The organism is Bradyrhizobium lablabi (genome assembly GCF_018129385.1).
GTDB classification, from domain to species: domain Bacteria; phylum Pseudomonadota; class Alphaproteobacteria; order Rhizobiales; family Xanthobacteraceae; genus Bradyrhizobium; species Bradyrhizobium lablabi_C.
Window position 1 is genome coordinate 1 of record NZ_JAFCLN010000015.1, and the last position, 56,929, is coordinate 56,929.

General features: G+C 63.3%; 53 protein-coding genes and 1 pseudogene (1 of these 54 cut by a window edge). 32 read left to right on the forward strand and 22 right to left on the reverse strand.

What is annotated here, in order from left to right:
* Positions 1-251: 251 nt before the first annotated feature.
* Positions 252-1,049 carry an SDR family NAD(P)-dependent oxidoreductase gene (locus JQ628_RS24145; protein ID WP_212225981.1) on the reverse strand — a complete coding sequence of 266 codons (798 nt, stop codon included), beginning with the start codon at positions 1,047-1,049 and terminating at the stop codon, positions 252-254.
* Between the two features lie 37 nt (positions 1,050-1,086).
* The gene (locus JQ628_RS24150) at positions 1,087-2,703 is read right to left on the reverse strand and encodes a glycosyltransferase family 39 protein (RefSeq protein ID WP_212225983.1); all 1,617 of its coding nucleotides are present in this window, start codon (positions 2,701-2,703) and stop codon (positions 1,087-1,089) included.
* A 114-nt stretch (positions 2,704-2,817) separates the two neighbouring features.
* Here JQ628_RS24150 and lepA point away from each other — a divergent pair, with 114 nt between their 5' ends.
* Positions 2,818-4,629, forward strand: a complete 1,812-nt coding sequence (gene lepA / locus JQ628_RS24155) for a translation elongation factor 4 (RefSeq protein WP_212225998.1) — start codon at positions 2,818-2,820, stop codon at positions 4,627-4,629.
* Positions 4,630-4,632: 3 nt separating this feature from the next.
* On the opposite strand, the gene JQ628_RS24160 is transcribed toward lepA, so the two are convergent.
* A complete protein-coding gene (locus JQ628_RS24160) occupies positions 4,633-6,180 on the reverse strand; it encodes a hypothetical protein (RefSeq protein WP_212226001.1) in 1,548 nt (515 codons plus the stop codon).
* A gap of 221 nt (positions 6,181-6,401) precedes the next feature.
* Here JQ628_RS24160 and JQ628_RS24165 point away from each other — a divergent pair, with 221 nt between their 5' ends.
* The 4 genes from JQ628_RS24165 (at position 6,402) to JQ628_RS24180 (ending at position 11,510) form a co-directional block, all read left to right on the forward strand.
* Positions 6,402-7,637, forward strand: a complete 1,236-nt coding sequence (locus JQ628_RS24165) for an MFS transporter (protein ID WP_212226003.1) — start codon at positions 6,402-6,404, stop codon at positions 7,635-7,637.
* A 116-nt stretch (positions 7,638-7,753) separates the two neighbouring features.
* Positions 7,754-9,721 carry a methyl-accepting chemotaxis protein gene (locus tag JQ628_RS24170; protein WP_212226006.1) on the forward strand — a complete coding sequence of 656 codons (1,968 nt, stop codon included), beginning with the start codon at positions 7,754-7,756 and terminating at the stop codon, positions 9,719-9,721.
* A 164-nt stretch (positions 9,722-9,885) separates the two neighbouring features.
* The gene (locus JQ628_RS24175; protein WP_212226009.1) at positions 9,886-11,058 is read left to right on the forward strand and encodes an acyl-CoA dehydrogenase family protein; all 1,173 of its coding nucleotides are present in this window, start codon (positions 9,886-9,888) and stop codon (positions 11,056-11,058) included.
* Complete coding sequence (locus JQ628_RS24180) at positions 11,055-11,510, forward strand: DUF1801 domain-containing protein (RefSeq protein WP_212226011.1); 456 nt, start codon at positions 11,055-11,057, stop codon at positions 11,508-11,510. The genes JQ628_RS24175 and JQ628_RS24180 overlap by 4 nt, the downstream gene beginning before the upstream one ends.
* Before the next feature lie 99 nt (positions 11,511-11,609).
* Here JQ628_RS24180 and JQ628_RS24185 read toward each other — a convergent pair whose 3' ends face one another.
* A complete protein-coding gene (locus JQ628_RS24185; RefSeq protein WP_212226014.1) occupies positions 11,610-13,820 on the reverse strand; it encodes a putative bifunctional diguanylate cyclase/phosphodiesterase in 2,211 nt (736 codons plus the stop codon).
* A 405-nt stretch (positions 13,821-14,225) separates the two neighbouring features.
* A complete protein-coding gene (locus JQ628_RS24190) occupies positions 14,226-14,654 on the reverse strand; it encodes a L,D-transpeptidase (protein ID WP_212226017.1) in 429 nt (142 codons plus the stop codon).
* A gap of 205 nt (positions 14,655-14,859) precedes the next feature.
* Between JQ628_RS24190 and mepA the strand changes: the two genes are divergently transcribed.
* The 6 genes from mepA (at position 14,860) to JQ628_RS24220 (ending at position 18,984) form a co-directional block, all read left to right on the forward strand.
* Positions 14,860-15,807 (forward strand): penicillin-insensitive murein endopeptidase, encoded by a 948-nt coding sequence (mepA, locus tag JQ628_RS24195; protein ID WP_212226020.1) that lies wholly within the window; start codon positions 14,860-14,862, stop codon positions 15,805-15,807.
* 33 nt (positions 15,808-15,840) lie between these two features.
* Complete coding sequence (locus tag JQ628_RS24200) at positions 15,841-16,356, forward strand: Spy/CpxP family protein refolding chaperone (protein WP_212226021.1); 516 nt, start codon at positions 15,841-15,843, stop codon at positions 16,354-16,356.
* 185 nt (positions 16,357-16,541) lie between these two features.
* On the forward strand, positions 16,542-17,327 hold the full coding sequence (gene modA, locus JQ628_RS24205) for a molybdate ABC transporter substrate-binding protein (protein WP_212226023.1): 786 nt from the start codon (positions 16,542-16,544) through the stop codon (positions 17,325-17,327).
* Positions 17,327-18,022, forward strand: a complete 696-nt coding sequence (gene modB, locus JQ628_RS24210; RefSeq protein ID WP_212226025.1) for a molybdate ABC transporter permease subunit — start codon at positions 17,327-17,329, stop codon at positions 18,020-18,022. The genes modA and modB overlap by 1 nt, the downstream gene beginning before the upstream one ends.
* Before the next feature lie 2 nt (positions 18,023-18,024).
* The gene (gene modC, locus JQ628_RS24215) at positions 18,025-18,699 is read left to right on the forward strand and encodes a molybdenum ABC transporter ATP-binding protein (RefSeq protein ID WP_212226028.1); all 675 of its coding nucleotides are present in this window, start codon (positions 18,025-18,027) and stop codon (positions 18,697-18,699) included.
* 57 nt (positions 18,700-18,756) lie between these two features.
* A complete protein-coding gene (locus JQ628_RS24220; RefSeq protein ID WP_212226030.1) occupies positions 18,757-18,984 on the forward strand; it encodes a dodecin in 228 nt (75 codons plus the stop codon).
* Here JQ628_RS24220 and JQ628_RS24225 read toward each other — a convergent pair.
* A complete protein-coding gene (locus JQ628_RS24225) occupies positions 18,968-19,486 on the reverse strand; it encodes a DUF4844 domain-containing protein (RefSeq protein WP_212226033.1) in 519 nt (172 codons plus the stop codon). The two genes, JQ628_RS24220 and JQ628_RS24225, sit on opposite strands and share 17 nt — an antisense overlap.
* Positions 19,487-19,491: 5 nt before the next feature.
* Positions 19,492-21,285: a potassium/proton antiporter gene (locus JQ628_RS24230; RefSeq protein WP_212226035.1), complete on the reverse strand. Its 1,794-nt coding sequence runs from the start codon at positions 21,283-21,285 to the stop codon at positions 19,492-19,494.
* 226 nt (positions 21,286-21,511) lie between these two features.
* Here JQ628_RS24230 and JQ628_RS24235 point away from each other — a divergent pair, with 226 nt between their 5' ends.
* The 4 genes from JQ628_RS24235 to radC all read left to right on the forward strand — a co-directional run bounded on the left by JQ628_RS24235 (position 21,512) and on the right by radC (position 25,760).
* A complete protein-coding gene (locus tag JQ628_RS24235) occupies positions 21,512-22,831 on the forward strand; it encodes a mechanosensitive ion channel family protein (protein WP_212226037.1) in 1,320 nt (439 codons plus the stop codon).
* A gap of 106 nt (positions 22,832-22,937) precedes the next feature.
* Entirely contained in the window at positions 22,938-23,762 is an 825-nt protein-coding gene (map, locus tag JQ628_RS24240; protein ID WP_212226040.1) for a type I methionyl aminopeptidase, read from the forward strand.
* A 217-nt stretch (positions 23,763-23,979) separates the two neighbouring features.
* On the forward strand, positions 23,980-24,939 hold the full coding sequence (locus JQ628_RS24245) for an MBL fold metallo-hydrolase (protein WP_212226042.1): 960 nt from the start codon (positions 23,980-23,982) through the stop codon (positions 24,937-24,939).
* 107 nt (positions 24,940-25,046) lie between these two features.
* Positions 25,047-25,760, forward strand: coding sequence for a RadC family protein (gene radC / locus JQ628_RS24250; protein WP_212226401.1), 714 nt, complete (start codon positions 25,047-25,049; stop codon positions 25,758-25,760).
* A 77-nt stretch (positions 25,761-25,837) separates the two neighbouring features.
* Here radC and JQ628_RS24255 read toward each other — a convergent pair whose 3' ends face one another.
* Positions 25,838-27,469 carry a GMC family oxidoreductase gene (locus JQ628_RS24255; protein ID WP_212226045.1) on the reverse strand — a complete coding sequence of 544 codons (1,632 nt, stop codon included), beginning with the start codon at positions 27,467-27,469 and terminating at the stop codon, positions 25,838-25,840.
* 437 nt (positions 27,470-27,906) lie between these two features.
* On the opposite strand from JQ628_RS24255, the pseudogene JQ628_RS24260 reads away from it, so the two are divergent.
* The 5 genes and pseudogenes from JQ628_RS24260 to JQ628_RS24280 all read left to right on the forward strand — a co-directional run.
* Positions 27,907-28,068 (forward strand): annotated as a pseudogene (locus tag JQ628_RS24260) (JAB domain-containing protein); the annotation flags it as partial.
* Positions 28,069-28,184: 116 nt separating this feature from the next.
* A complete protein-coding gene (locus tag JQ628_RS24265) occupies positions 28,185-28,352 on the forward strand; it encodes a hypothetical protein (protein ID WP_212226052.1) in 168 nt (55 codons plus the stop codon).
* A gap of 371 nt (positions 28,353-28,723) precedes the next feature.
* On the forward strand, positions 28,724-29,635 hold the full coding sequence (locus tag JQ628_RS24270) for a LysR family transcriptional regulator (RefSeq protein WP_212226055.1): 912 nt from the start codon (positions 28,724-28,726) through the stop codon (positions 29,633-29,635).
* Positions 29,636-30,273: 638 nt separating this feature from the next.
* Positions 30,274-31,269 carry a methyltransferase gene (locus JQ628_RS24275; RefSeq protein WP_249128341.1) on the forward strand — a complete coding sequence of 332 codons (996 nt, stop codon included), beginning with the start codon at positions 30,274-30,276 and terminating at the stop codon, positions 31,267-31,269.
* Between the two features lie 21 nt (positions 31,270-31,290).
* Positions 31,291-31,434: a hypothetical protein gene (locus JQ628_RS24280; RefSeq protein ID WP_212226060.1), complete on the forward strand. Its 144-nt coding sequence runs from the start codon at positions 31,291-31,293 to the stop codon at positions 31,432-31,434.
* A 98-nt stretch (positions 31,435-31,532) separates the two neighbouring features.
* On the opposite strand, the gene JQ628_RS24285 is transcribed toward JQ628_RS24280, so the two are convergent.
* Positions 31,533-31,958, reverse strand: a complete 426-nt coding sequence (locus JQ628_RS24285; protein WP_212226069.1) for a YybH family protein — start codon at positions 31,956-31,958, stop codon at positions 31,533-31,535.
* Between the two features lie 135 nt (positions 31,959-32,093).
* Positions 32,094-33,011, reverse strand: coding sequence for a LysR family transcriptional regulator (locus JQ628_RS24290; protein WP_212226071.1), 918 nt, complete (start codon positions 33,009-33,011; stop codon positions 32,094-32,096).
* A gap of 180 nt (positions 33,012-33,191) precedes the next feature.
* Between JQ628_RS24290 and JQ628_RS24295 the strand changes: the two genes are divergently transcribed.
* The 6 genes from JQ628_RS24295 (at position 33,192) to JQ628_RS24320 (ending at position 38,603) form a co-directional block, all read left to right on the forward strand.
* Positions 33,192-33,896, forward strand: a complete 705-nt coding sequence (locus JQ628_RS24295) for a TetR/AcrR family transcriptional regulator C-terminal domain-containing protein (RefSeq protein ID WP_249128336.1) — start codon at positions 33,192-33,194, stop codon at positions 33,894-33,896.
* Positions 33,893-34,918: a fatty acid desaturase family protein gene (locus JQ628_RS24300; RefSeq protein ID WP_212226074.1), complete on the forward strand. Its 1,026-nt coding sequence runs from the start codon at positions 33,893-33,895 to the stop codon at positions 34,916-34,918. Before JQ628_RS24295 ends, JQ628_RS24300 begins: the two co-directional genes overlap by 4 nt.
* A 157-nt stretch (positions 34,919-35,075) precedes the next feature.
* Positions 35,076-35,429 carry a tautomerase family protein gene (locus JQ628_RS24305; protein ID WP_212226077.1) on the forward strand — a complete coding sequence of 118 codons (354 nt, stop codon included), beginning with the start codon at positions 35,076-35,078 and terminating at the stop codon, positions 35,427-35,429.
* A gap of 91 nt (positions 35,430-35,520) precedes the next feature.
* Positions 35,521-36,489, forward strand: a complete 969-nt coding sequence (locus tag JQ628_RS24310; protein ID WP_212226081.1) for a LysR family transcriptional regulator — start codon at positions 35,521-35,523, stop codon at positions 36,487-36,489.
* A gap of 80 nt (positions 36,490-36,569) precedes the next feature.
* A complete protein-coding gene (locus JQ628_RS24315) occupies positions 36,570-37,280 on the forward strand; it encodes an SDR family NAD(P)-dependent oxidoreductase (RefSeq protein WP_212226083.1) in 711 nt (236 codons plus the stop codon).
* 87 nt (positions 37,281-37,367) lie between these two features.
* A complete protein-coding gene (locus JQ628_RS24320; RefSeq protein ID WP_249128337.1) occupies positions 37,368-38,603 on the forward strand; it encodes a YbfB/YjiJ family MFS transporter in 1,236 nt (411 codons plus the stop codon).
* Positions 38,604-38,615: 12 nt separating this feature from the next.
* On the opposite strand, the gene JQ628_RS24325 is transcribed toward JQ628_RS24320, so the two are convergent.
* The 7 genes from JQ628_RS24325 to JQ628_RS24355 form a co-directional block, all read right to left on the reverse strand.
* The gene (locus tag JQ628_RS24325; protein WP_212226086.1) at positions 38,616-39,893 is read right to left on the reverse strand and encodes an RNA polymerase sigma factor; all 1,278 of its coding nucleotides are present in this window, start codon (positions 39,891-39,893) and stop codon (positions 38,616-38,618) included.
* 31 nt (positions 39,894-39,924) lie between these two features.
* Positions 39,925-40,329, reverse strand: coding sequence for a YciI family protein (locus JQ628_RS24330; RefSeq protein ID WP_212226089.1), 405 nt, complete (start codon positions 40,327-40,329; stop codon positions 39,925-39,927).
* Positions 40,330-40,475: 146 nt separating this feature from the next.
* Positions 40,476-41,168 (reverse strand): AprI/Inh family metalloprotease inhibitor, encoded by a 693-nt coding sequence (locus JQ628_RS24335; protein WP_212226091.1) that lies wholly within the window; start codon positions 41,166-41,168, stop codon positions 40,476-40,478.
* Positions 41,168-42,157 (reverse strand): 2-hydroxyacid dehydrogenase, encoded by a 990-nt coding sequence (locus JQ628_RS24340; protein ID WP_212226417.1) that lies wholly within the window; start codon positions 42,155-42,157, stop codon positions 41,168-41,170. Before JQ628_RS24340 ends, JQ628_RS24335 begins: the two co-directional genes overlap by 1 nt.
* On the reverse strand, positions 42,154-42,975 hold the full coding sequence (locus JQ628_RS24345) for an ABC transporter permease (protein WP_212226094.1): 822 nt from the start codon (positions 42,973-42,975) through the stop codon (positions 42,154-42,156). Before JQ628_RS24345 ends, JQ628_RS24340 begins: the two co-directional genes overlap by 4 nt.
* Positions 42,972-43,775, reverse strand: coding sequence for an ABC transporter ATP-binding protein (locus tag JQ628_RS24350; protein ID WP_212226098.1), 804 nt, complete (start codon positions 43,773-43,775; stop codon positions 42,972-42,974). The genes JQ628_RS24345 and JQ628_RS24350 overlap by 4 nt, the downstream gene beginning before the upstream one ends.
* 4 nt (positions 43,776-43,779) lie before the next feature.
* Positions 43,780-44,796, reverse strand: coding sequence for an ABC transporter substrate-binding protein (locus JQ628_RS24355; RefSeq protein ID WP_212226100.1), 1,017 nt, complete (start codon positions 44,794-44,796; stop codon positions 43,780-43,782).
* Positions 44,797-44,913: 117 nt separating this feature from the next.
* Between JQ628_RS24355 and JQ628_RS24360 the strand changes: the two genes are divergently transcribed.
* The 6 genes from JQ628_RS24360 to JQ628_RS24385 all read left to right on the forward strand — a co-directional run bounded on the left by JQ628_RS24360 (position 44,914) and on the right by JQ628_RS24385 (position 51,468).
* The gene (locus JQ628_RS24360; RefSeq protein WP_212226418.1) at positions 44,914-45,738 is read left to right on the forward strand and encodes a creatininase family protein; all 825 of its coding nucleotides are present in this window, start codon (positions 44,914-44,916) and stop codon (positions 45,736-45,738) included.
* 127 nt (positions 45,739-45,865) lie between these two features.
* Complete coding sequence (locus tag JQ628_RS24365) at positions 45,866-46,126, forward strand: hypothetical protein (protein ID WP_212226102.1); 261 nt, start codon at positions 45,866-45,868, stop codon at positions 46,124-46,126.
* A gap of 424 nt (positions 46,127-46,550) precedes the next feature.
* Positions 46,551-48,551 (forward strand): carbohydrate porin, encoded by a 2,001-nt coding sequence (locus tag JQ628_RS24370; protein WP_212226114.1) that lies wholly within the window; start codon positions 46,551-46,553, stop codon positions 48,549-48,551.
* Positions 48,552-49,264: 713 nt separating this feature from the next.
* The gene (locus JQ628_RS24375) at positions 49,265-50,026 is read left to right on the forward strand and encodes a sulfite exporter TauE/SafE family protein (protein WP_212226117.1); all 762 of its coding nucleotides are present in this window, start codon (positions 49,265-49,267) and stop codon (positions 50,024-50,026) included.
* Positions 50,027-50,038: 12 nt separating this feature from the next.
* On the forward strand, positions 50,039-50,245 hold the full coding sequence (locus JQ628_RS24380; RefSeq protein ID WP_212226120.1) for a hypothetical protein: 207 nt from the start codon (positions 50,039-50,041) through the stop codon (positions 50,243-50,245).
* Positions 50,245-51,468, forward strand: a complete 1,224-nt coding sequence (locus tag JQ628_RS24385) for an MFS transporter (protein WP_349628116.1) — start codon at positions 50,245-50,247, stop codon at positions 51,466-51,468. Before JQ628_RS24380 ends, JQ628_RS24385 begins: the two co-directional genes overlap by 1 nt.
* 10 nt (positions 51,469-51,478) lie before the next feature.
* Here the strand turns inward: JQ628_RS24385 and JQ628_RS24390 are convergent, their stop codons facing one another.
* From JQ628_RS24390 to JQ628_RS24410, 5 genes are all read right to left on the reverse strand, one after another.
* Positions 51,479-53,146, reverse strand: coding sequence for an FMN-binding glutamate synthase family protein (locus JQ628_RS24390; RefSeq protein ID WP_212226124.1), 1,668 nt, complete (start codon positions 53,144-53,146; stop codon positions 51,479-51,481).
* A gap of 317 nt (positions 53,147-53,463) precedes the next feature.
* Positions 53,464-54,336: a patatin-like phospholipase family protein gene (locus JQ628_RS24395; protein ID WP_212226127.1), complete on the reverse strand. Its 873-nt coding sequence runs from the start codon at positions 54,334-54,336 to the stop codon at positions 53,464-53,466.
* A gap of 202 nt (positions 54,337-54,538) precedes the next feature.
* Positions 54,539-55,312, reverse strand: a complete 774-nt coding sequence (locus JQ628_RS24400) for a ferredoxin--NADP reductase (protein ID WP_212226129.1) — start codon at positions 55,310-55,312, stop codon at positions 54,539-54,541.
* 349 nt (positions 55,313-55,661) lie between these two features.
* The gene (locus JQ628_RS24405) at positions 55,662-56,573 is read right to left on the reverse strand and encodes an amino acid ABC transporter substrate-binding protein (protein WP_433996161.1); all 912 of its coding nucleotides are present in this window, start codon (positions 56,571-56,573) and stop codon (positions 55,662-55,664) included.
* 21 nt (positions 56,574-56,594) lie between these two features.
* On the reverse strand, positions 56,595-56,929 hold the final stretch of the coding sequence (locus JQ628_RS24410) for a dicarboxylate/amino acid:cation symporter (protein ID WP_212226133.1). 952 nt of this gene lie beyond the right edge of the window; the window shows 335 of its 1,287 coding nt (coding positions 953-1,287); the start codon falls outside the window, past its right edge; the stop codon is at positions 56,595-56,597.

Here is a 56,929-nt window from a genome sequence, read left to right on the forward strand (position 1 = left end):
CCCGCGAGCGGCAGGGCTATCGCATATGGCCCATTGAGCGTGTGAGCGAGCCCGGCCTTCATGGTTCGAGACGCGCCGCAGGCGGCGCTCCTCACCATGAGGGTTCTAGGATTTTGCCACGAAACAAGACCTCATCCTGAGGAGCCCGCCAAAGGCGGGCGTCTCGAAGGATGGCCACAACGAAGTCGCCTCATCGAGTCCTCGCTCATATGCGATAGCCCTGCCGCAAGCGGGGAGAGGTGAGCGTCCTCCTAAAACGGATTCGTCACGATGCCACCGTCCACCCGCAGCGCCGCGCCGTTGGTGGCGCTGGCGGCTTTTGAGCAGAGGTAGCAGATCAGGTTTGCCACTTCCTCCGGCTGGGCGTAGCGCTGTAGCAGCGAGGCCGGACGACGCTCGGTAAAGGTGCGCGTGACGAGGTCGTCGACCGTCGTGCCTGCGGCTTTCGCGCGCGCGGCAAGCCGCGTCGGCGCCATCTCGACCCAGGTCGGGCCGGGCAGCACCGAGTTGACGGTGATGTTGGTGCCCCTGGTCTGCTCGGCCGCGCCGCGCGCGATGTAGAGCTGGGCGGCTTTGGAAAAACCGTAATGCACCATCTCCTTTGGCACGTAGATGCCGGATTCGCTGGAGATGAAGACGACGCGGCCCCAGTCCTTGTTGTCCAGCATCCGCTTCAGGTAATGCCGCGTCAGGCGAACGCCGCTCATCACATTGACCTCGAACATCCTGGCCCAATCCGCATCCTCGATCTCGAAGAACGTCTTGGGCTCGTAGATGCCGAGATTGTTGACGAGGATATCGACGTCGGGGAATTGCGCGGTCAGGCGCGCACAGCCCTCGGCGCCGCCGAGATCGAGCACCGCTCCGTGCAGCGTGGCCGAAGGCGATGACTGTTTGATCTTTGCAATGGCTTCATCGACGGCCGCCTGCTGGCGGCCGTTGACGATGACCTCCGCGCCCATCTGCGCAAGCCCCATCGCGGTCGCCAGGCCAATGCCGCGCGTCGAGCCGGTGACAAGCGCGCGCTTGCCGGTGAGATCGAGATCCATGTTTCCCCCAATTGTTCTTTGTTTGATGGTACGGCAATCACTTCGCCGGCGGCACGATAAAGACCTTCCAGGTAATGGCGGGGCCGGGATGGCCCTGGAAAAAGCGCTGCGTGGTGATCGTCAGTTGCTCGAGATCCTTGCCGCCGTTCTCCTTCATCCAGGCTTCGCAAGTCGGCAGCCGCCCGTCGGTGGTATCGCACACGCCGATGAAGCCGAGACGCTTTGCTTCTTCCAGCGACGTGAGGCCCGACGACCAGAGTTCGCCCGGCGTATACGGCGCCGGATGATCGGGGCTGTAGAAGGCGAGCGGCTCGCCCATTTCGGTGGTGCCGGCGACCACCGCCCAGCGCGTGCCGAAGCGCGAGCGCCAGGCCTGCGTCAGCTCGCGCGCCAGCTCGGAGCGCGCGCTAAGGGTTGGCGATCCATTTGGGCTGCGCGCGATCTCGCGCTCGGCGATCCAGCGCGAGGCCGGCAGCATCAGCAGCGTGATAACGAGCCAGATCGCAGTGATGTTGAACAGCGCGCGGGCCGGGACGCGCAGCGCGGGGATCGCCACCAGCGCCAGCGGCGTCAGGAAGAACAGCGATATCCCCCAATCGGTCTTCATGTAGACCATGAAAGCGAGGGCGCCGAGCGGCGGGCCGACCGCGACGATGATCTGGATCAGCCAGATATTGAGCGCCTGGGAATAATTGACAGCGGCGTTGGGGCCGCGCGACCAGTTGCGCGCGACCGCGGCGACCGGCCACATCCATCGCCGCGAATTCCACGCCAACGCGAGAATCGCCAGCAGCACCGGGATCGCAAGCAATCCGACATTATGCAGAATGTAGCCGATCACGAGATGGATGTTTTGCGCACGGGTCAGTTGGCCATAGACGTCGCCGGCATAGGTCAACGGGACAAAATCGACCTGCTTCAGCCAGATCAGATGCGGGACCATCAGGATGAAGAGCACCACAATGGCCGCCCACGGCGCCGGCGATTTCAGGAACCGCCATCGGTCGGGATGGATCAGCGCGGCGAGCCCGATGGCGCCGATCATGGTCAGCACCCAGTATTTGGTCATCAGCGCCGCGGCGCCCGCGATGCCGAGCCAACGGCCGGATCGCGCATCACATTTTTCGAACGCGTTCAGATAGGCCAGCACCACCAGCGGCAGCGTCACGAGCTGGAGCAGGTCCGGATTGTACTTGAAACCCTTGAAATTGAAGATCGGGTAGAGCGCGAGCATCACCACGACGAGGAAAGCACGACGACGGTCCACCACGCGCAGCGCCGTGAACCATGAGATCACCATGCCGGTGCTGACGACCGTCATCGCGAGCAGATAGGTCGCCCAGTTCGCCGCCGGGAACAATTTGAACCAGAGGCCGGCGACCCATCCGGACAGCGGCGGATGCTTGCCATAGCCGAGCTGGAATTTCTGGCCCCAGGCGAAGGCTTCGGCGACGTCCATGTGAACGTCCTGCGCGGCCTTGAGGTTGACCAGGATCACCGTCCACAGCAGGGCATGCGCGACGGCAAAGCCGATCACGAGCCAGAGGCTGCCCTTGGGATCGCTGGCCGTCGCCGCCAGCCACGCGGCGAGCTGCCGCACGGAAAACCGTCTCATTTGGCGCGAACGGGCGGGCAAGGATGATGCAGTCGACATGCGTGTTTCCGTAGCGCGTTTTCCGCATGCTTGGAATCAGCTTGGCGTGAAGAAATGCCTTCAAAACGGCCATAATGGTTGCCCGGTGGGAACACGAATGCTATCCCGCGCCCCATGACGACCGCCCCCATTTCCAACATCCGAAACTTCTCCATCGTCGCCCATATCGACCATGGCAAATCGACGCTGGCCGACCGCCTGATCCAGATGACCGGCGGCCTTTCCGATCGCGAAATGGCGGGCAAGGAACAGGTGCTCGATTCCATGGATATCGAGCGCGAGCGCGGCATCACCATCAAGGCGCAGACGGTGCGGCTGCATTACCGCGCCAAGGACGGCAAGGACTACATCTTCAACCTGATGGACACGCCGGGCCATGTCGACTTCGCCTACGAAGTCTCGCGCTCGCTGGCGGCATGCGAAGGTTCCCTGCTGGTGGTCGACGCCAGCCAGGGCGTGGAAGCGCAGACGCTGGCCAACGTCTACCAGGCGCTCGACAACAACCACGAGATCGTCCCGGTCCTCAACAAGGTCGATCTGCCCGCCGCCGAGCCGGAGAAGGTGAAGCAGCAGATCGAGGACGTGATCGGCATCGACGCTTCTGATGCGGTGATGATCTCCGCCAAGACGGGACTCGGCGTGCCCGATGTGCTGGAGGCGATCGTCACTCGCCTGCCGCCGCCAAAGGGCGACCGCGACGCCACGCTGAAGGCGCTGCTGGTCGACAGCTGGTATGACGTCTATCTCGGCGTGGTCGTGCTGGTGCGCATCGTCGACGGCGTGATGAAGAAGGGCCAGCGCGTGCGCATGATGGGCACCAATGCGGCCTATGACGTCGAACGTGTCGGCTTCTTCACGCCGAAGATGGAGCAAGTGGAAGAGCTCGGCCCCGGCGAGATCGGGTTCATCACCGCCGCGATCAAGGAAGTGGCCGACACCCGCGTCGGCGATACCATCACCGACGACAAGAAGCCGATCCATGAGATGTTACCCGGCTTCAAGCCGGCGATCCCCGTGGTGTTCTGCGGCCTGTTCCCGGTCGACGCCAATGATTTCGAGACGCTGCGTGCGGCGATGGGCAAGCTGCGGCTGAACGACGCCAGCTTCTCCTACGAGATGGAAACTTCCGCCGCGCTCGGCTTCGGCTTCCGCTGCGGCTTCCTCGGCCTGTTGCATCTGGAGATCATCCAGGAGCGGCTGTCGCGCGAGTTCGATCTCAACCTGATCGCGACCGCGCCGAGCGTGATCTACAAGATGCACCTCACCGACGGGCAGGAGATCGAGATCCACAACCCCGTCGACATGCCCGACGTGGTCAAGATCGCCGAGATCGAGGAGCCGTGGATCGAGGCCACCATCCTCACTCCCGACGAATATCTCGGCAGCGTGCTCAAGCTTTGCCAGGACCGCCGCGGCTCGCAAAAGGAGCTGACCTACGTCGGCAGCCGCGCGATGGTGAAATACGATCTGCCGCTCAACGAAGTGGTGTTCGATTTCTACGACCGCCTGAAGTCGGTGTCGAAGGGCTACGCCTCGTTCGACTATCACCTCACCGACTACAAGCCGGCAGACCTCGTGAAGATGCAGATACTCGTCAATGGCGAGCCGGTCGATGCGCTGTCGATGCTGGTGCATCGCACCCGCGCCGAAGGCCGTGGCCGCGCCATGGTCGAGAAGATGAAGGAACTGATCCCGCCGCACATGTTCCAGATTCCGATCCAGGCCGCGATCGGCGGCAAGGTGATCGCCCGCGAAACCGTGCGCGCGCTGCGCAAGGACGTCACCGCCAAATGCTACGGCGGCGACATCACGCGCAAACGCAAACTTCTGGAGAAGCAGAAGGAAGGCAAGAAGAAGATGCGGCAGTTCGGCAAGGTCGACATCCCGCAGGAAGCCTTTATTGCCGCGTTGAAGGTGGATAGCTGAAACTCACCGGATTTCGATGCTGTCGAGTTCATGACTGAATCTTAGTTTGTCGATATTTTTACCCGTCAAGGCACTGATCTGGCGGTCGAGAACTATCGCCGCCGGCCCGCCACTGTACGCCCCGAGATAGTCCTGTAGTGGAGCGCAGACGGAAGCAGCCGGCAGCCGATTGTTGCGACCTCGGTAGTAGAGATTTATCACCGGCGTGTCTGGCGGAATTCCTTCGACCTTGCCTGGGTAATAGCTTGTCATAATGATACCCGCGATTCGCGCGCCTTCACCTGTGGAAATGCGCCAGATGGCGGGTTCGTAGGTATTGAGAACGAGAAGCACGGCGCCGCGCTTGCCGACATGGATTTCCACCGGCGACGACGAGGCCCGAGGCTTATAGATCGAGACGGCCTCGACGGTCGCATCATCGGGGGCGTCGAAGAGCCGGCAAGCCTTTGCCGCCTCGTCATCCGGCAATTTCCTCAGACGCTGAATGGCTTCCCGGTCATCCCCCAGGCAACTGAGTTCGTCCGCCCGGAAACCGTCCATGAATGCGAGACATCCGTGCCCGGCGTTGCCGCGCGGAGCGGGCACGCCGGGGAGCACGAGGAAGCTCTTGGCATGACCACCACCAAGACCCCCCACCGGAAACATCAGGTCGCGCAACACCACATAGCTGAAGCCCACGCGAAGCCGATATGTCGGGTCGAGCTTCGAGCGAAACTGCTTACTGTAACCCTCTACGAACCGGTCGACTTCCTCGCGGAGCGCCGGCCGGATGGCGCCCGCGCGTTCGAGTTGGATCAGACCGGCTTGGTTGGGAAAGGTCTCCGGCGTAAACACCTGTGCCGGCGAAAGAAGTGAGTTCGGTTCGACGATACGGAAGCCGCCCGGATAGTATAAGGCCAGGTCTTTCTCGGCTTGGGTCTGTCCGGTTCGCGGCGCACTTTTTGGTGCCTCCGCCGCCTTCAGTTCCGGCAGACGGATCGAATTCGGTTCGCTCGCAAACGCCATACGATCCGGCAGACGACCGAACAACCCCCGCAGAATCTCGTCGCGTTCATTCTTGGGATCGTTCTTGAGCGGTATGGATTGTGCCGGACAACGGGCCAGTTTCAGAAAATCCACCCGTTCCGCCGGCAAACCTCGCATCGCGACACGGTTGCGGTAACCCGGCACGACGATCGCGCGGGCGATCCGCTCGACCGCGCCTTCGAAATCCCAAATCACGGGGTCGCCGGACTGCAACAATATGGTGATCGGCCTGGCGCCCGCATCAACCACAACGCGGACCATTGTCGTTTTGATCGCCGGGTTGTCGAGTTGAATATTGGTCAACGCATCGCCATGATCGACCGCGACGGCGACAAAGAGGTGCTCGGAATTTGGTTGAGCAATCTCGCAGTCCGGGCCGACCGCAGCAAAGCGCGACGGTTGCGGCGATGCAGAACGGCCAGCTTGCGAAATCGTGTTTTCGGTTGCGAAGAGTGCGGAAGCGTTGCCGAAAATCAGCATGACTCCGCTGAGCGCCGCCGCGATCAAATGAGTATTGAGGTTCATCCAGTAGTGCTCCAGAACGAAGCTAAACCTCCAGATACAGTACAACATCGGATAAACCTCCGCGCACATCCCCGATTCTGTCGTTAATTTGCTCCTAATCGGATGTTTACCTGCTCGCAGTGGAATGAGAGGCATTCCCGTCCTAGCCTTGCCCCACGTTGCTGGATGGGTCACCATTTACCCGGCGCAAAGTGCAAGAACCAAAAGCGCCGGGGAAACGCATGACCAAGACCTCACGGTTCGACTATGGCTGGGTCATCGTCGCGGCGGGCGCGCTGATGACGTGCGTCGGCTTCGGTACGATGCTGTCGCTCGCGGTGTTCCTTCAGCCCATTTCGAAAGCCATGGGCTGGTCGACCGCCGGCGTGTCGGCGGCGGCGACGCTGGACTTCCTGTTCATGGGCGTTGCCGCCTTCGCCTGGGGCACACTGTCCGACAAGTACGGCACGCGCATCGTGGTGCTGGCCGGCAGCGTGCTGCTCGGCCTTGGCCTCGTCACCGCGAGCCAGGCGCAGGAGCTGTGGCAGTTTCAGGCTAGCTTCGGCGTTCTCATCGGTATTGCCGCCGGCAGCTTCTATGCGCCGATGATGGCGCTGGCGAGCGCGTGGATCGACAAGCATCGCAGCCTTGCGGTCGCGCTGGTCTCTGCCGGCATGGGCGTGGCGCCGGTAACGGTGGCGCCGACCGCCAGCATGCTGATCACCGCCTATGACTGGCGCACGGCGATGTTGGTAATCGGCATCGCCGCATGGGCGCTGCTCATTCCCGCCTGCTTCCTGATTCGACGCCCGCCGCAGAGCGCAGGCACCGCAGCAGCGAGTGCAGGCGGCACGCCGGAAATCGAATGGACTGCGTCGCAGGCGCTGAAGACGCCGCAATTCATCACGCTGGCGCTGGCGCATTTCGCCTGCTGCGCGGCGCATTCCGGCCCGATCTTCCACATGGTGAGCTATGCCATGGTCTGCGGCATCGCGCCGCTAACGGCCGTCACCGTCTACAGCGTGGCCGGCTTTTCCGGGCTCGGCGGCCGCCTGATGCTCGGCGCGCTGGCCGATCGCCTCGGCGCAAAGCCCGTGCTGGTCAGCGGCCTGTTCGTGCAGGCGCTGTGCATCGCGACGTATCTCGCCGTGTTCCGGCTCGGCGAATTCTATGCGCTGTCGGTTGTATTCGGCCTCGCCTATGGCGGGGTGATGCCGCTCTATGCCGTGCTGGTGCGCGAATTCTTCGGTGCAAAGATCATGGGCACGGTGTTCGGCGCGGTCTCCGCCTTTGCCAGCCTCGGCATGGCGCTGGGACCATGGGCGGGCGGCCTCGTATTCGATACGTTCCATCAATACACATGGCTGCATGCCGGCTCGTTTGCCATTGGGCTTGCGGCGGTGGCGGTGGCACTGAGCTTTCCGTCGAAACGCAAGCCCGCGCAGCCTTCGCTCGATCTGGGACGGGCAGCGGCATAGGATACCGTTCGATCGCGGCTTACGTAGAATTACGGGTTCGCAGTCGAGACGTTTCCTAAACGAATTATTGCGAGTTTCCGAAAGCCTTCGTCCCCTGGAGTCTTTCGGAAATTTCCATGTTCAAGCTTCGCTCGATCGCTGCCCGGCTGATCCTCGCCATTTCGCTCACCGTCGCCGTTGCCTGCGGAATCCTCGGGACGTTCTCGATCCTCCAGCAGCGGGCGCTGACAAGGCTTGCGCTCGAACAGCAGCTCAAGCTGCAATATGACAGCGTGATGGCTGCCGTCGAATATGAAGGACGCGCCGCGCTCGCCATCAGTTCGGTCGTCGCCGCCCTGCCGCCGGTCGGCGATGCCATCGCCAGGGGCGACCGCGACGGTCTCGCCGGCCTGCTCGGCGGCGCCATGAAAACGCTGACGGCGCAAGGCATCAACCTGATCACCTTTCAGACCGCGCCGGCGCAGGTGTTTTACCGGGTGCACGCACCGAAGGTGTTTGGCGACGATATCTCCGGCCGCCGCTCGACGGTGGTGGAAGCCATCAAGACCGGCAAACCGATCGTCGGGGTTGAACCCGGCCGGGAAGCGCTCAGCATCTTCGGCATGACGCCGATCATGCGTGACGGCAAGACGCTGGCGAACACCGACGTCGGCGTCGCCTTCGGCAAGGAATTCGTCGATCGCGCCAAGCAACGCTTTGGCATCGACATTGCCGTGCATTCCTACGACGGCAAGGAGTTCAAAAAGCTGTCCTCGACCTTCGGCGACGCCGTGGCCGCCACGCCGGAAGAACTGAAGCGTGTGTTCGAGGGTGGGCCGTTGAATCGCGACGCCACCATCGGCGGCCATGGCGCTGCGCTTTACGTCGGGCAGGTGAAAAACTACGCCGGCCAGCCGGTCGCTGTCATCGAGATCCTCAAGGACACCACCGAGTACGAAGCTGCCGCGTCGCGGGCGCAGCTTCATCTCCTGCTTGCCACCATCGGCATTCTGGCCGGTGCGGCGCTGCTTGCCTTCCTGCTGGGACGCGGCATGTCGCGCCCGCTGACGGCGATCACCGCGGTCATGAACCGCCTGTCCAGCGGCGATATCGACGTTGCGATTCCCGGCGGCGACCGCAAGGACGAACTCGGCACCATGGCCGGCGCCGTCGACGTGTTCCGCCGCAACATGATCGAGGCCAATTCGCTGCGCGCCGCGCAGGATGCCGCCAAGCAGCAGACCGAGGCCGAAAAGAAGGCGCTACAGCGACAGATGGCCGACCGCTTCGAGGCCGACGTGAAAAGCGTCGTCGGCGCGGTGGCAAAGGCAACGAGGGACATGCAGCGCGTGGCCGGCGAGATCACCACAAGCGTCAGCGGCACGTCCGAACGCGCCACCGCCGCGGCCGCCGCGTCCGAGGAAGCCTCCACCAGCGTCAGCACCGTTGCCGCCGCCACGGAAGAGCTCGCCTCCTCTGTTGCCGAGATCGGTCGGCAGGTCACGCATTCCAGCAACGTCGCCGACGGCGCCGTCACCAAGGCCGGCCAGACCACCGAGATGGTGACCAGCCTTGCCGCTGCCGCCGAAAAGATCGGCGACGTGCTGCGCCTGATCGACGCCATCGCGAGTCAGACCAACCTGCTGGCGCTCAATGCGACGATCGAAGCTGCACGCGCGGGCGAAGCCGGCCGCGGCTTCGCCGTGGTCGCCGCCGAGGTCAAGGAACTCGCCAGCCAGACTGCCAGGGCGACGGAGGAGATAGCGGGCCAGGTCAGCGCCATTCAGGCCGCCACCGGCGATTGCGTGACCGCGATCGGCGGCATCAGCGACACGATCCGCGAGATCAGCGGCATCGCCACCACGATCGCTGCGGCCGTCGAGGAGCAAGGTTCGGCGACCCGGGAGATCGCGCGCAGCGTGCAGCAGGCCGCGGCGGGCACAACCGAAGTGACGGTCAACGTAACCGGCGCCAGCGACGCTGCCGGCCGCTCCCGTGCACTGGCCGGCGACGTGCTGGCCGCCTCCGGCGAACTCAGCCAGCATGCCGACGCGCTGTTCGAGCGGGTCGACAGCTTCCTCGCGGGGTTGCGCGACGCCGCATAGGGCATCGGCAGCATTGCATCAAATCTCCTCAGCGTCTTGATCGGGCGCGACGGATGGGCCACCATCCGCGCGCCCGAACATTAATTGAGCATGATCTTCTCGGAAAACCGCTTCACACTTTTTCCGGATCATGCTCCGCAATCAAGAAGGGCACGGGGAGAAGCATGAACAAGGCTACCGCAATCGACCTCGTCGAACGCGCGCGGGCGCTCGCGCCGCTGATCAGACAGGAAGCCGATGAAATCGAGCGCACGCGCCGGTTGACGGAACCCGTCGTCTCCGCGCTGATCGAAAACGGCTTGTATCGCTCGCTTTTGCCCAAAAGCCTCGGCGGCGCCGAGGCGCCGCTCGCGACCTTCATGCAGATGCAGGAGGAAATCGCCAAGGCCGATGCGTCGACCGCCTGGTGCCTTGGCCAGTGCAGCGTCTGCGCCGTCATCTCGGCCTATCTCGACCACGATGCGGCGGATGAAATCTTCAACACCGCCCAGGGCATTTTGGCCTGGGGCGCCGTCAACCACGACGTTCGCACCGAGCCCGGCGGCTACCGCGCCAATGCGCGCTGGGAATTTGCCTCGGGCGTGCGCCAGGCGAGCTGGCTGGGGGCGCATGTGCGCATCACCGAGGCCGACGGCACGCCGCGCAAGAAACCGGATGGATCGCCGGAAATCCGCACCATCCTGTTTCCGCTGTCGAGCGCCACCCTGTACGACGTCTGGGATGTGATCGGGCTGCGCGGCACCGGCACCGACTCCTATTCGGTCGACAACCTCTTCATTCCCGAAAAATTTGCAGCGTTGCGGGACGAACCGTCCGCCTTGCGCGAGAAAGGACCACTCTACAAAATTCCCACCAACACGATCTACAGCATGGGCTTTGCCGCGACTTCGCTTGGCGTCGCCCGCGCGCAGTTCGATGCCGCGATCGACCTGTCGCGCAAGAAGACACCGCAAGGCCTCTCCGCCATGAAAGAGAACAGCGCGGTGCAGGCCCTGATCGGCCGCACCGAGGCCAGCCTGCGGCGCGCACGCGCCTATCTGTTTGCGACCGCCGCCGAGGTCTGGGACGACCTGACGCGCGGCGCGGCCCTGACCGAAGCCCACCGCGTCGCGATGCGGCTGGCGGCGACCTCGACCATCCATCAATCGACCGAGATCGTGAACACCGCCTATCACATGGCCGGCGCCACCGCGGTGTTCCGCGCCAACGGCTTTGAGCGCCGCCTGCGCGACATGCACGCGATCAACCAGCAGCTCCAGGCCCGCGATAATCATTACGAGGAGATCGGCAAGGCGATCCTGTCGGGCAATCTCGCCGGGCCGCCGACGACGCGATGAAGCGGCCAGCAAAGAACAAGGCCACGGCCAAGCCGCCGCCGGGTGCGGCGGTCGATGCCATGTTCGAGACCTATCCAAAATCGGTGAAGGCAAAGCTACAGGCGCTGCGGAAACTGATCTTCGCTACCGCCAAATCCACCAGCGGCGTCGGCGCGCTGGAAGAGGCGCTGAAATGGGGCCAGCCGAGCTATCTGACGCCGGAAACCAAAGCCGGCAGCACGATACGGATCGACCAGGTGAAAACCTCGCCCGGCCAGTACGCGATCTATTTCCATTGCCAGACCGACCTGGTCGAGACCTTTCGCGAGCTTTATCCAAAGCTCAGCTATAGCGGCAACCGCGCGATCCTGCTGGATGCCGCGGAGAAATTGCCCGAGGCAGAGCTGCGCCACTGCGTGGCGCTGGCGCTGACGTATCATTTGCGGAAGCGGAAGGACGCTGGCGTGAAGTAGCCACCCTCGTCATTGCGAGGAGCGACAGCGACGAAGCAATCCACACTTCCTTCGTGGCACGATGGATTGCTTCGCTTCGCTCGCAATGACGGTGGTGGCTTAAGCCGCCTCTATCGCTGCGGCCACGCCGCGCTGTGCGCTCAGCAGCGCGACGATTTCCGCGTTGGGCCGGGCGCGGCTGAACAGAAATCCCTGGCCCTCGTGGCAGCCTTCGGTGCGCAGGCAGCTCAGCTCGGCCTCGCTCTCGACGCCCTCGGCAGTGATGGTCACGCCGAGGCCCTTGCCGAGGCTGATGATCGAGCGGACGATCGCTTGCGCATCGCGGTTGGAACCGAGGTCGCGGACAAACGACTGATCGATCTTGATCTTGTCGAACGGAAAACTGCGCAGATAGCTGAGGCTGGAATAGCCGGTGCCGAAATCGTCCATCGAGATGCGCACGCCGAGCGCGCGCAGCGCATGCAGCGTCGCCAGCACCTGGCTGCTCTTTTCCAGCAGCAGCGTTTCGGTGATCTCGAGCTCGAGCCGCCGCGCCGGCAATCCGGACTGTTTTAGCGCATCCATCACCTGCGCCAGCAGATTACCGACCCGGAATTGCAGCGGCGACAGATTGACGGCGACACGGACGTCGTCCGGCCATTGCGCGGCATCCGCGCAGGCCCGCCGCAGCATCAGGGCGCCGAGCGGATTGATCAGGCCGGTCTCTTCCGCGACCGGAATGAATTCACCGGGCGAGACCATGCCGCGCTCCGCATGCGGCCAGCGCACCAGCGCCTCGAAGCCGGTGATGCGGCCGGTCGAGAGATCGACCAGCGGCTGGTAATAGGGCTGTAGCCGGTTGTTCTGGATCGCATCGCGCAGGTCGATCTCGATCTTGCGGCGGCTCTGCGCCCGCGCATCCATCTCCGCCTCGAAGAAGGAGAACGTGCCGCGGAAATCGGTCTTGGCGCGCGACAGCGCCATGTCGGCGCTCTTCAACAGCTTTTCCGACTCGTCGCCGTCGCCGGGCGACATCGCAATGCCGATGCTGGCGCCGATCACGACCGAATGACCATCGAGCAGATAAGGGTCGGCAATCGCCTCCAGCAGGCGCTTTGCCAGCAGCACGGCATCTTCCGGCCGAACGACGCCGCTCTGGAGAATCGCGAACTCGTCGGAGTTGAGCCGCGCCACCGCGTCTTCCTCGCGCAGCGTCGAGCGCAGGCGCTTTGCCACGCCACGCAGCAGCTTGTCGCCGACGCCATGGCCGAGCGTGTCGTTGACAATCTTGAAATTATCGAGCCCGAGCACCAGCACCGCGAGCTTTTCCGAACTGCGCCGCGTGTGCAGCAGCATGTCGTCCATCTGCTGCCGCAACAGGCTGCGGTTTGGCAGACCGGTGAGCCCGTCATGCTGGGCCATGAAGGCGAGCCGTGCCTCGGCGCGCTTGCGTTCGGTGATGTCCATCAGCGCCAGCAGCACTGCGGGCTGATCGCCGTAAACGAGCTGGCGGAAATAGATCGCAAGATCGATCAGCGAGCCGTCGGCGCGGACATGCTTCCAGGTGTGCGCGGCCTGCTCGTCGCTGGAGCGGTCGCCGGTCCACGGCAGTTCGGTGTCGAACGCCTGAAGGCCGCGGATGGTCAGTTTCTCGAACTCGGCGCGGCTATAGCCGTAGTGCTCGACGGCGGCATCGTTGACGCCGAGGATGCGTTCGCCATCCAGCGCGCAGACGATCATCGGAACGGGGTTGCTGTCGAACAGCAGGCGGAACGAGGCTTCACGCTCTTTCAGCTCGGTGATGTCGACCCGCAGGCCAATGACGCCGCCATCCTCGGTGAGCCGCTCCTCGATCAGGATGACACGGCCGTCGGCCAGCGTCTGCTCGTGGCGTTCGCCGGGCTGATAGAGTCTTGTGAGCCGCTCGGCGATCCATTCTTCCTCGCGGCCGATCGCTTCCGGATAGTCGCCGCGCTCGACACCGATGCGGATGGTGTCGGCCAGCCGCGCGCCGGGCTCGAACAGGTCGGAGCTGCGGCTGTAGATCTCGGCGTATTTTTTGTTCCAGAGGATGTAGCGGCCGTCGGCGTCGAGAAACACGATGCCTTGCGGCAGGATCTCGATCGCCTCGCGCAGCCGCTCATGGGATTTGCGCGCTTCCGCGATCGCGGCTTCCGCCTCGGCGCGCTTGCGCACGATCTCGCCGATCTCGGCCGCCACCTGCCGGCTGTTGCGCACGAGTTTTGGACTGGGTCTTGCCGGCCTGCCCTGAATCCGCGGGATCGCAGCGTGCTTTCCCTGTTTTGTTTTCCTTGGCCGAAACTTCGGCATCGCTTACGCCCCACACACACCCGCATTCTGCGTGGGGTCAGTTCTGCGATAAGTGTCTGAAAAAATGGTATCTCTTGCCGTTCAGGCCTCGATCCCGCCTGCCTTTTCGACAGGCGCTGCACACGCAGCAATTGGCAGGCATTCAACTTTCGATTGAGACGAAGCCGTCACCGGCAGAGAAAGCCGCCGTCAACATATGACAGGCATGCGAAAAGCCGCGCGGTTGCACAACGAATGCACGCGCGCGCAAAAATATGCGCCACTGCGCAACAGGGTTATCGAATGGTTAAGTTCTCAGGCTACTTTTTGTTTGAGCATGATCTCCGCGCAAACGCTTCGCGTTTGTCGCAGGGAAAACCGGTGTCCACTTTGCGCTAACGCGGCCCTTCGGGTCCGGATCATGCTCTAGAAAATCTCGATCCGCGTATTGCCGCGCCCGTTGCGCTCGACCAGCGCATACAGCGTCGCCGCATGCGAGGGATGCAGCCGGACACAGCCATGCGATGCCGGACCGCCGAGGCGGCCGAGGTCGGTGGTGCCGTGAATGGCATAGCCGTAATAGAAGAAGATCGAGTGCGGCATCGGCGAATTGTAATATTTCTTCGAGTACCAGCGCCGCGCCATCATCTGCGGATGAAACGTGCCGCTCGGCGTGCCGTAGCCGCGGCGGCCGGTCGATACCGGCCAGGAGTAGCGCGGCGCTCCGTCGACGCTCACCGACATGCGCTGGGACGATTTGCTGATCTGGACCACAACGCCGGCATGCGCCGGTGCCGCTAACAACGAAATAAAAGCGGCTGCCAATGCCAGCCGCACGCCCGACAATAACTTCATGATATGCCTTGCCCTGCAATATTTTTGCCGGGATGATTCCGTCCGCTGACATCGCTTGTAAAGGGCGCATTCGGGCGCAGCGCGGGTTAATCTTAATCCAGTGCTTTGCCGAACACTACGATTGGGGGAAATCAGGTGATGGTGACCGCTGCACATGTCCCCTTCCGGCCATTCCGTGTTACGTTCTGACGACAGAGCGAGCCGAATGACATCCCGCCGATTTCTGATCCCCCTCCTGATATGTTTTGCCGCCAGCGCCGCTCCGGCACTGGCGCAGGACAAGGGCACGGTGAATGCAAAGCCGCTGCCGCCGCTTGCCAATCCCAACGATCCCAAACTCGGCGCCAAGGAATTGTTCGCCCGCAAATATCTGCCGGCGGCAGCCAGCAAGCCGCGCGTGATCGGCTTCTACGCCCATGGCTGCATCGCGGGCGCGGAGGGATTGCCGATCAACGGCGAGGCCTGGCAGGTGATGCGGCTGTCGCGCAATCGCTTCTGGGCCCATCCCGACATGGTCGCGCTGGTGAAGCGCGTTGCCGTGAAGGCGAAAAAGGACGCGGGTTGGCCCGGCATCCTGGTCGGCGACATGTCCCAGCCGCGCGGCGGGCCGATGTTGACCGGGCATGCCAGCCACCAGGTGGGGCTGGATGCCGACATCTGGCTAACGCCTGCGCCCAGTCGCCAGCTTTCGCGCAACGAGCGCGAGGAGATGTCGGCGACCATGATGGTGCGCGAGGATCGTCTCGATATCGATCCGCGCGTGTTCACGCCGGATCATCTGGTTGTCATTCGCGCGGCGGCGCAGGAGCCGAAGGTGCAGCGCATCTTCGTCAACGCCGCGATCAAGAAGGCGCTATGCCGCGAGGCCAAGGGTGACCGAAGCTGGCTGCACAAGGTGCGACCGATGTACGGCCACGACTACCACTTCCACATCCGCATCGGATGCCCGCCGGGCGCCAGCGAATGCGAGAGCCAGCCCGATCCCGGTGAAGGCGAAGGATGCAGCGCCGGCGATCTCGCCTTCTGGTTCAAGGATTCGGTGCTCCATCCAAAGCCGCCAAAAATACCTCCGAAGCCGAAGCCACCGATGACGATGGCGCAATTGCCGCCGGCCTGCCGGGCCGTGCTGAGCATGCCGGATGCGAAGCAATGACGAAATCACATAGGCACCAACCGGAGAACAGCGATGAAGATTTGGCCTCTGCTTGTTTCCTTGACCCTGGTCACCAGCGCGAACGCACAAACGCCCTATGCCGGGATGCAGGGGCGATCGATCAAGGCGCTGTCGGAGCAGCAGGTCGCCGACCTCACGGCCGGGCGAGGCATGGGATTGGCGCTGGCGGCCGAACTGAATGGCTATCCGGGCCCGATGCACGTCCTTGAGCTCGCCGACAAGCTCGATCTGTCGGCGGAGCAGCGCGCCAGTGTGCAGCGCCTGTTCGACTCGATGAAGGCCGAGGCCATGCCGCTGGGATCGCGGCTGATCGAGCAGGAGGCCGAACTCGACAGGGCATTCGCCAGCAAAACGGTTACGCCGGAAAGCCTGAAAGCATCCACCGCGGCGGTGGCCGCGACGCAGGGCGAGTTGCGGGAAACGCATCTGAAGTACCACCTGTCGACCAGCGCAATTCTCAGTCCGTCGCAGATGGTCAAATATGCCGAATTGCGCGGCTATAGCGGCGGGCATCGCCGTCATCACTGATTACCGGTGAGCGGACAGGCTTTACCTCACCCGCCAGACTGATATTCTGCTTCCAGCGATGTCCCGGCCGGCTGCGCGCCTGCCGGGATTGCCGGAACGGCGCTTCCGCCTGTCGCACCCTTTTCCAAACCACGCCAGATTTGCGCGCGTGAAAGCGCGATTGCGAATACGCACGGAGCGCCACGATGCACCGACTTGCCGGACTTTTTACTGCTTTCATTATCCTGCTTGCCGGCGCTCACGCGCCGGCCGCTGCGCAGGACAAGACCATCACCGTGTTCGCTGCGGCCTCGATGAAGAACGCGCTCGACGACATCAATGCCGCCTATACCGCCAAGACCGGCCTCAAGGTGACGGCGAGCTATGCCGCCAGCTCTGCGCTCGCCAAGCAGATCGAACAGGGCGCGCCGGCCGATGTCTTCATCTCCGCCGACACCGACTGGATGGATTATGCGATCGGCAAGAAGAACATCAACGAGCCCACGCGGATGAACCTGCTCGGCAACTCGATCGTGCTGATCGCACCGAAGGACTCCAAGATCGACAATGTCGCGATTGCGCAGGGCTTCGATCTCGCAAAACTTGCCGGCGACGGCAAGATCGCGACCGGCGACGTGAAAGCCGTGCCAGTCGGCAAATACGCCAGGGCTGCCCTGGAAAAGCTCGGATCGTGGCAAGCGGCCGAGCCGAAATTTGCGATGGCGGACAGCGTGCGCGCCGCACTGACGCTGGTGGCCCGCGGCGAAGCCGTGCTCGGCATCGTCTATTCGACCGATGCCAAGGTCGAGCCCGGCGTCAAGATCGTCGGCACGTTCCCGGCCGATTCGCATCCGGCGATCATCTATCCCGTCGCGGCGACCACGACGGCGAAGCCGGAGACGACCGATTACCTCGCCTTCCTGCGCTCCACCGCCGCGAAGAACATTTTGGAAAAATACGGCTTCAAGTTCCTGCTCAGCCCGACCACCTGATGTCGGAGATCACGCCTGCTGAATGGACTGCGATCCTGCTTTCGCTCAGGGTCGCCGTGGTTGCGACGCTGGTCGCAACGCCGTTCGGCATTGCGCTGGCATGGCTGCTGGCGCGCACCAATTTCTGGGGCAAGGCAGTACTGGACGCGCTGGTGCACCTGCCGCTGGTGTTGCCGCCCGTCGTCACCGGCTATCTGCTGCTGTTGACGCTCGGACGGCGCGGGCTGGTCGGCGCCTGGCTTGCGGACAATCTCGGCATCGTGTTCGCCTTCCGCTGGACCGGCGCCGCGCTCGCCTGCGGCGTGATGTCGTTTCCGCTGCTGGTGCGTCCCATCCGCCTGTCGATCGAGGCAATCGACCGGCGGCTGGAGCAGGCCGCGAGCACGCTCGGCGCCGCGCCCTGGAAGGTGTTTGCTACCGTGACCTTGCCGCTGGCGCTGCCCGGCATTCTGGCCGGCATGGTGCTCGGTTTTGCGAAAGCAATCGGCGAGTTCGGCGCGACCATCACTTTCGTCTCCAACATTCCCGGCGAGACGCAGACGATTTCTTCCGCCATCTATTCGCTGATCCAGACACCGGACGGCGATACCGCTGCGGCGCGGCTCGTGATCATCTCCATCGTGCTCGCGACCGGCGCGCTGGTGGCGTCGGAATGGTTCGCGCGGCGGGCGACCGCGCGCCTGCATGGAAACTGACCATGCTGCGCGTCGAGGTCACCAAACAGCTTGGCGAATTTTCACTGGAGGCGTCCTTCAGCAGCGAGGGCCGCGTCACCGGCCTGTTCGGCGCATCCGGCGCCGGCAAATCATCGCTGATCAACATGATCGCGGGACTGCTCAAGCCCGACCGCGGCAATATTTCGCTCGACGGTGAGGTGCTCGACGACACCGCCAAGGGCGTGCATGTGCCGCCGCACCGCCGCCGCATCGGTTATGTGTTCCAGGACGCGCGGCTTTTTCCGCATCTCGATGTGGGCCAGAACCTCGACTATGGCCGGCGGATGAACCGGCTTGCCGACGATCCTGCGCAAAAGAAGCGCGTCACCGACCTGCTCGACATCGGCCATCTGCTCGACCGGCGTCCCGGAAAATTATCAGGCGGCGAGCGCCAGCGCGTCGCGCTCGGCCGTGCGCTGTTGTCAAAACCGCGCTTGCTGCTGCTCGATGAGCCCCTGGGCTCGCTCGACGCGGGCCGCAAGATCGAAATCCTGCCCTATCTCGTGCGCCTGCGGGATGAGGCCAATGTACCGATGGTCTATGTCAGCCACGACCCCGCCGAACTGCGCCAGCTTGCGACCCAGATCGTGATGCTGAAGGACGGACGGGTTACCGCGCTGGGCGGCGTCAAGGTGCTGACGGGAACAACGGCATAGCCCAAACGGTTCTTCTCCGATGCACCGGATTTGAGGTGCAAGGAACGGAGATTGGCCATGGCCGCTACGACTGGAACGAGCGATCACATCTACAAAATACTCGAGCTCGTGGGCTCTTCCGAGAAGAGCATCGAGGACGCCATCCAGAACGCGATCTCGCGCGCCTCTAAGACGATACGCGAGATGAAATGGTTTGAGGTCGTGCAGACCCGCGGCCACGTCGAGAATGGTGCGGTCGGCCACTACCAGGTGACCTTGCGGGTGGGATTCACCCTGGAGGAGTGATCCTCGCGTCCTCTCTCCGCACATTCCGGTCTAGCAAGAGAAACACATCGCCGAGTGGACCGTACATCCACCGCGCGAGCAGCCCACCTGAATCCGCTATGCCAAGAAGGTCCATGATTTCCTTGAGATAGCGCAGCAGCTGTTCACGATCTTCTGTATCGATGGCGTCAAACTGATCCAATGTCTCGGCAAACTGCTTCATCGCGAATTTCTTGGAAGGGTTAGACGGCAGTTGATCCAGCAGCCGATCCAACAACCGATTGAGCTGCTCTTCCGCCTGCAACCGAGCGGCTTCTGGTCGCATTCCGTTGTAGATGGTACCGAAAACCTCCACGTATTTCGTTCTGCCGCGCAATTCGGTGAGCCCGGAAATAGTTGCCGGAGATACGTCTAGTTTCTGATCCGGACGCGGAATCCGTCGGCCAACTGCGAAAATCGCCGCAAGAAAAATTGCGGCGCCAAAGCGCATGATGTTCAGCAGTTTATTGCGGCGGCGAGGCATGTGACTCACACCCCCGCGACCGACGACCAGATCTCCGCGAGCTTTTTCCTGAACGCCTGCGCGCGGGTCAATTGCGGGACCTTTTCATCGTCCTCCGGCAGGCGCAGGCCGATGACATTGACCCGCCCGCCGCCGATGTTGCGCGCCACCAGCACGATGGTGTCGAGTGTCAGCTCCGCGCCCTCCTTTGGCGCGTGATGAAGATGAATGTCGAAATAATCCGCCAGCGTCAGCTTGGCCTGATCCCCGTCGACCGTCACGCCGTAGATCTCGGCGAGCTCACCCAGCGTATGCTCGCCCGACACCATGAAATCGCCGAGCAGATGCGGATCGGGCGCCGTGCTCGGTGGCATGTCGACAAAGAACCGGTCCAGCGCCTCCGCCCGTTCCGGCGGCGCCAGCAGATAGAGGTAGTCGCCAGGTGCGATCGGGTCGGCTTCAATCGGCGAAAGAATGCGCTCGTCGCGGATCACCAGGGTCGGCTTCGACCAGGACGGGATCAGCCCGCGCCGGAAGAACAGGCTGTTCGAGCGCACGGGATAGCCGACGAGCTGCTGCTCGAGCTGGCCCGGCAGATCCAGCTCGACACGGCGCGGGCCGCGGTCGACGCGGGGAAGCGCGACATGCAGCCGCCGCGCGGCCGGCCCCAGCGTCCAGCCCTGGAGCAGCAGCGAGATAATGACGACGACAAAGGCGACGTCGAAATAGAGATAGGCTTTTGACAGGCCCACCAGCATCGGGATCGACGCCAGGAAGATCGCCACCGCGCCGCGCAGGCCCGTCCAGGCGATAAAGACCTTTTCGCGCCAGTTGAAGCGGAACGGCGCCAGGCACAGGAACACCGCGATCGGCCGCGCCAGCAGCATCAGGCTCAGGGCTACGACCACCGCCGGGCCGATGCTGCCGAGCAGGCGGTTGGGCGACACCAATAGCCCGAGCAGCACGAACATCACGATCTGCGCCAGCCAGGTCGCGGCATCGAGGAAGGTCACCACAGAATTGTGCGCCCGCGTCGGCCGGTTGCCGATGATGATGCCGGCGAGATAGACGGCGAGAAAGCCCGATGCGTGCACGATCTGGGCCGCGCCGAAAATCACCAGCGCGGCGGTGGTGACGAACGGCGCGTGCAGGCCTTGCGGCAGCGCGACCTGGTTGAGCGCGATCACCACCAGCCGTCCACCGATCACGCCCATGATGGTACCGAGCACGGCTTCCTGGAAAAATTCCATGGCAACATGCCCGGCCGTGGTCTGGCCGATCGAAATGAACTCGACCAGCATCAAGGTGAGGAAGATCGCAAACGGATCGTTGGTGCCGGATTCGGCTTCCAGCGTGGCGCCGACGCGGGGACGGAGCCGCAGCCCCTGGGTATGCACCAGCAAAAATACCGCCGCCGCATCGGTCGACGCCACCACGGCGCCGACCAGCAGCGACTCGGCCCAGTTCAGATCGAGCGCGTATTTGGCGACCGGCGCGGTGACGAGCGCGGTCAGGAGGACGCCGATGGTCGCCAGCACCATCGAGGGCGCCAGCACGGCGCGGATGCTCTGAAACCTGGTCTTCAGTCCGCCATCGAACAGGATCAGGGCCAGCGCCACCGATCCCACCAGATAGGTGGTGCGGACGTCATCGAACTGGATTCCGCCCGGGCCGGAATCGCCGGCCAGCATGCCGACGATCAGAAACACCAGCAGCAAGGGGGCGCCGAAGCGCAGCGCCAACAGGCTCGAGAGGATGCCGGCCATCACCAGCACCGCCCCCAGAAGAATTGCCAGACTGACCCCGTCGAGTAGCGCCATCCCGCCTACAAAATCATTGCAAATACTTGCAATTGCATCCTTATCGTCGCCACACTCGGACGCCAACCCATTTTCTGTCCATCGCGGCAAAGTGCGCGGTTTTCCGCACCTAACCCGCATCCGCGATGTGGAGTATCGATGGCCCGGGCGCTGCCGGTGTGGGATTCTGCGCGGGTTTCGAATCACGGTTTGCTGAGCCGCCTGCTCAGCCGAAAAGAGATTGCCGATGGAGAACGATCTGAAGGACGTCACCGAGTGGGTGGTGTCAGCAACGCGCTCGGTCGGCGCCGAGATCACTTCGCCGTGGTTCTATCTACAGTTCGGGCTGATCCTGGCCGCCGCCGGCATCGCCTACGCCACCGATACGGCCATCCGAGCCAAGGTCGACGCGGGCTCGCTTGCCATGCGCTGGCCGCTGCCGCTGCGACACTTCGTTCGCGTGATGGTAGCGAGCGCGTCCACGGCGGTGTTCGCGATCCTGATGATCGTGGATCGCGTCATCATGTGGCACGTGACCTGGCCGAGCCGCAGCTACCTGATCATGGTGTCTGCCAAGCTGGCGCTGGCCTGGCTGGCGATCCGCCTGATCACCTCGGTGATCCGCAACGCCTTCATCGTGAAGGTGGTGTCGCTGTCGGCCTGGACGATTGCGGCGCTCAGCATCATCGGCCAGCTCGATCCGGCGATCGAGGCGCTGGACGGGATTGCGATCGAGATCGGCGGACTGCGGCTGACGCCACTCTTACTGCTCAAGCTCGGCGCGCTGCTGATTTTGGCGCTGTGGCTGACCAACATCGCGGCCAATTTCGCCGAAAACCGCATCAACCGCTCGGCGGACCTGACGCCCTCGATCCAGGTGCTGCTGGTCAAGATGATCCGCATGGGCCTGATGGTGGTGGCGATCGCCATCGCGCTCGGTGCGGTCGGCATCAACCTGTCGGCGCTGGCGGTCTTCACCGGTGCGGCTGGCGTCGGCATCGGCCTCGGCCTGCAAAAAATCGTCGCCAACTTCATCAGCGGCCTGATCCTGCTGGTCGACAAATCGGTCAAGCCCGGCGATCTCATCACCATCGGCGACAGTTCCGGACGCATCAGCACCATGAAGACGCGCTACATTTCGGTTGCCGCCGGCGACGGTCGCGAATTCCTGATCCCGAACGAGGATCTCGTGACGCAAAAGGTCGTCAACTGGACCTATACCGACAAGAACACGCTGGTGAAGGTCGCCTTCGGCACCAATTACGACGCCGATCCGCGCCTGGTGTGCAAGCTCGCCGCCGAGATTGCGGCAGCCCATCCGCGCGCCACCAAGGGCAAGACACCGAACTGCATCCTGACCGAATTCGCCGAGGCCGGCATGAAGTTTTCCCTGACCTTCTGGATTGCCGACCCTGACGGCATGGACGGCGTCAAGAGCGACGTCATGCTGTCGCTGTGGGACGCCTTCAAGCGCGAGGGCATCCGTGTGCCCTATCCGGTACGCGAGCTTCGCATCCGCGGCGGGGCGCTGCCGGTCGAGACCGTGGTCGAGGTTCCGGGCCGATGACGGCGAATTTGCGGGCCATGGAAGCTCAACCGCGGCTTGCACCGGCCGCGCCGATCATTAAATTAGGACGTTAAATCATCCCTCCCCTACAGGCCCCGATCCGCCCATGAATTACGTCGAAGCTACCGATACCTCGCTGCGCAAGACCGGTCAGATCAAGCTGCATGGCGCGAGCGGGTTTGCCGGCATGCGCAAGGCAGGCAGCCTGGTGTCGAAGTGCCTGGACGAGCTGACCGACATCGTGAAGGCGGGCGTGCCGACCTCGCGGATCGACGAATTCGTGCGCGACTTCGCCTTCAGCCATGACGCTTATCCCGCCACGCTGATGTATCGCGGCTACCGCTATTCGACCTGCACCTCGATCAACCACGTGGTCTGCCACGGCATGCCGGGCGACCGCGCGCTGAAGGAAGGCGACATCGTCAATATCGACGTCACCTTCATCGTCGACGGCTGGTATGGCGATTCCAGCCGTATGTATGCGATCGCGCCGATCGCGCGGAAGGCCGAGCGACTGATCGAAGTCACCTATGAGGCGATGATGCGCGGCATTGCCGCCGTAAAACCCGGCGCCACCACCGGCGACATCGGCCATGCCATCCAGAGCTTTGTCGAGCCGCAAGGCATGAGCGTGGTGCGCGATTTCTGCGGCCATGGCCTCGGCCGCCTGTTCCACGACGAGCCGAACATCATCCATATCGGCCGCCCCGGCGAGGGCGTGCCGCTGAGGCCCGGCATGTTCTTCACCATCGAGCCGATGATCAATCTCGGCAAGCCGCATGTGAAGATCCTGTCCGACGGCTGGACCGCCGTCACACGCGATCGCTCGCTGTCGGCGCAGTTCGAGCACTCGGTCGGCGTCACCGCCGACGGCGTCGAGATTTTTACGCTGTCCGAGCGCCACGGCGAGAAGCCGTTCGTGATTGTCTGATTTTCATCGAACGCAAGCGCTCCAGACTGCATCGATGACGTAGCGGCACAGCGCTATTGCAACTCGTTCTTAACAAGTTACCTGCCTGCGGCAACTTGTCTTTCCTCCGATCGGAATCCCGCGGAATAGCCCGAACGCAGGGGTGTAGGACTCGGCGCGGGGTGCTCTCCGTCAGTGAGAGCCTCCCGGCAAGGGATCAACCCAGGGAGGAAGGCCAATGTTCGAGATTTCTCGTCGCGATCTGGTTCTCGGCAGCACCGGGGCCGCGCTCGTTTTCGGCCTCAAGGCACCGGTTTCGTTCATCGGCGCGGCGCATGCCCAGCGCGCCGCCGACAGCCTCAAATACAAGGTCGGCGACATCGAGGTGTTCAGCCTGCATGATGGCACCATCGAGCGCGCGGTCGCCGAAGGAATGGTCAAGAATGCCTCGCTCGATGACGTCAAGAAGGCCCTGACTGCGGCCGGCATCGGTCCCGACAAGATCGAGAATCCCTTCACGGTCACGGCGATCAGGACCGGCGGCAAGGTCATCCTGTTCGACACCGGCTTCGGCGGCAACGGACCGGCAACCGTCGGCAAGATGGCCGACAACATGAAGGCGGCCGGCCTCGATCCCGCTTCCGTCTCGACGGTCGTGATCTCGCATTTCCATCCCGACCACATCTCGGGCCTGTGGGTGAAGGAGACCAACGCCCAGGTATTCCCAAACGCAGAAATCATGATGCCGGAGGTCGAGTACAAATTCTTTACCGATCCGGCACTGGTGGAGAAGTTGCCGGAAGCCGCCCGCCCCAACGTGAAGCGCATCCAGGCGACATTCCCGACCTGGAAGAATATCAAGCAATTCAATGATGGCGCCGACATCGCGCCCGGCGTCAAGGCGATCGCCACGCCCGGCCACACCATCGGACACATGTCCTTCCTCGTGGCCTCCGGCGGACAGCAGCTCTACATCCAGGGCGACGTTACCGGCATTCACCAGCTCTTCGTCAGAAATCCCGGCTGGTTCTCGGGCTTCGATGCCGACGGGCCGAAGGCGGAAGCCACGCGCCGCGCCTTCTTCGACCGCGTGATCGCGGAAAAGGGCATGATCGCCGGCTATCATTTCGGTTTCCCCAATGTCGGCACGCTGACGAAGGACGGCAACGGCTATGCCTTCGCGGCCGTGAAGGCCTGAGCGCATACGGCCGGTTCGAGCGAACCCAAGGCGTCGCGCCGCGCGCGGCGCCTTTTTCTCGAGGCAAGCGGTTGCAAAAGCTGCCGGGCACGGCATCCTTGCCGCCGATGCCCGGCAAGACCCCCGATCCCCCGAAAGACTCCGCCGAGACGCCGCACTACCACGGCCATCGCGAGCGGCTGCGCGAACGCTTCTTCAGCGCCGGGCCCGATGCGCTGACCGACTACGAACTGCTCGAGATGGCGCTGTTTGCCGCGATCCCGCGGCGCGACACCAAGCCGCTGGCAAAGGAGCTCCTCAGAAAATTCGGCTCCTTCACCGAGGTCATCCACGCGCCAGTGGCGCGGCTTCGCGAGGTCAAGGGCATCAAGGATGCCTCGATCAGCCAGCTCAAGTTGCTCGCCGCAGCGTCCGGCCGTGCCGCGAAGCGCGAGATCGAACGCAAGGTCGCGTTGTCGTCCTGGAACGACGTGATCGACTATTGCCGCAGCAGCATGGCCTTTGCCGACAAGGAGCAGTTCCGGCTGCTGTTCCTCGACAAGAAGAACCAGTTGATCGCCGACGAGATCCAGCAGACCGGCACCGTCGACCACACCCCGGTCTATCCGCGCGAGGTGATCAAGCGCGCGCTGGAATTATCCGCCACCGCCCTCATCCTCGTGCACAACCACCCCTCCGGCGACCCGACGCCGTCGCAGGCCGATATCCAGATGACCAAGGCGATCATCGGCATCGCCTCCCCGCTCGGCATTTCCGTGCATGATCACATCATCGTCGGCAAGAACGGCCATGCGAGCCTGAAGGGGATGCGGCTGATCTGAATGCCGTCGACTCTTGGAGCTAACTAAAGCAAGCCTTACCGTGAACCTCGCAGAACGACGCGATTGGGTAGAGTCCCTCAACAACAGGGCGTTGGAGCGAGGACTGGCCTACCTCGCAAGACATCAGAAGCCTTTTCCGCGATCATTATAACTGCTGCGTTGATGTTACCGCCAATCATGTCTGGCATTACCGATGCGTCGACAACGCAAAGGTTCTCAACCCCATGAACGCGCAACTCGCTGTCAACAACGGCCATTCCATCGCTTTCCGGTCCCATGCGGCACGTGCCGAGCGGATGATGGATGGTGATACCCGTGGCCGCGATATGGGCGTCGAGCCCGGAGTCCGACCAGTTGTCCGGGCCCGGCGCCAGTTCGGCGGCAATGAACGGTTTCAGCGCAAGCTGATGCCCGACGTCGCGCGCCAGCCGCAGGCCCTCGCGAAGGACGATGCGGTCGTGATCAGTCGCGAGATAGTTGCCGACGATCCGTGGGGCGGTTGATGGATCGCGCGAAGCGAGTTCCAGATGCCCCCGACTCTCCGGTCTGAGCAGGGCGACCCGGCAGGCGAAGCCATCGGCATAGGGCTTCACGACCGGGCTGAAGTAGGGGCCGGCCGTCATGGGAAGCGCGACGAACAGGAACTGCACATCCGGCACGTTGCCGCCGACCCCAGTGTTCAGGAACGCCATGGCGGCCGCGGGCAGGTCGCTCGCGATGCCGGTGCCGAACAGCTGTTGCCGCACGAGATCGATCGCGATGCGGTCGGCGCGCATGCGTCTATGCAACGGACCGGCGCCGCGTCGAGCATAGGCGACCGGGGCGGAGATGTGGTCCTGCAAGTTCTGTCCGACGCCGCGCAGCGCCATGCGGACCGGAATGTCGTGGCACTGAAGAACGCCGGGATCGCCAATGCCCGACAGCATCAACAGATGCGGCGAACCGATGACGCCGGCGGCAAGGATGATCTCGCGATCGGCATGTGCTGTCTGCGTCCTGCCGCCGTGCAGGTACTCGACGCCGACCGCGCGTCGGCCCTCGAGGATAATGGAGCTTGCCCGGGCACCCGTGACGACGTCGATCCGGCCGCGCCGCAGCGCCGGTCGCAGATAGGCAACGGCCGCGCTGCATCTCCGTCCACCGCGGATGGTCGACTGCCAGCGACCGAAGCCTTCCTGTTGTGCGCCGTTGTAGTCCGGTGTGGCCGGATGGCCGGCTGCTTCTCCCGCTGCCATGAAGGCATCCACGAGAGGGTCCTGGTAGCGGCTGAAGCGCGTGGTGAGCGGGCCGTCGCCGCCGCGCCAGGCGTCGGCACCTCCTTCCCATGACTCCTGCCGCCGGAAATAGGGAAGGACGTGCGCATAGGACCAGTCGGGAATCCCGGCCGACGCCCAGCGGTCATAATCGCTGCGATGGCCACGCACGTAGGCCATGGCGTTGGTCGAAGATGAACCCCCGATGACCTTGCCGCGCGCGAATTCGATGTGCCGGCCGCCCATGCTCGCTTCAGGCTCGGTGAAGAAGCCCCAGTCGTTCCGCTGCTTGAGAAACATCCGCGGCCACAGAAGCGGGATGTGGATATGCAGATCACGATCCCAGCCACCGGCTTCCAGCAGAAGCACGCGAGTGTTGGGGTCCTCTGTCAGGCGGCTGGCCAGTGTGCAGCCAGCGGACCCGGCCCCGATAATGATGTGGCTGTGTGTAACCATCTCGTTCTTCCTCGATATGCATGACCACTGCACGTTGGGCGACGCCACTGCCAATCTATTCGTGTCCCTACGCCAATGTAGGGACCGCCACCGGGCAGATCAGTGCTGCAGTGTGGTCTCCGTGAGAATGCCTTCCTACCGGAGCGCAATCACCACCTGCACGGGCCAATCGTCTCGTCGTCAGGACGCTCCGTCGCGCACTGTTTTGCTGCGCTGTCAGCTGCAGCGTCTGACCGCACGAGCGGCTTTAGTCCTTTGAGGTGAGAGCTGAAGTCGGCTGATGATCACTCGTGAGCGAAATGGCTTATACAGGTGCCTTCATGTGCTAACGTGATGATCACGATCGATCACTTCTTACAGTCCCCTGTCCACGTCCCCTGCTATTACCAGCACTTAAAAATCGATCGTGTGTTCAAGGTGATGCACGAAGGCATTTCGTGCACAACCACCCCTCCGGCGACCCGACGCCGTCGCAGGCCGACATCCAGATGACCAAGGCGATCATCGGCATCGCCTCCCCGCTCGGCATTTCCGTGCACGACCACATCATCGTCGGCAAAAACGGCCACGCGAGTTTGAAGGGGATGCGGCTGATCTAGTCATCACCTGCATTTACCATTTATTAACTCTCCGCTTCGCGCTTTGGCGAATGAGTGAGAGAGTGGTTCATCGAATGAGAGGGGGTAGCTCATTTTCGAATGCGAGGGGATCGATGATGAATCAGCTGGCAGAGCGGATGAGGGGCGCGGCTCTTTTGATGAGCCCGGAGTACCTGATCGACAAATTTCTGGACTGGCTCGAGGAACTGAGGGGCGCGCTCGAGCTTGCCGAGATCGACGGATCGGCCCGCAGCGAGGCGCGAGCCAAGATGCTGTTCGATTGATCCGGCGAACAAAGCTCGATGCACGGTCGAACCGCCATGCGCTGGATGGTTGGCCGGGTTCGACGGCACAAGGCTATTGAAACAAATCAGCACAAGCCCATCCGGGCACAAAGGGCCGCCTCAAATGAGGCGGCCCTTTGCTCGTGAGAAGCAACTTCGCTCACTCGGTGTGCGGCGGACGCTCGATGGCCCAGTGCGCATCGGCGCCGAACGGATGGTCCATGAAAAAGTACCAAGGTGCCATCCGCGCATCAGGGGCCGCTCGCCACGAGCGCTGACCTTGTTCCGAGAGCCCGAAGCACCTAGATCATTACTGCCCAAGGCCGCCCGCACCCGGCTATTAAGTTTTCGGTATGAATCGAAAGGCAACGATGAAGGATCCCACCTCTGAGCTTTCGTGGGAGGATTTGCGGGTCGTAAAGGCAATCAGTGAGCATACCGGATTGAGCGGCGCTGCGACATCGCTCGGTGTCAACCATTCGACGGTCGCGCGCCGCCTTGCCGCGATCGAGGAGGTTCTCGGTGTCTCATTGTTCGATCGGCGACGAACCGGCTACCAGCCCACCGGAGCAGGCGTTGAAATCATCTCGCTGAGCGAACGCGTTGAGCAAGAAATCTTCAGCGTCGCTCGCCGTGTCGCTGTCAATGCTCAGAGGCACACAGGTGAGCTCCGCATCGCCACCAGCGACGCGCTGCTCCACGATTTCCTCACCCCGATCATCGCAGATTTTCAGCGCAGCAATCCCGAGATACGCGTCGAGGTCATCGTCGGGAACTCGCCGCTGAATCTCTCGCGTGGAGAATCTGACATTGCGTTCCGCGCCACGCTTGCGCCCCCTGAAAACCTGTTCGGTCGCAAGCTCGCGCGGGTGGCGTGGGCGGTGTACGGCCGCCGGGACGACTATCCAGGACTGCAGCCGCGCCTCGAGGAGCTGTATGAGAGGAAATGGGTCACATACGGTGCGAGCCTGGAAGGACTGCTCGGCTTCAAATTTGTCGAGGAGAGGGTGCCGACCAAAAACATCGTTTATCGCGCGGACTCGGTGCTCGGCGTCGCCGCCGCTGTGTGCGCAGGAACAGGAATCGGTTTCCTGCCGTGCATGCACGGTGACTTGGTGCCGAGCCTGGTGAGGATCAGCGCTGTGCAGCCCGAAGTCTACGACGAACTATGGATCCTCACGCATCCCGACATTCGGAAGTCGGGTCGCGTCTGTGCGTTCATGACGCATTGCGCCGAAGCGAGCTCGAAGCGTCGCTCCTTCATCGAAGGACGCGAGGTGTAACCGAGCCGCCATACGCGAACATCTACGGCGTTCTTAGCAGACCTGGTCTTCCACCTTCCTATTTGGTCATTAGTGCTGACCGTGGTTTGACGCCCGATCGCCCCAATTTCGCACGCGCTTGAATCACGCCTCGGGCGCCCCCTGAGTGTTTGCGAACATTCGGCTGGGGCGTGTGCGAACCGACTGCCTGCAAAGGTTCGGGCATGCACGCTGCATTTTTGCACAGATGAATCCGCGGAAATCGCGACTTTTCAACGCAATACGTCACCCTACGTCTGTGTCGTGCGATCGATGCAGAAGCACTTCGCATTTCGGTTGCGAGGCGCGCCATCGGCATCGGGAAGCACGCTTTCGGAGGCTCAATGAGAGACCACGCTAGCGGTACGGAGGCGACGATTTCGATGACCGAGACATCATCGCCGGCCACGCGCCGCACCTACTCCCCTGCCGACCTTGAACAAATGAACGTCAACCTCTCCGGCGGCGATCCCTACGGCGGCCTCTGCGGGCTAGACCAGTCCTTCATCTGGCGTCCGTTTAAATCCAGCATCAACCACCACACCCACCCGCTCGAACAAGCGGACAGTAATAAGGAGACGACGCGCATGACGACCGAACAACAGCCCATACCGGCGATCATGGACCTGGTAACGGGGCAGTGGCGCAGCCAGGTGCTGCAGGCCGGCGTCGCACTCGGCATCTACGATGCTCTGTCCGCATCGCAATCCTCGGCCGCGACGGCGGTCGCCGCGCAGATCGGTGTGGACGAGGCGCTGCTCTATCGGCTGATGCGCGCATCGGCAGGGATTGGCCTGCTCGTCGAGGAGGAAGGCGCCCGGTTCCGGCTCAGCGGCACCGGCCAATTCCTGAGCGCCGATCATCCGCAAACGCTGCGCGACATGGTTCTCCTGAATATAGGGCCTGAGCTTTATGCTGCCTGGGCTCACCTGCCGGCCCTGATCCGCGACGGGGAGCATGACGGCTTCCGGCGCGAATTCGGTCACATCGTCTTCGACCATGCGCGCGAGCATCCTGCCTTCGCGGAGGTGGTTCAGGGCGCGATGACCTGCCTCTCGACGATGGAAGCGGAAGCGGTGCGCGCGACGCTGGACAGGCGACACGCCGCGCAGGAGCTTTTCTGCGATGTCGGCGGCGGCCACGGCTATCTGCTGGCGGCGCTGTTGCGCGACCGTCCCCAGGCAAAAGGCATCGTCTTTGAGCTACCGGAGGTGGCGGTCGCCGGCGACGCCGGGATCACGGCGAAGGCCGGGCTGGTCGGCCGCATCAGCCGTCAGGGTGGCGACATGTTCGAAGCCGTGCCCGAGGCCGATATCTATCTCATGAAGCATGTTCTGCACGACTGGAACGATGACGAATGCCGGCAGATTTTGCGCGTCATTCGAAAGTCGGTGCGGGAAGGTGGGCGCCTGTTGATCGTCGAATGGGTGGTGCCGGGTCCGAACGAGCCGCATTTCGCCACGCTGGTCGATATTCATATGCTCTGCGCGAGCAGCGGGCGCGAACGGACGCGGGCCGAGTTCGAGGCGATCGGCGCGGACAGCGGTTGGCACGTTACCAACGTCTGGGATGTGCCGCAGACGCCGCTAGCGATCGTCGAGTTCGACCCCGTTTAGGGGCACCGTCGAGTTGTTGGGATGGTGGTCCTGGCAGAGCCGAACCTGCCGTGCCGGCCGGTGATCACCTTGCCAAGCGATCACTCGCCGTTCTTCTCGATGCCCGACCGGCTCGCAGCCGCACTGATCCGGATTGCTGAGGACTTCGCGCGGCACTGGGTGTGATGGCTCCGCACCGGCGCTATCTCATCGTGGTGATAGGCGTGTGAAATCGCGGTTTCTTAATGAAAGAGTTCTCTCTACTTCTGCGTCGTCCGTGGCCCTCACTCGGTATGCGGGGGGCGCTCGATCGCCCAGTGCGCATCGGCGCCGAACGGATGGTCCATGAAGAAATACCAGGTGCCGTCAGCGCCCTTGCGGTGCACCTCCATGCCGTGATGATGGACCTCGACCGGCTTGCCGTTCCTGTCCTTGCCGGTGATCAGCCATTGCGAGCGGGTCATCGCGAAGTCGCCGGCAACCGTCACATGGTGGGTCACCACATCCATGTGCGGCTTCATGCCGATATAGGCGGCCATGGTGGCACGGATGCCGTCGGCGCCGCGGGCAATGGTGGTGCCGCCGTGCACCTCGTCGACCTGCACGATGGCGGCGTCCGGATGATAGAGCGCGGCAGCGGCTTCGACATCCTGCGCATTGAAGGCGCGCGCGAGCCACAGATTGGAAAGGTCTGGTGAGGGAGCACCCATGTTTCGCCTCCGTCGTGTTTGATGCGTGGGAAGATGAGTGCATGTCCGCGTGCCCGGGAGAGCGCAAATTTGCGTTTTGAGTTTGCGCAAACGCACAGGGCTCCGAAGACCGCGGGGACGGCCGTGCAGCGCAAGCTATTTGCCGGCCGCGCGCGGGCGGGATTCGGCCCCTTCGAGCAACGGGCGGCGGCGGCTCAATGCCGCGGCCGCAAACTCGATGAAGGCGCGGATGCGCGCGGTATGACGCAGGTCCTCATGCGTCAAAATCCACAGCGCCGTCTGCATCGCCGCTATCGGGGCATGCACGCAAACGAGCCCCGGCGACATGTCGCCGAGATAGCAGGGCAGCGCTGCAAGGCCGAGACCGGCCTCGGCCGCCTGCCGCAGCGCCAGCAGCGAACCGGCCCGCAGCGCGATCTCGCTGCCGCGCAGCTCGGATCGCATCCATGCCGCGACCGATGTCTCCGCAAGACTGTCGTCGGGAGCCACCCATCGATGCGCGGCGAGACCGCCTGCGCTGTCGTGCTTCGCCAGATAGTCAGGGCTGCCATAGACGGCGAATGCGACGTTTGCGACCTGGCGGCCAATCAACGATTCCGGCGGATCTTTTGCCGGGCGGATCGCAACGTCCGCATCGCGCTTGCTGAGATTGAACATGGAGTTGGACAGCGCGATCTCGAGCTGGATGCCCGGATGCGCGGTCCGGAACGCCGCAAGGATCTCGGGCAGGATCGAGCCCATCAGCGTGTCGGTGGTGGTGACGCGCACCACACCGGACAACCGCAGGTCCTGCCCCGTCAGCTTGCGCCCGAGCGTCGCCACGGTGTCGTCGATCCGGCGGGCCGCCGCGATCAGCTCCTCGCCGCCGGCGGTCAGCACGTAGCCGGTCGGCAACCGCTCGAACAGGCGCACGCCGAGCTGGTCCTCGAATGCGCCGAGCCGCCTGAGCACGGTCGTATGATTGACGCCAAGCAGCCGGGCCGCGCCCGCCAGCGAACCGGCGTCGGCCACCGCGAGAACGTAGCGAAGGTTGTCCCAGTCAAATCCGGCCATCTTCCCGTCCCTGTGCGCCGATGCAGGGCGATAACGCATAAGAGGCCGCGAGGGTTGGCTCGAACGCACACCCGGGACGCACGCTCAGTTGATCGGCAAATTCTTTGACTTATTTGTTTGTATAACATACAACTATCGTGGCGTCCCGGAGTGACCGGATTTTCCATGTCGCGAGGCCGTATGAAGAGCACAGCCACCGACGACCGTGCATCCGATCCAAGGCACAGCGTGCGCGCCACGCGCACCGCCGGCCGCCAGATGCGCTCGCGCCTGCTCGATGCGGCTAGCCGCCTGTTCCGGGAAAAAGGTCTGGCCGGCGTTTCGATCGCCGACATCGCGGAAGCCGCCGACGCGTTTCCGAGCCAGATCACCTATTACTTCCGTACCAAGGAAGCCCTCTTCGTCGAGGCGGCCTGCCGCGACGTGCTCTATGTCGGCCGCGCCGCTGAACAGCATGCGGGAAGGCAGCTCTCGCCGTCCGACTACACGCGCGCGCTGGTCGAGAGCGTGAGGGGCACGGACGCGGTCGGCTTTTTTGTCGAGGCGATGACGCTGACCCGCCGCCGCCAGGATCTGGCGCCGCTGGTCGAGCGGACGGTGGAGCGGCTGCATGCCGAGGGCCTGCGCGCCTACGCCGCCGAGGTAGCGGCGCGCGGCTGGCAATCGCGGCTCGATCCCGCCACCAGCGCCCGGCGCTTCTGGGCAATTGCGATCGGCGTCACGATCGAAGGACAGTCGATGGGCCGCTCAGGCGAACAGCTCACCGCCGAGATGCTGCGCCTGCTCGGCACCCAAGCCGATGCACCCGCCGACGCGGCACGGCTGCGGCTGGTCGGCGCAACGGAATCCGAGATGCCCTGCACCGGCAAGGAGAAACTGCGATGACTGCACTTCGCATGCGCGCCCGCGCCATTCTGAGCGAGCAGGAACTGGTCGAGGTGCGCACCCGCGTCACCTGGAAGAGCATCGCACTGATCGTCCATGCATGGGCGCTCATTCTCGGCTCGATCGCCGTGGTCGCGATCTGGCCCAATCCCCTCACCTTCCTTCTGGCGGTAGCGATCATCGGCTCGCGTCAGTTGGGCCTCGCGATCCTGATGCATGACGGCGCCCACGGGTGCCTGGCGAGCAATGAAAGGCTGAACATGTTCCTCAGCCAGTGGTTCTGCGCCTATCCGGTATTCGCCGAGACCGGCGCCTACCGCCGCTATCATTTGCAGCACCATGCGCGCACGCAGCAGGAGGACGATCCCGATCTGATCCTGTCGGCGCCGTTTCCGATCACCCGGATGAGCTATCGGAGAAAATTCTGGCGCGACATCTCCGGGCAAACCGGCTACGCGCAGCGCAAGGCCCAGTTCCTCAATGCACTCGGCGATCCGTCATGGCCGCTCAAACAGCGCGCCGCGCATTTCTGGGAAAAACTCGGGCCGCAATGCATCGTCAACGCATTGTTCTTCGCTGCGCTCGCCGCCGCTGGCGTGTGGTGGGCCTATCCGCTGCTGTGGCTGTTGCCGCTGCTCACCTGGCAGATGGTGATCACCCGCATCCGCAACATCGCCGAACACGCCGTCGTGCCCGACAGCAACGATCCCCTGCGCAACACCCGCACCACCCGCGCCGGCTTCCTTGAGCGGCTGTTCATCGCGCCCTATTACGTCAACTATCACCTCGAACATCATCTGCTGTTCTACGTGCCCTGCTACAACCTGCCGCGCGTGCACAAGATCCTGTCCCGCAGCGAGCACGCCGCGCGCATGGAGGTGCAGCCGAATTATCTGGCGGTGCTGCGGCTTGCGACGGCAAAGCCGGCCAATGAAGACCGGCCCGGCGCGCTGGTGAGCAATGTCCGCCGTTCGCGCGCGGGCGCGGACGTGGACAACAACCAGATCGCATCGGGATTCTAGACAAGCCCGCCCGGCTCGCTGCGCACGGCGCGACGCCATCAGCATTTCTGATCTCAGCCATGTCGCAAGAGCGGATTTTACTTGATCGGCGGCGCACCCAGCTAACAGGATAGCCCGGCGCATCATGGCAAGTCCGGGCACCCAAAGGAGCCCGCACATGCCGCTCGCACGCATCGATCTTGTCCGGGGCAAGCCCGCCGCCTTTCGCAAGGCGCTTGGTGAAATCGTCTACAAGGCGATGACTGAGACCATCAACGTCCCCGCCAACGACAAATTCCAGATCATCACCGAACATGCACCGGAAGAATTCAACATCGCCGAAAGCTATCTTGGCAACGACTACACGCAGGACGTCATCCTGATCCAGGTCACGCTCAACGCCGGCCGCACCGTCGAGATGAAGAAGGCCTTCTTCGTGAGGGTTCGCCGCGAAGACGTCGTCATCAATCTCGTCGAAGTGGCGAAGGAGAACTGGTCGTTCGGCGGTGGCATCGCGCAATATGCGACCTGACCAGCCCGCATGGCGGCTCCGCTCCATCTTGCCGGCATCCGGATGAAAGCCTAACAATTGGCGGTCAGTATTCCTCCATTCGGAAGAATAGATGGACCGCATCGACGCGATGAAGGTGTTTGTCGCCGCGGTCGACGAGGGCAGCCTCGCCGGCGCGGGCCGGCGCCTTCGTAAGTCCCCGGCCGCTGTCAGCCGTGCCATCGCCTTCCTCGAACATCACGTCGGCACGGAGCTGCTCCATCGCACCACGCGTTCGCTCAAGCTGAGCGAAGCAGGCGAGCGCTACGCCGCCGCATGCCGCCGTGTCCTCGTCGATCTCGAGGAGGCCGACATCGTTGCAGCCGGCGAACGCTCGGCGCCGCGCGGCACGCTGACCATTACGGCGCCCATCGTTGCGGGCGAGGACGTGCTGAGGCCGGTGCTCGACGCCTTCATGAACGAATATCCGATGGTCTCCGTCCGGCTCTATCTGTTCGACCGGCAGGTCAATTTGATCGATGAAGGCATCGATGTCGCACTGCGCATCGCGCATCTGGACGACTCGACCTTTGTTGCGATCCGCCTCGGCGAGGTTCGCCGCGTGATCGCCGCGTCTCCGGCCTACCTGGCGCAGCATCCGGTCATCAACGAGCCGGCCGATCTGGCAAAGCACCGCATCATTGCCATGACGCATTTCGGAATCGATTCCTGGAGTTTCCCGCCGCTCGCCGGCTCGTCTGTTCCGAGAGCGGTCCAGTTCGTGCCGCGGATGGTCGTCAACACGGTGCACGCGGCAGTCGCTTCCGCGACGGAAGGACATGGCGTCACGCGCCTGTTCTCCTATCACATCGCGGAAGAAATCCGGGACGGACGGTTGCAAATCCTGCTTGGCAAAGAGGAGCATCCGCCGCTTCCCGCCCATCTGCTCGCCCCGCAAGGACGCTTCTCGGTACCCAAGGTGCGCGCCTTTGCCGACTTTGCCGTGCCGCGCCTCAAGCGCTATTTCGCGCAATTGACGACCGAGGCAAGCCGCAACGAAGCCGCCATTCGTTCGCCACGCGGAAGAGTGCCTACCGAATAACGGGCATTCGCCCGTTTCGTGGACAGGTCTAATTGATCTGCACCGGCAACCAAGCCGCCTACAGATCAAGGAGACCTACCATGGGTGCAGAGAGGAAAGTCGCTATCATCACCGGCGCGTCGCAGGGTATCGGCGAAGGACTGGTCAAGGCCTATCGCGACCGCAACTATCGCATCGTCGCCAACTCCCGTTCGATCAAGCCGTCGAGCGATCCCGATGTCGTGACGGTTGCCGGCGATATCGCCGACCCGAAGACCGCCGAGCGCATCGTCCAGGCTGCGATCGAACGCTTCGGCCGCGTCGACACGCTGGTCAACAATGCCGGCATTTTCGTCGCCAAGCCCTTTACCGACTACACCGACGACGATTTTGCTGCGGTGCTGTCGGTCAATGTCGGCAGCTTCTTCCAGGTGACAAGGCGTGCTGCGGCCGAAATGCTCAAGCAGGGTTCCGGCCATATCGTGCAGATCACCACCAGCCTGGTCGATCACGCCAACAGCAGCGTGCCTTCGGTGCTGGCTTCGCTGACCAAGGGTGGACTGAACGCCGCGACGAAATCGCTTGCGATCGAGTACGCCGCCAAGGGTATCCGCGTGAACGCGGTCTCGCCGGGCGTGATCAAGACGCCGATGCATGCGCCCGAAACGCACGAATTCCTCGCCAATCTGCATCCGGTCCGCCGCATGGGCGAGACGAAAGACATCGTCGATGCCGTGCTCTACCTGGAGAACGCGCCGTTCGTCACGGGCGAGATTCTGCACGTCGATGGCGGCCAGAGCGCCGGCCACTGATCACACGCGGCTGATAGCGCCATCGCGGGCGGCGATGGCAGCTATCAGAACTCATCATTTTTCAAGATGCGATCAGGGTTCTAACCCATGTCCATGTCGAGCACCCACATCAGGCATCATCATGCGATCGTAACCCATCATCGCAACGCGGGTGGGCCGGCCTGGCTGCCTGCGCTGGCCGGGCTTTGCGCGTCGCTGGTGGGACTCGGACTGGCGCGCTTTGCCTACACGCCGCTGATCCCTGCATTGATCGCGGCAAAATGGTTTGGCCCGTCTGACGCCGTCTATCTCGGCGCCGCCAATCTCGCCGGCTACCTTGCCGGCGCGCTGATCGCGCGCGAACTCGGGGCGCGCGCCGGGTCGGTCCGCACGCTCCGCGTCATGATGATGCTTGCCGCGTTGTGCTGCTTTGCCTGCTCGGTGCCGGTGTCGTTTGCCTGGTTCTTTGCCTGGCGATTCCTGGCCGGCCTCTCAGGCGGCGTGATCATGGTGCTGGCGGCCTCGACGATCCTGCCGCACGTGACGGCGAGCAAGCGAGGCCTCGTCGGCGGCGTGATCTTTGCAGGCGTCGGCCTCGGCGTCGCCGCATCGGGCACGCTGGTGCCGTTGCTGCTGGAGCAGGGACTGAAGGCGAGCTGGATTGGCCTCGGGCTTTTGTCGACGCTGCTCACGCTGGTGAGCTGGAGAGCCTGGCCGGTCGATGCGGCTGCGGAACGCAAATCAGCCGATGCGCCTCGGCTTGGCCGACAATCGATCGCGGTCCGCACGCTGAGCGTGGAATACGGCTTCAATGCGCTGGCACTGGTGCCGCACATGGTGTTCCTGGTCGACTTCGTCGCCCGCGGTCTTGGCCAGGGCATCTCGGCCGGCTCGAACTACTGGGTGCTCTACGGCATCGGCGCCACAGTGGGCCCGTTGCTGACCGGACATCTCGCCGATCGTGCCGGCTTCGGCCCGGCGCTGCGCGTCGCATTCCTGATCGAGGCGATCGCCATCCTGATTCCTGCGGTAACGACGACGCCACCGGCGATGATCGCGTCCAGCGTGATTGTCGGCGGATTTACCCCCGGCATCGTTCCGCTGGTGCTCGGCCGGATCCACGAGCTCCTTCCGCACGATGCCGCGCGCCAACGCGCCGCATGGGCACACGCCACCACCATGTTCGCGATCTTCCAGGCCGCCAGCGCCTATGGTCTGTCCTACCTGTTCGACCGCACCGGCGGCGATTATGCGATCCTGTTCGCCATCGGGGCCGCCGCCGTGATCGCATCGCTGGCGATCGATCTTGTCACGGCGCTGACGAAGGGCGGCAAGGCAGATTGATGCGCCTCTGACTTATGCGGGCGAAATCGCCGCCGAGCGGGCCTCGGCGGCGCGGCGCTGCATCAGGCCGCGCTCGCGTGCATTGTTCGTCAGCTCTGCTGCCGCTTCGAACGCGGCGCGGGCCTCTTGGTGCCGGCCGAGCTTTTGCAGGAGGTCGCCGCGGACGCTGCCCAGCAGATGATAGTTCTTCAGCGCCGGCTCCCGCGCGATCCGGTCTACGATCTCCAGCGCCGCTTTCGGCCCTTCGGCCATGCCGACCGCGACCGCGCGGTTGAGTTCGATCACGGGCGAGCGCACCAGTTTTGACAGTTCGGCATAGAGCGCGGAGATACGCGGCCAGTCGGTCGCGTCGGCCGTAGCCGCTCCGGTGTGGCAGGCGATGATCGCCGCCTGCAATGCATAGAATCCTCCGGCACCGCCGAGCCCGCGCGCCCTCTCGAGCGCCAGCATGCCGCGGCGGATTTGCAGGCGATCCCACCGCGCGCGGTTCTGCTCCAGCAGCAGGATGGGCTCACCCGCGGCATCCGTGCGCGCTGCGCTGCGCGAGGCGTTGAGCTCCATCAACGCCAATAGCCCGTGCGCTTCCGGCTCGCCCGGCGCGATCGATGTCAGGATGCGGCCGATGCGCAGCGCCTCGTTGCAGAGCTGCGGCCGCTGCCAGTCGTCGCCGCGCGAGGCGGTAAAGCCCTCGTTGAAGATGAGGTAGACGATCTCGAGCACGGAAGCGAGCCGTTCGGACAGCGCTTCGCCGCGCGGCGTCTCATAGGCAAGGCCGGATTCCGACAGCGTCCGCTTGGCGCGGACGATGCGCTGGCCGATCGTAGTCTCCGGCACCAGGAAGGCGCGGGCGATCTCGTCGGTGGTCAGGCCGCAGATCATCCGCAGCGCCAGCGCGGCGCGCGCCTCGCGCGACAGCAGCGGATGGCAAGCGGTGAAGATCAGCCGCAGCATCTCGTCGCCGATGTCGTCGTCGAGCGCGGAATCGAGATCGGGCATCGCTTGCTCGTCTTGCTCCATGTCGCGCGCGACGATGTCGTGCTTGCGCGCCAGCATCTTGCCGCGCCTGAGATGATCAAGCGCGCGCCGTTTTGCAGCCGCCATCAGCCACGCACCGGGCTTGTCGGGGATCCCGGACGAAGGCCAATGCTCGATCGCCGCCAGCAGCACTTCCTGGGTGAGGTCCTCGGCCAGCGGCACGTCGCGCAGCATCCGCGACAGGCTGGTGATAAGCCGCGGCTGTTCGACTCGCCAGACCGCGAGAATGGTGCTGTTGATGTCGGCGGCGCTCATCGCCGCCGACTCCTGTAGCGCAGCCCGCTCATCAGGCGCGGGCGAGCGCGTCGACGATCTTTGGGGCCTGGCACCCGGTCTCTTCCGGCGTGGCAAACGCGCGAACCTCGCAGGTCCCTTCCCAACCCGGCATATGCTCGATGTGCAGTTGCATGAACTCCTTGGCCGAGGCCAGCGCCTCCTCCTTGTTCCGGAATTCGAAGATCGCGTAACCGCCGATCACTTCCTTGGCCTCGACGAACGGCCCGTCGATCACCTTGAGTTCGCCATCCTTGATCCGGACCTGCACGCCGGTTTCGATCGGCATCAGCCCGCCCATGTCGATCATTCGGCCGGCCTTGATCTCGCGGTCGGCAAGCTTGCCCATTGCCTCCATCAGGGAAGCCGTCGGCTGCACGGGGAACTGGGACGAGAGGATGATCGACATGAAGCGCATCGGGAAACTCCTGTTGAGGCGAGCCGCGGCCATCGTAGCTGCGAAACTGTCTCGCTATGGAATCGACGATCCGGCCGCCGCTGGATCGACATCGCCTTGAGAATAATTTGCGTCAGATCGGGGTATTAAAATACCGAACCACAGGTCTATTGCCCGCGCAGCATGATCAAGGGATCGGCCGTGTCGGGGACCCGCCGCCATTGCGCGTTGTCGTCGGCCTCGAACTGCCAGGTCTGACCGCTCCTGGACATCAGGATGATCTGGCCGCGGTCAAGCCGCCACTGCGTCGGCGCGAACGCCGCGACGGCCGGATCGCATTTCGGCTTGAGGAAGACCTGGAAATTATCGGCGTCCGCTTCGGTGTTTGTCAGCGTCAGGCCGCAGATGGTCTGGCCGTTGCCGCGCACCATCGACCAGTCGCCGATCATCTGGTCCATCGACTTGGCGAGCGAGCGGGCGGCGGCGAGGTTTTGCAGGATGTAGACGCCCTCGCCCTGACGCAGGCCCTCGAAAATGCCGCTCTCGACTTCGGTGAAATCGATCACCGGCTGGCCGGCGGCGTCCTGGAGCCGCACGATGTCGAGGCCCCGCACGTTCCAGGCCGTGATGTCCTTGGTGAAGGGCAACGCCGCTGCGCAATTCGGCTCCAGCTCGAGCTTCAAGCCTTGCGGCGTTGCATCGTTCTTCATCGTCACCACGCAGGTCTTGCTGCGTTCGGTGGTGGAAAGCTCCCACTGGCCGATCATCGACTTCTTCAAGCTCGCCGCGTCCTGCGCAAAGACCGGCGCCGCTGCGAGCAGCGCCGCCAGCACGAGGCCGGTGTGACGAGCAGAAGACATCAGCGCCCCTTCACCGGCGTTTCCGCAACCGGCGTCAGCGGCGGCTTGCCGGCGAACCAGTTCTTGAGATTGTCGACGACGAGCTGATCCATGGCGTTACGCGTTACCACGGAAGCCGAACCAATATGTGGCAGCAACACGACATTTTGCATGCTCTTCAGTTCGTCCGGCACGCTCGGCTCTTTTTCGAACACGTCGAGGCCGGCGGCCAGAATGGTGCCGGATTTCAGCGCGGCGACCAAAGCGGCCTCGTCGACGACCGAGCCGCGCGCCACGTTGATCACCACGCCACGCGGGCCGAGCGCCTTGAACACGTCGGCATTGATCATCTTCGCGGTCGAGGCGCCGCCCGGGACGATGATGATCAGCGTATCCACGGCCTTCGCCATCTCGATCAGGTCGGGATAGTGCTGATAGGAGACGCCTGAAGCGGGCTTTCGCGAGTGATAGAACACGGGCACGCGCGAGGCCTCGAGCCGTCGCCCGATCGCCTGGCCGATGCGGCCCATGCCGACGATGCCGATCTTGCGGTCGCGCAGCGAGCCGACGCTGAGCGGATAGTTTTGCGTCTGCCACAGGCCCGAGCGCAGATATTTGTCGGCCTTGACGAACTCGCGCAGCGTCGCGATCAAGAGCCCCATCGCGACGTCGGCGACTTCTTCGGTCAGCACATCGGGCGTGTTGGTGACGACGATGTTGTGCTCACGTGCATAGGCGGAATCGACGTGGTCATAGCCGACGCCGAAGCTGGCAACAATTTCGAGTTTCGGAAATTGTGCCAGCGCGGTCTTGTCGGCCGGTACGGTGTGATAGGTCACCGCCATGCCGCGCAGCTTGGCCACCACGTCCGGGCTCAGCCGCTCGAGGTCGGCCCGGTTCTCGGCCTTGTGCAGCACATACTGGTCGGGGAAGCCGTTTTCCAGGATCGGCCGGATCGGTCCGTAAATCAGCAGATCGATCTTTTCAGAAGAGATATTTCCGGCCATCAGCTTTCCTTTCCAAGCGCACTCTCGTGCCAGCGCCGCAAAACGAGGTGCGAAACTAGCGCCAGCAACCCATAGATGACAATCCCGGCCACCGACAGCAAAAGCAACGCGGCGAACATGCGGGGTATGTTGAGACGGTAGCCGGACTCCGCGATCCGGTAAGCAAGCCCGGAGCCGGCGCCGGCCGAGCCTGCGGCGATCTCGGCGACCACGGCGCCGATCAGCGACAGCCCGCCGGCGATCCGCAATCCACCGAGAATATAGGGCAATGCCGACGGCAGTTTCAGATAGCACAGCGTCTGCAAGGGCGAGGCCTGGTAGAGCTGAAACAGCCCCGCCAGATTGCGATCGACCGAGTTCAGGCCGAGCGTGGTGTTCGACAGCACCGGGAAAAATGCAACGATCCAGGCGCAGACCACCACAGCCGCCTCCTGCGGCAGATAAATCAGCAGCAGCGGCGCGATTGCGATCACCGGCGTCACCTGTAGCACCACCGCATAGGGAAACAGCGAATATTCCAGCAGTTTCGACTGGTTGAACAGCAGCGCCAGCGCGATGCCGCCGATCGCGGCCGCAACAAAGCCTTCCAGCGTTGTGATCAGCGTCGTCGCCAGGGACGCCGACAGGATGCCCCAGTCCTCGATCAGCGTCCTGAAAATCAGCGACGGCGCCGGCAGCACATAAGGCTGGATGTCATAGAAGCGGACGACGAATTCCCAGAGGCCAAGGCCTGCCGCCAGCACGACGATGGGCAGCACAAGGCGCATCGCGCGGGGAGCCTGCCCACTACCAGCACCAGATCTTGCCGGCGCGGCACTCATGCGCCGACCCTTCCTTCATAGGAAGGCGCCAGCGCGTTCGAGACGGTGCGGCAAAAGCCGGCATAGTCGGCGGAGGTGCGAAACTCCTCGCCGCGCGGCTCGCCCGCATCGATACGGAATTCGCTGCCGATGCGGCCCGGCCGCGCCGTCATGACAACGACGCGCTGCGACAGATAGACCGACTCGAACACCGAATGGGTGACGAAGATGACGGTCTTGCCAAGGTTGCGCCACAGTGCCAGCAAATCGTTGTTGAGGCGAAAGCGGGTGATCTCGTCGAGCGCCGCGAACGGCTCGTCCATCAAGAGGATGTCGGGATCGGTGACCAGCGCGCGCGCCAGCGACACCCGCATCTTCATGCCGCCGGACAATTCGCGCGGATAGCTTTGCACGAATTCCGACAGGCCAACTTGCGCCAGCGCCTTGCCAATGCGCTCGTCGGCGTCCGCAACCGGCATATGCGCAAGCTTCAGCGGCAGGCGGACGTTCTCCCACACATTGGCCCACGGCATCAGCGTCGGCTCCTGAAACACGAAGCCGATGGAATGTGTCCCACGCGCTTCCGCGGAGGAGCGCGCAACCTCGACCGTGCCCGAACTCGGCGCGGCGAGGCCCGCGATCAGCCGCAGCGCCGTCGACTTGCCGCAGCCGGATGGCCCGAGCAGCGAGATGAATTCGCCGCGAGCAACGTCCAGATCGAGCGGCCCCAGCGCCGTCACGCCACTGTCATAGGTCTTCGTGACGCCGCGCAGCCGCACGGCCATGCCGGCTTCAACATCAGGGGCGGCAGCAGGAGCCATGACGTCAGTTCTTCGGCCGCAGATCGAGACCGATGCCCTTGTTGACGAAGCGCAGCGTGTAGGCCTTGCGGAAATCGATATCGCGCTTCACGACACCTGCCCGCACCATCTTGTCGAAGAAGCTTGCGACCCGCGCATCGCTCATCGCACCGATGCCGTCCTTCAGCGTGTCGCCGGAATCGACGATGCCGTGCTCCTTCATCTTGGCGACGGAATAGGCGAGCAATTCGTCGGTCATTTCCGGGTTGAGCTTCTTGATGTCGGCATTGGCCGCATTGTTGTCGCCGTAGAGATAATTGTACCAGCCGATAATGGAGGCATCGACGAAGCGCTGCACGAGGTCCGGCTTCTTGTCGATGATCTCCAGCCGCGTCTCGATCAGGGTCGAGTAAGCGGTAAATCCGTAATCGGCGAGCAGGATCACGTTCGGCTTGAAGCCGGCCGCTTTTTCAATTGCGTACGGCTCTGAGGTGACATAGCCCTGCATCGCGCTTTGCTTGTTGGCGAGGAACGGTTGCGCGTTGAACGTGTAGGGCCGAACTTTCTTCTCGTCGAATTTGTATTCAGACTTCAGCCACTGGAAATAGCTTGCCATTCCCTCTTTTCCGACGAACAGCGTCAGCGGTTTCAAGTCCTCGAGCTTTGCGATCTTGACCTCCGGATGCGTCAGCATCACCAGCGGATCCTTCTGGAACATGGCGGCGACTGCCGTCACCGGCACGTTGTTGGTGACCGCATCGAAGGATTGCAGCGTATTCGCCGTCATATAGAAATCGAGCTTGCCGGCGATCAGCAGCGTCCGGTTGTTGGTGTTGGGACCGCCCGGCACGATGGTGACGTCGAGGCCGTATTTCCTGTAGGTGCCATCGACAACCGCCTGATAGAAGCCGCCATGCTCGGCTTGCGGCACCCAGTTGGTTCCGAACGAAACCTTGTCCAGCGTCTGCCCGCGCGCCGGCACAACGGCCGCGAAGGCCATGAGGGCTACGGTTAACGCTCGCGGCAAAAAGGCCGGGTTCATGGTTGGACTCCGTCGCTCGTTCTGGCCCATGATGGAAGATGACGGAACGCGCGAATGCGTTCCCGAGATGAGCCGCGAGATTACCTTGCAAATTCGTTCAATGAAACGCTTGCCGCGATGATCCCGAGCGTCCCTCCCCGCGACTGGGCCGACATCCATTGGCCAGATGTCCCGGCCGCCGATGCGGCGCGGTGGATTGCGGTGCTGCCGTTGGCGGCGACCGAGCAACATGGCCCGCATCTGCCGTTTGAGACCGACGTCATGATTGCGCAGGCTTATCTGGCGCGCGTGCGCGAGATATTGCCGGCCACCGTTCCCGCCACCTTCCTGCCGGTGCAACCGGTCGGCATTTCGACCGAGCATACGGATTTTCCGGGCACGCAAACACTGTCCACCGAGGCCGCGCTGAGGAGATGGATGGCGCTCGGCGAAAGCGTTGCGCGCGCAGGCTTGCGGAAGATCGTGATCGTGACCAGCCATGGCGGCAACAGCGCCGCGATGATGCTGGTCGCACAGGATTTGCGCGCACAACACGGCATGCTGGCGGTGACGACAAGCTGGTCGCGCTTCGGCGCACCGGACGGATTGTTTTCCGCGGAGGAATTGCGCCACGGCATTCATGGCGGCGCGGTCGAAACCTCGATCATGCTGGCGCGCTACCGCGAGCAGGTGCGCGCAGAAGCGATCGCCAATTTCCGCTCCAGCGCGATCGCGATGGAAAGGGATTTTCGCTGGCTGTCGACGCAGCGGCCGGCGCCGTTCGCCTGGCAAGCGCAGGATCTGCATCCGAGCGGCGCGGTCGGCGACGCAACGCAGGCTTCCGCAGAGAAGGGCGAGCGGCTGATCGAGCACGGCGCCCGCGCCTTCTGCGAACTGCTCACCGATGTCGATAACTTCGACGTGAAGAGGCTCGCCGCCGGGCCCGGCGCAGCATCCAAGTGATTGGATTATCTCTCTAATTATCAACTTCCTTAGACGCCCCAGCGCGTTTCGAACCGCTTTCGCGGAGCCTCCGTCCAAGGGGCATGCGGGCCATTCCGGTCCCGCCCTCAACAGGATGGAGTTTTCCATGTCGCTCAAGACCAAGCTTGCCGCTCTTGCTCTTACTGCCGTTGCCGTCACGGGCGCGCTCGCTTCCACCTCGACCCAAGCCCATGCCGGTCCTAAGTGGGTCGGACCTGCCATCGTCGGTGCCGCGATCGTCGGTACCGCCGTCGCCGCCTCTGCCGCCAATGACGGCTATTACTACGGCTATCGCCGCTGCGGCTGGGCTCCCCGTTACAACGCGTTCGGCCACTACGTCGGCAGCGTCCGCGTCTGCAACTACTGATCCAATCGACATTTTGTTTGACGCGTTTTCTTCACGCGAACCGGTGCCCACTTCGCTTGAGAACGCTTTGATTCGAAGTGGTCTTGAGCTCCGTCCGGCACGGGCGCCTCATCCACCCCGTGTCGTACCCGACCCGCCCAGTTGTCCCCCTGGGCGGGTCACTTTTTGTCGCAGCACCTGTTGCACAGCCGTCACATCCCGCTGGCCTTCTGCTCCCGAGATATCGACCCCAGTTGCTATTGCGAATTAATCGCAATAAGAACTTTATGTCGGACTTGGGAAGAATTGCGCCTTCTGTCGACTCTCGTTCTGCGGAGATTCGGCAACAGCGCCCCAAGACACGACGCCGGACGCGTGTTGCCTGATGACAGCGTGCCGGCAAATCGGATGTGTTGGGGTGCGCGTGGTGGAAGCATCGTTGGGGATGATCGGGACCAGCCGATACAGGAAATGCCTGCTCGCGGGCATCGCGCTCGGCGCGTTCGGAGCGGATGCGCCCGTGCGCGCCGCTGATATCAAGCTGCCGGTCAAGGCGCCGTATTCGCATCCCCTGTTCGACTGGACCGGGTTCTATATCGGCGGCCACACCGGCTACAGCCGCGGCTCGTCGAATGCGGTGCTATCGGACCCCGTCCCCTCTGCCGCGGTCAATGACAGCATTTTCAGTGGCGTGATCGGCGGCGTTCAGGGCGGCTACAATTGGCGCGCGCCATCGGGGCTGCTGCTTGGCGTCGAGGCCGATCTGACCTTTCCGAATTACCTCCCCTCGAACTCGATCATCTCGCGGCTGGTCTCGCCCAACTCCGATGTCTTCCACTCGCTGGACTATGTCGGCACCGTGCGCGGCCGCCTCGGCTATGCCCCCGGCAACTGGCTGTTCTACGTCACCGGCGGCTTTGCATTCGCCGGCGAGCGCTTCATCAACACGCCGGCCGCCGGCAGCGACGAGAAGATCATCAACGTGCGGCCGGGCTGGGCTGCCGGCGCCGGCATCGAATATGGCTTTGCGCCGCATTGGAGTGTGCGGCTGGAATATCTCTACAGCCAGTTCCAGCACGCCGATATCGGCTTTCCGCAAGGCGCGCAGCATTCCTCCTCGCTCGATTTCCAGCAGATCCGCATCGGGCTGAACCGCAAGGTCGACTGGCCGAGCGCGCCGACCTGGACGCAGACCAGGGACATCACCGACCCCGAATCTCCGCGTTGGGAAATCCACGGCCAAACCACCTACCTGCCGCAGGGCTACCCGGCCTTCCGCGCACCCTACTCCGGCGAGAACAGCCTGACGCCGGCGCGGCAGGCGCAAGCGACCTGGAGCAACAGCCTGTTCCTCAACATGCGGCTGTGGGAAGGCGGCGAGGTCTATTACAATCCCGAACTGCTCCAGGGCTTTGGCCTCAACGACACCGTCGGCGTTGCCGGCTTCACCAACGGCGAAGCGCAGAAGTCCAACTTCCCCTATCCGCATTACAACGCCTCGCGCCTGTTCTACCGCCACACCTTCGGCTTCGGTGGCGGGCAGGAAGAACTGGCGAGCAGCGGCACGCAGCTCGCCGGCAAGGTCGACGTCAACCGCCTGACGGTGCAGGTCGGCAAATTCCCCGTCATGGATATTTTCGACGGCAACGCCTATGCCAAGGACACGCGCAGGGATTTCATCAACTGGTCGATCTGGGCGCCGGGCGCCTTCGACTATGCTGCCGACAAGGTCGGCCTGACCTATGGCGCGACCGCGGAATTCAACACCAAGAACTGGGCGCTGCGCGGCGGCTATTTCCTGATACCGGCGGTTTCCAACGTCAACAGTTTTGACACCAGGATACCCGAGCGCGGCACCTACGCGCTGGAGTTCGAGACGCGCTACCAACTGTTCTCGCAGCCCGGCAAGCTGCGCACCATCGGCTGGTTCAACAGCGCCAATTCCGGCAGCTATCGCGAGACGCTGGATAATCCGGCGTTCGGCGTCGACATCGCCCTGACCCGCCGCGGCCGCATCAAATACGGCTATGTCATTAATCTCGAACAGGCGATCGCCGACGATCTCGGCGTATTCGCCCGCTGGAGCTGGAACGACGGCAAGACCGAGATCATGGCCTTCACCGACATCGACGCCTCGCTGTCGCTGGGCACTTCGCTCAAGGGCGCGCGGTGGGGCCGGCCCGACGACACGATCGGCATCGCCGGCGCCATCAACGCGATCTCGCGCGACCACCGCGACTTCATTGCGGCCGGCGGCCTCGGCCCGCTGATCGGCGACGGCGCGCTCAATTACCGGCGCGAGCGCATCCTGGAGACCTACTATTCCTACGCGCTCAGCAAGGGCATCTGGCTGACGGGGGATTATCAGTTCATCACCAATCCCGCGTACAACGCGGATCGCGGCCCGGTGCATGTGTTCTCGGGACGGCTGCACGGGGAGTTTTAGTTTTTCAGTCGTCCTGGCCGTCATTGCGAGCGAAGCGAAGCAATCCAGCTTTGCCGCAACGGAAGCTGGATTGCTTCGTCGCTTCGCTCCTCGCAATGACGGCGGATATAGGTTCGCGTTCTCGCGACATCCGGTGTCCGAGCTATCCAAATTCTTTCGCGCCTCTAAACAGAGGGCGCAGGGAATGCCGGGTGCACGCTGCACCCGAGGTCTCGTGCGCCTGATGCGCAAGCAAAAAAAGGCGCACACGAGCATACAGGTGAGCGGAGGCATTCCGACATCCCCTGCGCAATGGCTTTACGGCTTACTTCGTGCTCATCCCGGCGGAGCGGGCTTGTTGTCACCGTCACCCGCAGGACACCTCCCGCAAGCTTGACGCCAGCATCGCGGCGTCAGATCCACACGACTTCGCCGTACGCGTCTGGCGCCATTCGTCAAAGGCGCATCCGCGTCCACCGCATCCCGTCCCGCGCTTGTGACGATCGCGAAACGCCCCTCGTACCCGGGTCGGGACGAAGCCGCTATACCGCTGATTTGGGGTCGCCGTCAAGTAAAATTCTGAAAATCGGAAATCGATCGAGTCGGATTTGTTCCGCGGCCCCGTTGCCAAGGCGCAACCAAAACCGATAGGGTGTTGCCGGGGACGTCGCAGCCTCCCCGTGAAGTGGGTGACCCCATGCAAGCGCTGCTCGCTTTCCTGTGGAGCGAGCATCATGGATGGAAACCTCTTCGTTCTTTTTGTCTTAGCGACATTTCTCGGCGGCTTTGTCAGCGGCTTCTCCGGATTCGCGATGGGCATCGTCGTATCAGGCATATGGCTGCACATCATCACGCCGATCCAGACCGCCGCCCTGATTGCCGGATACGGCCTGCTCACGCAGGGTTACGGCATTGCAAAACTGCGTCATGAGTTGAGCTGGCAAAGCATTTGGCCGCTCACGCTGGGTACAGCGATCGGAATCCCGATCGGGGTGGTGCTGCTGACCCACATCAATCCGACCTATCTGCGTTGCGGGGTCGGCGTGCTGCTCGTGCTCTACGCAACTTATAGCCTCTTACGCCCGCCCGTGAAGCCGATGAAGATCGCCGCACCGGCCGACATTGCCATCGGCATATCGAACGGCTTGCTCGGAGGCCTCACCGGACTCGGCGGGATCATCTCGACCATCTCCTGCCAGTGGCGCGGATGGTCACGGGACAAGCAACGCTCGGTGTTTCAACCGGCGCTGTTTGCGGCATTCGTTATCATCTCGATCTCGCAACTCATCGCGGGATCGTACACGGCCGAAACCTTGAAGCTTTACGGCATCGGCCTTCCGTTCATGGTCGCCGGCATATGGATCGGCTTCAAGTTGTACGGAACGATCAACGACGAAATCTTTCGCAAGACGGTGCTGATCCTGGTCCTGCTGGTCGGCGCGTCGCTGATCGTTTCGGCATCGGGCCTCGTGCCCGCCTTCCAGGCGCGAAGCTGAGGGAGGTGGCGCATGGACAAGCGAAATCAGCCTCAAATCACATCTGAAAGCGACGACACGAGCCATCCGAAGCCGGCCGCCGCCGGATCGACTATCGTTTTCTACGGTGACCCGGCACAAGTCAGCGCAGGCTTTGCGCTGGCGCTGCAACTGATGGGAATGGATGCAGAGATGCCGGATGCCGGCGAACACGATCTGCGCAGGAAGGGAAAATCGTAGTGACCGGCCATTCCATCGCACCTCTATCGCCGCAGGAGGATTCCCTCATCCCTCTGCTCTACACTGCGCGCGGCCTGCGCGGGTTCGGCGACGGTTTTGCCATCATCATCCTGCCGGCCTACATGACGGCGCTCGGCTTTGACGCAATCGCCGTCGGCATCATCGCCACCGCCTCGCTGCTGGGAACGGCGCTGCTCACCCTGATCGTCGGCTGGATCGCACCGCGCTTCGACCTTCGCGCCCTCATGATGGCGGGCGCGGCCCTCACCGCGCTCACCGGCCTCGCATTTCCTCATGTCGAGCATTTCCTGCTGATCGCGCTGGTCGCCTTCATCGGCACGATCAACCCGTCCGGCGGCGATCTCGGCGTTCTCGTCCCGCTGGAGCATTCGGTGCTGGCGCGCAGCGCGGCCGCTGAGCGGCGCACGCAGGTGTTCGCGCGCTACAGCCTGATCGGCGCGCTGGCGGCCGCGGCAGGCTCGCTCGCGGCATCGCTGCCGGACTTTCTCGTATCCGCCGGCACGACCCAGCTCGCGGCGTTCCGGCTGATGTTCTATGCCTATGCTGCGCTCGGCATCATCTGCGCCGCGCTTTACCGGAAAGTTCCGCACGCCCGCGCCGAGGGTGAGGCCGCGCACGCACCGCTCGGGCCGTCGCGGGGCACGGTCTACAAGCTCGCCGCGCTGTTTTCCATCGACGCCTTTGCCGGCGGCTTCGTCCCGCAATCGCTGCTGCTGCTCTGGCTGTTTCAGCGCTTCGATCTGTCGCTTTCCGCGGCCGGCGTGTTTTTCTTCTGGGCCAGCACGCTCAGCGCTTTCTCTTATCCGGTCGCGGCCTGGCTCGCCAAACGGATCGGGCTCGTGAACACCATGGTGTTCACCCATATCCCTTCCAGCGTGTTCCTGATCCTGGCGGCGTTTGCGCCGAACCTCTATCTGGCGCTCGGCCTGTTGCTGCTGCGCTCGGCACTGTCGCAAATGGACGTGCCGACCCGCACCTCCTACGTGATGGCGGTCGTGACCCCGGCGGAACGGCCGGCGGCCGCCGGCGTCACCGCCGTGCCGCGCAGCCTTGCCTCCGCCATCAGCCCGGCGATTGCCGGCGCACTGCTGACGACGAGCTTTGCCGGCTTGCCGCTGGTCGTATGCGGCGCGCTGAAGATCGCCTACGACCTCGCGCTGTTATTCTCCTTCCGCCACATCAAGCCGCCGGAGGAGACCTGACGACAGCCCGCTACTCCGCCGCGATCAAGCCGCCACCACGGCCAACCTCATCCGCGGGCTGAAACGAATCCGCGCGTGCCATCGCCCAGCCGTCGCGAAAGCGCGGGTCATTGGTGCCCTCGAGCAGTTCGCCCGGGCGCAGCGGCGGATAGAGCTTTGCGAACGACCAGACTTCCGTGCTCGAGGTCCGCTTCGAGAAGTGGATCGGCCGCAACTGGCTCGGATGCTCGAGGCCGGCGGCGCCGAGCAGTTCCGACAGCGCGTGCAGCGTGGCATGGTGATAATTGTAGACCCGCTCGATCTTGTGCGGCACCCAGAGTGCGCGGGCTCGCGAAGGATCCTGGGTGCTGACACCGGTCGGGCAGCGGTCGGTATGGCATGACAGCGACTGGATGCAGCCGAGCGCGAACATGAACCCACGCGCGGAGTTGCACCAGTCGGCGCCGATCGCCATTGCGCGCGCCATGTCGAAGGCGGTGGCGATCTTGCCGGCCGCGCCGATCTTGATGCGGTCGCGCGCGTTAATGCCGATCAGCGCGTTGTGGACGAAGCTGACGCCCTCACGCATCGGCATGCCCAGATGATCCATGAATTCCAGCGGCGCAGCGCCAGTGCCGCCTTCATTGCCGTCAACCACGATGAAGTCGGGATAGATGCCGGTCTCCAGCATCGCCTTGCAGATCGCCAGGAATTCCCAGGGATGGCCGATGCACATCTTGAAGCCGGCCGGCTTGCCGCCGGACAGCCGGCGCATCTCGGCGATGAATTTCATCATCTCGACCGGCGTCGAGAACGCGCGGTGCGTCGCGGGCGAAATGCAGTCCTCGCCCATCGGCACACCGCGGATCATGGAGATTTCTTCCGACACTTTCGCCGCCGGCAGCACGCCACCATGACCGGGCTTGGCGCCCTGGCTGATCTTCAGCTCGACCATCTTGATCTGGTCGTCGGAGGCGACCTTGGCGAACAATTCGGGATTGAAGCTGCCGTCGCGGTTGCGGCAGCCGAAATAGCCGGAGCCGATCTCCCAGATGATGTCGCCGCCGTTTTCGCGGTGGTAGGGGCTGACGCCGCCCTCGCCGGTGTCATGGGCGAATTCGCCCCGCTTTGCACCGGCATTGAGCGCACGCACGGCCTGCGGGCTGAGTGCGCCAAAGCTCATCGCCGAAATGTTGAAGACCGAGGCCGAATAGGGTTTGGCGCAATCGGGGCCGCCGACGGTGATGCGGAATTTCTCACCCGTGCTGACCTTGGGGGAGACCGAATGATGCATCCATTCGTAGCCTTCCCTGTAGACGTCCTCCTGGGTGCCGAACGGCCGTTTGTCGAGCTGCATCTTGGCGCGCTGATAGACCAGCGCGCGGGTATCGCGGGAGAACGGCATGCCGTCCTTCTCGCTCTCGAAGAAATACTGCCGCATCTCGGGGCGGATCTCTTCGAGCAGGAAACGGATGTGCGCCGAAATCGGATAGTTGCGCAACACCGCGTGGCCCTTCTGAGTGAGGTCGCGGATGCCGAGGAGGGTCAGGGCGCCAAAGATCACAATCGGGATCGCGAGAATTTCCCAGACCTTGATGCTGTGATCGACAATTCCGATCGCGATCAGCAGCGCCGTGACCACGGCGCAGATCGTCAGGATGATGTAGCGTGGCGAGAACGGAAGCAGCAGCGTTTCCATGTGACCCTCGGGCAAATTCCGCCGAATTTTTTCGAACCGCAGTCTGGATTAAGGCGCTCCCAAACGCTTGGTGAGGATATCCGGCTTGGGGGATCGTGGATATGACAAGGATGTGTACGTACGGGCACAGGCTAACGTTTCCGCCCAGGAACAATCAATCGGCGGATAGTGCGAGGGCGCGCGCTCTTTTGCGGTGCAACGTAACCCGACCCAGACCTAGAGCGGGATGACTTTTCTTCGAATCGTTACCCCACTCTATCTTTTTGTTTGAGCATGATCTTTTCGGAAAACCGGTACCCACTTTTCCGGATCATGCTCTAATGCTCGTGGGGCCGTAACTCGTGCGGGATTTCGCGTTTCTCCAGGCCGCCCTGGGCCAGCCATTCGTCCGTGACCTGAACGGCGCGACTGATGTGATCGTCGGTCCGCGAAAAATCGTAGGGCGAGCCGACCAGCGGGCATAGCGGCGGCACCACGTAATATTCGACGTCGGGGCCGAGGTTTTCGAGCTCGTTGACGAGTTGCCGCGCGATCAGCAGCGTCAGCGCATGCAGCGCATTGGCGACCGCTCCGACCGGCGGATCGTCGTTGGCGCAGGCATGTCCGGTCGGCAGCACGATCAGCCGCCTGGCGCCCTTCCTCACGGCAACCCGGACCGGGGTGTTGCTGGAGATCGCCCCGTCGGCGAGGAACCGATCCCTGTAGCGGATGGGCGAGAACGCGCCGGGGATCGAGGTCGAGGCCAGGATGGCCGCGGCGGTCGAGCCTTCCGACATCACAACGGCATCGCCGGTGATGATGTCGGTCGCCACGATATGCACGGGAAGCGGCGCATCCTCGAGATTGCGAAACGGGATATGGTCGTCGACCAATTTGCGCACGCCGTCATGCGGGATCAGGAAATCCCGCCGCCACAGAAAACCCAGCATGGTTTTCCAACTGATCGGAAACACGTCGTGCCGCGTGAGCCCGCGCCAGATCGCGGCAAGCCGGTCGACGCCTTTGGGAGTGGGATCGCTGGCATAGAACGTCCCGTTCAGCGCGCCGACGCTGGAGCCCACCACCATGTCGGCGCAAACGCCGTGACCGGCCAGCGACTGGAGCATGCCGACCTGGATCGCGCCAAAGCTGCCGCCGCCGGCGAACACGAAGGCGGTTTTGGTGGCGGAGTTGGCGTCGGATGCGGGCACGGGTTCCTCCCTCGCCGCGTCGAGAGATCGCGCGGCGTTGGGAGAGTTTATATCAGGGGGCTGAGAAGCGGCACTATCCCCTCGTCATTCCGGGGCGCGCGCAGCGCGAGCCCGGAATCCATACTCCCGATCGTGGTTATGGATTCCGGGCCTGCGCCCAAGAGGGGGCATCCCGGAATGACGATGGGGAGAGAGCGAGCGATCAGCGCTCGACGAACGCCTTCTCGATCACGAAGTGACCCGGCTTGTGGTTGGCGCCTTCGGCGAAGCTGCGCGTTTCGAAAAGCTGCTTCAGATCTTCCAGCATCGCCGGGCTGCCGCACATCATGATGCGGTCGGTTTCGATGTCGAGCGGGCCCTGATGCAGGTCGTCGAAGAGCTGGTTGGAGGTGATGAGGTCGGTGATGCGGCCGCGGTTTCGGAACGGCTCGCGCGTCACGGTCGGATAATAGAGCAGTTTTTCCTGCAACAGCGGTCCGAACAATTCGTCGTCGCGCAGCTTCGCGACGAGTTCTTCACCGTAAGCGAGTTCGGAAACCTGGCGGCAGCCATGAACCAGCACGATGGATTCGAACCGCTCGTAGACGTCGGGATCCTTGATCAGGCTCGCGAACGGCGCAAGCCCCGTGCCGGTCGAGAGCAGCAGCAAACGCTTGCCCGGCAGCAGATTGTCGGTGACGAGCGTGCCCGTCGCCTTGCGGCCGACCAGGATGGTGTCGCCCTCGCGGATCTTTTGTAGCTTTGAGGTGAGCGGGCCGTCGGCCACCTTGATCGAGAAGAACTCGAGCTCTTCCTCGTGATTGGCGCTCGCCATGCTGTAGGCGCGCAGCAACGGCCGGCCCTCGACCTCGAGGCCGATCATGGCGAACTGCCCGTTCTGGAAACGGAAGCCGGCATCGCGGGTGGCCCGGAAGCTGAAGAGGGTGTCGGTCCAGTGCTGAACGGAAAGAACCTTCTCTCGGTAGAACGCGCTCATGTGTTTTCGTTTTCCGAATGGTCAGGACGTGGAATGTTTCGATTGTCTTGCAGACGGTCCGGCCCTTGAGGCAGGAAAACCCTGCAAATGAAGGCGAATTGACGTGTACATCGCGTCGATTGGAGCGTTAGTCAACCTCATCTGGTGCGCCGGGAAGAGCGCACAATGGCAGTCGGTTTATAAGGCCATAAGGTTCGAGGCGGCGTGATCGGCGTCACGCAATTAACTTGCCGAATCCAATGCGCAGGCAGAAATAAATTGCCGCAAGCCGTGTGAATTGGACAAAATTTCCCGCGCCCCGCGGCACGGAATAGTTGCCATGCGCGCGCAATCTTTTTTCAGATTAACTCTAATTATTGCCGCCGGGTGAATCGTCCATCGCCCTGAAGGCTTCCTCGAGCTGCGGCGAGATCGCCACCCCGAGCTTTTCGCCGGTCGGCAGCCGCGACACGAACCATTTGTTGTAGAGCGGGATCAGGTCACGTCCCGAGCCCAGCTTGCGGAAGGTGCGCTCGACCACGGCCGTGAGTTGCGGTTCACCCTTGCGGAACATGATGCCGTAGGGGTCGTAGGACAGGTAGTCGCCGACCACCTTGAATTGCGCCTGCGCCTTGTGCCGCGCGATCAGGCCGTAGAGCAGGATGTCGTCGGTTGCGAACGCGTCGGCCTTACCGTCCACCAGCGTCTGATAGGACTGCTCGTGGTCGGGCGAAGTGACGATGTTGAGGCCAAGCGAAAACTTCTTGTCGGCGACATGCATGGCCTGCTCGTTGGTCGTGCCCTTGGTCACGACCACGGTCTTGCCTTTCATGTCCGTCACCGCGGAAACGTTGGAAGCTTTCGGCACCATCAGCTTGGTGCCGGCGACGAACATCAGCGGCGAGAACGCCACGCGCTTGCCGCGCTCGGCATTGGCGGTGGTCGAGCCGCACTCCAGATCGATCTTGTTGTCCAGCACCGCCTGGATGCGGTCGTCGGACGTCACCTTGACGTATTCGACCATGAGATTGCCGTCGTCGACCTCGGTGCCGATCTCCTCGACGATCGCCTCACAGAGTTCCAGACTGTAGCCGATCGGCCGGTTGGAGTGATCGAGGAACGAGAACGGCGGCGAGCTCTCGCGATAGCCGAGCCGCACGACGTGGCTCTTCTTGATATTGGCGAGCGTCGGGCTAAGCCCTTCGCTCGCCGTCTGGGCGGACGCGACTGTTGCCGGTAGCTGCGCTGCCAGCATCAGGACGCCCGCCGCCATGAGAAGCATGCGGGTCATGGATTGCTCCCATCAAGCCGGAATGGGATCGCCGGGCACGGTGTCGCCGGGAACGATATCGTCGGGCCCGAGCTCGTGCTCGGCCTTGAGCTCGCCTTCCCACTTCGCCACCACGGCGGTCGCCAGCGAGTTGCCGATCACGTTGGTAGCGGAGCGTCCCATGTCGAGGAAGGTGTCGATGCCCATGATCATCAACAGACCCGCCTCGGGAATGCCGAACTGCGACAGCGTCGAGGCGATCACCACCAGCGAGGCGCGCGGCACGCCGGCAACGCCCTTGGAGGTGATCATCAGCGTCGCCAGCATGGCGAGCTGCGTCGCGAGCGGCATGTCGATGTGATAGGTCT

Coding starts and splice junctions, on each gene's coding strand:
- JQ628_RS24270 (WP_212226055.1), top strand. CDS start 28,724: ATGAAGGATCCCACCTCTGAGCTTTCGTGGGAGGATTTGCGGGTCGTA.
- JQ628_RS24295 (WP_249128336.1), top strand. CDS start 33,192: ATGAAGAGCACAGCCACCGACGACCGTGCATCCGATCCAAGGCACAGC.
- JQ628_RS24290 (WP_212226071.1), bottom strand. CDS start 33,011: ATGGCCGGATTTGACTGGGACAACCTTCGCTACGTTCTCGCGGTGGCC.
- JQ628_RS24170 (WP_212226006.1), top strand. CDS start 7,754: ATGTTCAAGCTTCGCTCGATCGCTGCCCGGCTGATCCTCGCCATTTCG.
- JQ628_RS24370 (WP_212226114.1), top strand. CDS start 46,551: ATGATCGGGACCAGCCGATACAGGAAATGCCTGCTCGCGGGCATCGCG.
- JQ628_RS24345 (WP_212226094.1), bottom strand. CDS start 42,975: ATGAGTGCCGCGCCGGCAAGATCTGGTGCTGGTAGTGGGCAGGCTCCC.
- JQ628_RS24245 (WP_212226042.1), top strand. CDS start 23,980: ATGTTCGAGATTTCTCGTCGCGATCTGGTTCTCGGCAGCACCGGGGCC.
- JQ628_RS24305 (WP_212226077.1), top strand. CDS start 35,076: ATGCCGCTCGCACGCATCGATCTTGTCCGGGGCAAGCCCGCCGCCTTT.
- JQ628_RS24200 (WP_212226021.1), top strand. CDS start 15,841: ATGAAGATTTGGCCTCTGCTTGTTTCCTTGACCCTGGTCACCAGCGCG.
- JQ628_RS24335 (WP_212226091.1), bottom strand. CDS start 41,168: ATGTCTTCTGCTCGTCACACCGGCCTCGTGCTGGCGGCGCTGCTCGCA.
- JQ628_RS24235 (WP_212226037.1), top strand. CDS start 21,512: ATGGAGAACGATCTGAAGGACGTCACCGAGTGGGTGGTGTCAGCAACG.
- JQ628_RS24390 (WP_212226124.1), bottom strand. CDS start 53,146: ATGGAAACGCTGCTGCTTCCGTTCTCGCCACGCTACATCATCCTGACG.
- JQ628_RS24165 (WP_212226003.1), top strand. CDS start 6,402: ATGACCAAGACCTCACGGTTCGACTATGGCTGGGTCATCGTCGCGGCG.
- JQ628_RS24360 (WP_212226418.1), top strand. CDS start 44,914: ATGATCCCGAGCGTCCCTCCCCGCGACTGGGCCGACATCCATTGGCCA.
- JQ628_RS24160 (WP_212226001.1), bottom strand. CDS start 6,180: ATGAACCTCAATACTCATTTGATCGCGGCGGCGCTCAGCGGAGTCATG.
- JQ628_RS24145 (WP_212225981.1), bottom strand. CDS start 1,049: ATGGATCTCGATCTCACCGGCAAGCGCGCGCTTGTCACCGGCTCGACG.
- JQ628_RS24255 (WP_212226045.1), bottom strand. CDS start 27,469: ATGGTTACACACAGCCACATCATTATCGGGGCCGGGTCCGCTGGCTGC.
- JQ628_RS24330 (WP_212226089.1), bottom strand. CDS start 40,329: ATGCGCTTCATGTCGATCATCCTCTCGTCCCAGTTCCCCGTGCAGCCG.
- JQ628_RS24375 (WP_212226117.1), top strand. CDS start 49,265: ATGGATGGAAACCTCTTCGTTCTTTTTGTCTTAGCGACATTTCTCGGC.
- JQ628_RS24325 (WP_212226086.1), bottom strand. CDS start 39,893: ATGAGCGCCGCCGACATCAACAGCACCATTCTCGCGGTCTGGCGAGTC.
- modC (WP_212226028.1), top strand. CDS start 18,025: ATGCTGCGCGTCGAGGTCACCAAACAGCTTGGCGAATTTTCACTGGAG.
- JQ628_RS24285 (WP_212226069.1), bottom strand. CDS start 31,958: ATGGGTGCTCCCTCACCAGACCTTTCCAATCTGTGGCTCGCGCGCGCC.
- JQ628_RS24180 (WP_212226011.1), top strand. CDS start 11,055: ATGAAGCGGCCAGCAAAGAACAAGGCCACGGCCAAGCCGCCGCCGGGT.
- JQ628_RS24300 (WP_212226074.1), top strand. CDS start 33,893: ATGACTGCACTTCGCATGCGCGCCCGCGCCATTCTGAGCGAGCAGGAA.
- JQ628_RS24265 (WP_212226052.1), top strand. CDS start 28,185: ATGAATCAGCTGGCAGAGCGGATGAGGGGCGCGGCTCTTTTGATGAGC.
- JQ628_RS24365 (WP_212226102.1), top strand. CDS start 45,866: ATGTCGCTCAAGACCAAGCTTGCCGCTCTTGCTCTTACTGCCGTTGCC.
- modB (WP_212226025.1), top strand. CDS start 17,327: ATGTCGGAGATCACGCCTGCTGAATGGACTGCGATCCTGCTTTCGCTC.
- JQ628_RS24315 (WP_212226083.1), top strand. CDS start 36,570: ATGGGTGCAGAGAGGAAAGTCGCTATCATCACCGGCGCGTCGCAGGGT.
- lepA (WP_212225998.1), top strand. CDS start 2,818: ATGACGACCGCCCCCATTTCCAACATCCGAAACTTCTCCATCGTCGCC.
- JQ628_RS24405 (WP_433996161.1), bottom strand. CDS start 56,573: ATGCTTCTCATGGCGGCGGGCGTCCTGATGCTGGCAGCGCAGCTACCG.
- map (WP_212226040.1), top strand. CDS start 22,938: ATGAATTACGTCGAAGCTACCGATACCTCGCTGCGCAAGACCGGTCAG.
- JQ628_RS24275 (WP_249128341.1), top strand. CDS start 30,274: ATGGACCTGGTAACGGGGCAGTGGCGCAGCCAGGTGCTGCAGGCCGGC.
- JQ628_RS24230 (WP_212226035.1), bottom strand. CDS start 21,285: ATGGCGCTACTCGACGGGGTCAGTCTGGCAATTCTTCTGGGGGCGGTG.
- JQ628_RS24225 (WP_212226033.1), bottom strand. CDS start 19,486: ATGCCTCGCCGCCGCAATAAACTGCTGAACATCATGCGCTTTGGCGCC.
- JQ628_RS24185 (WP_212226014.1), bottom strand. CDS start 13,820: ATGCCGAAGTTTCGGCCAAGGAAAACAAAACAGGGAAAGCACGCTGCG.
- mepA (WP_212226020.1), top strand. CDS start 14,860: ATGACATCCCGCCGATTTCTGATCCCCCTCCTGATATGTTTTGCCGCC.
- JQ628_RS24400 (WP_212226129.1), bottom strand. CDS start 55,312: ATGAGCGCGTTCTACCGAGAGAAGGTTCTTTCCGTTCAGCACTGGACC.
- JQ628_RS24310 (WP_212226081.1), top strand. CDS start 35,521: ATGGACCGCATCGACGCGATGAAGGTGTTTGTCGCCGCGGTCGACGAG.
- JQ628_RS24175 (WP_212226009.1), top strand. CDS start 9,886: ATGAACAAGGCTACCGCAATCGACCTCGTCGAACGCGCGCGGGCGCTC.
- JQ628_RS24350 (WP_212226098.1), bottom strand. CDS start 43,775: ATGGCTCCTGCTGCCGCCCCTGATGTTGAAGCCGGCATGGCCGTGCGG.
- JQ628_RS24320 (WP_249128337.1), top strand. CDS start 37,368: ATGTCCATGTCGAGCACCCACATCAGGCATCATCATGCGATCGTAACC.
- JQ628_RS24355 (WP_212226100.1), bottom strand. CDS start 44,796: ATGAACCCGGCCTTTTTGCCGCGAGCGTTAACCGTAGCCCTCATGGCC.
- JQ628_RS24190 (WP_212226017.1), bottom strand. CDS start 14,654: ATGAAGTTATTGTCGGGCGTGCGGCTGGCATTGGCAGCCGCTTTTATT.
- radC (WP_212226401.1), top strand. CDS start 25,047: ATGCCCGGCAAGACCCCCGATCCCCCGAAAGACTCCGCCGAGACGCCG.
- JQ628_RS24280 (WP_212226060.1), top strand. CDS start 31,291: ATGGTGGTCCTGGCAGAGCCGAACCTGCCGTGCCGGCCGGTGATCACC.
- JQ628_RS24220 (WP_212226030.1), top strand. CDS start 18,757: ATGGCCGCTACGACTGGAACGAGCGATCACATCTACAAAATACTCGAG.
- JQ628_RS24150 (WP_212225983.1), bottom strand. CDS start 2,703: ATGTCGACTGCATCATCCTTGCCCGCCCGTTCGCGCCAAATGAGACGG.
- JQ628_RS24380 (WP_212226120.1), top strand. CDS start 50,039: ATGGACAAGCGAAATCAGCCTCAAATCACATCTGAAAGCGACGACACG.
- modA (WP_212226023.1), top strand. CDS start 16,542: ATGCACCGACTTGCCGGACTTTTTACTGCTTTCATTATCCTGCTTGCC.